Raw genomic sequence first — 56,412 nt, 5'->3', positions numbered from 1 at the left:
AGATCATCCTCGAGGTCGAGATCGGCGTCGTCGGCGGCGAGGAGGACGGCGTCGTCGCCGAGATCAACGAGCAGCTCTACACGACCCCCGAGGACGCGCTCGCCACGCTGCGCGCCCTCGGCAGCGGCGAGAAGGGTCGCTACATGACGGCCCTGACCTTCGGCAACGTGCACGGTGTCTACAAGCCGGGCAACGTCCAGCTGCGCCCCGAGATCCTGCGTGACGCCCAGGCCGCGGTCGCCGCGGAGCTCGGCCTCGGCGCCGACGCCCGCCCGTTCGACCTGGTCTTCCACGGCGGGTCCGGCTCGAGTGCCGAGGAGATCGGTGCGGCCGTCGACTTCGGCGTGGTGAAGATGAACGTCGACACCGACACGCAGTACGCCTTCACCCGGCCGGTCGCCGGTCACATGCTCAGCAACTACGACGGCGTGCTCAAGATCGACGGCGAGGTCGGCAACAAGAAGGCCTACGACCCGCGGGCGTGGGGCAAGGCCGCCGAGGCCGGGATGGCCGCGCGGATCGTCGAGGCCTGCGAGAACCTGCGCTCGGCCGGCACCTCGCTGGGGGCCTGAGTCAGCTCGGCGCCCGATTCACCGCCCCGTTCAGCGCTCGGCGAAGTGCCGCGGCCGCTCGAAGGCGAGCACCGCGAGCAGCCCGAGGGCCAGCACGACGGGGAGCAGGAGCAGAGACTGGGCCATCGCGTCGGTGAACGGCCCGGCCACCTGCTCCGGCAGCGTCCCGCCACCGGCGGTGCCCTCGGAGGGCGAGAACGTCAGGCCGTTGGCGGCGAGCCGCGCGTCGATCAGCACCGCGATCGCCGCCGAGCCCAGCACCGCGCCGACCTGGCGCGTCGCGTTGTAGACGCCCGAGCCGGCACCGGCGCGCTGCGGCGGGAGGTTGCGGTTGGCCGTGGTGGCCAGCGGTCCCCAGAGGAACGAGCTGCCCAGTCCCATGAGGGCGAAGACCAGCACCAGCTCCCACAGCGCGGTGTCGGGTGAGAGCACGAGGGCGAGCACGGTGACCGCGACGCCGAGGCCGACGAAGCCGCCGAGGGTGAGCATCCGTGGGTGGAGCCGGTCGGTCAGCCGCCCGGCGATCGGTGCGGCCAGGATCGACGTGACGGCCATCGGGGCGAGCAGCAGCCCGGCCTGCGTGGGGGAGTAGCCGCGGACGAGCTGCGCCCACAGCATCAGCGGGAAGCCCATGGCGGTGAACGCGAAGGACACGGTCGTGATCGCCACGTTGGACACCGAGAAGTTGCGGTCGCCGAACAGGCTGAGCGGCACGAGCGGCTCGCGGGTGTTGCGGGCCTGCCAGAACACGAAGACCGCGAGCACGACGAGACCGGCGATGATCAGCGACCAGACCGTGATGGGCCCGGTGATGGTCGACCAGTCGTACTGCTCGCCCTCCTGGATGCCGAAGACCAACAGGAACATGCCCACGCCGCTGAGGGCCACGCCGAGCCAGTCGAAGCGGTGGTCATGGGTCTGGAGGCTCGGCACGAGGCGCCAGGCCAGCACGAAGCCCAGGATGCCGACGGGGACGTTGACGAAGAAGATCCACTCCCAGCCGAGGGAGTCGACGAGCACGCCGCCGGCGATCGGGCCGACGAGCGTGGCGACCCCGGCGGTGGCGCCCCACAGGGCCATCGCCGAGCCGCGGCGCTCGATCGGGAAGATCCGGGTGATCACGGACATGGTCTGGGGCGTCATCATCGATGCGCCGAGGCCCTGTGCGACCCGGGCGGCGATGAGGCCCTCGATCGTGTTCGTGAGGCCGCAGGCGAGTGACGCACCGGTGAAGACGACCAGGCCGACCAGGTAGAGGTTCTTCGGTCCGAAGCGGTCGCCGAGGCGGCCGGTGATGAGCACGGGCACGGCATAGGCCAGCAGGTAGGCGCTGGTCACCCAGACGACCTCGTTCACGCCGGCCTGGAGGTCCTCGATGATCGCGGGCGTCGCGACCGTCACGATCGTGGTGTCCACGAGGATCATGAAGAAGCCCAGGCACAGGGCCCACAGGGCCGGCCAGGGATTCGTCTCGTGCGCCGGGGCGGGGCTGGTCTCGCGGCTGGTCTCGGTGCTCACCCGACCTAGTGAACACCCCCAGTCTCGGGCATGCGGCACCCGAGCCCCCGGGTCTACCTTCGCAAAGGATGGCCCGGAGGTCCCGGGTCGACCCAGGGGAGGCATCCATGCGTTCAACCATGTTCAAACGGCACCGCGCACGCGCGGCCGCCGTGGGGGCGGGGGCCATCGCCCTCAGTGTCCTCAGCGCCGCGCCGGTCGGCGCGACGGTCGTGTCCGGCGACGACGCCACGGCACTGGCGACGGCCATCGTGGGCGGGGCACCGCTCACCGGCGCCGCACTGTCGGTCGACTACCCGTGCGTCGCCGACGACCCGACGACCACGACGACCGACGAGGGCGTCTGCCCGACCGGGGTCGGCACGACGCCGATGGCGGGCTTCCCGACCAACGGCTCCACCTTCGGGATCATCACCTCGGGCAACGCCGCCCTGGCCGACGACCCGAACGACGACAGCGGCGCGGGCGAGAACTGGAGCGTCTCCGCGACGTCCATCGGCCCGGGCGTCTACGACAACCAGACGCTGCGCATCGACCTCGGGGCGGCCACCGGCAACTGCCTGGCCTTCGACTTCAAGTTCCTCTCCGAGGAGTACCCCGAGTACGTCAACTCCGGCTACAACGACGCCTTCATCGCCCAGCTCAACACGCTGGCGGTCACCGCCGACCCGACCACGCAGACCGTCTCGGCACCCGGCAACTTCGCCGCCGGCGCGGGCGACGTCATCTCCGTCGACGGCGCCGGTCCGAGCGCCATGACCGCGGAGCAGGCCGCCGGATCGACGTACGACGGCTCGACGCTGCCGCTCGTGGCGCGCACGCCCGTCGTGCCCGGCGCGACCAACACGCTCTACCTCACGATCTTCGACCAGGGTGACGGCATCCTCGACAGCGCGGCCTTCGTCGACAACCTGCGCTACGAGACCCAGCCGGCCGGCCTGTGCAAGTCGCTCGCCGTCGATCCCTTCGAGGGCACCACGGGCGTCGTGCTCACGCCCGGTACCACCGGGACCTTGTCGCCGGACCTGTCGACGTTCACGATCCCGGTGACCAGCAACCTGCCGACCGGGCCGATCCCGACCAACCTCACCGCGGTCGGGTCGTTCGTCAACTGGGGTGACGTCGTGCCGCGCACGAAGGCAGGGACGAGCCCGCGGATGGCCAAGAAGGCCACGACGCCCTTCGGCAGCGGGACCGCGTCCATCCCGGCGGGCGGCAGCGGCAACCTGGTGCTCGCCACGACCCCGACCGGCGTGGCCGCGATCCAGGCGGCGCAGGCCCAGCCGGCGACCCTGCTGGCCCAGGCCAAGCAGGCGACGGCCAAGGCCAAGAAGTACACCAAGAAGGCCAAGAAGCTGAAGAAGAAGGCCAAGAAGGCGTCCGCGCCCAAGGCCAAGAAGCTGCTGAAGAAGGCGAAGAAGCTGAAGAAGAAGGCGAAGTCGGCGAGGAAACTGGCGACGTCCCTCACCGCCCAGAGCAAGGCGGTCGCCGCCACGCCCCTCGGCACCGCCGTCGTAACGGTCACCAACCCGTCCAACGCGAAGTCGGAGGTGCTGCGGATCCAGATCCCGCGCTGACGCGGGTGGTGCCTCGTTGTCCCGGGTAACGCCACCTTCCGCGCACTCCCGCCATCGTCAGTGGTGGCGGGAGTGCAGGTTGCGTGGCGTTACCCGCGGGGAGGTCACGACGTACGGCGCGAGGTCGCTGATGTCCGTGCCGAACCGCGCCACGGTGCCGGCGTACTCGCGGGCGAGCCGTCGCAGCGCTGCCGGTCGACCGGCCAGGCAGTCGTGCATCGTGATCCGGGAGACGCCGAGCTTGAAGCCGGCGATGAAGTCCTGGCGCAGCTTCTCCTCCCACAGGACGTGGTGCGGGGTCATGTCCTGCTGCTCGAGGAAGTACTTCAGCTTGCCGTCGGTCTCGAACAGGTGGCGACCGACGCGGATGTCGCCCCAGATCGTGCGGGTGCCGTCGCTGATCCCGAACTGCGTCTGCGGATGCCCGACTCCGAGGTCGTGCACGAGCCCCCGGCCGAGCGACTCGAGGTAGGTCTCGGCCCCGTCGTCCGCGAGCGCGACGGCGCGATCGACGCGATGCTTGAACGGCCAGCCCACCATGGGGCGCGCCGCTCCCTCGAGATCGGCATGAGTCACGCCGAGCCGGAGGGCAGCGTCGCAGGCGGCCATCCGCGGCCACAGGCCATGCAGCCGGGTCATGTCGAGCGCGGTGCGGGCCGCATCCAGCACACGCAGCCCGCTGACCTCGAGCACCTGGTCGGGACGAAAGAGCGCCCCGTGCTTCACGACCCCGGCGGAGGTGATGGTTGCCCGGCGCTCGGGTCTGGAGACGTGGATCGCGCTGGCCCTGGCGTCAGGGACGCCGAGTCCCAGGATGATCGCGGCGGAGTCGTGACTGAAGACGACCGGCCGCGGCATCGTGAGGCTCGCCGCTCGGATCCGTAGCAGGGGAGCCTCGCGGAACGGGTCGAGTGCTCGATACGAGTCGCCGTCGACGTACGCGCTCCTGCGCAGGCGGACCCAGTCGCCGGCTACGACGAGCCTGGCGATGTCGCGGGCACTCAGCCCCGCGGCGAGCGCTTGTGGATGGGTGATGATTCCGTGCTGGGCGACGGCGGGCAGGTAGCTGGTGAGGTCCATGTCGCCACCGTCGGCCGCCCCACGGACACCGATGCGCGTCGCGCGTCCTGCCTGTGGATGGCCCCTCGCGCCGTCGGCATGTGGATGCCGACCGGTCCGCTCCACCTCACCTGGTGCCCGGGTAACGCCACACAACAAGCGCTCCCGCCACCATCAGTGGTGGCGGGAGCGTACGTGTCGTGGCGTTACCCGGAGGTGGGGGGCGTCAGCGCGGGCCGGCGTTGCCCGGCACCCCGTCGGGATCGGAGTAGGGCGCACCCGGCTCGTGGGCGGCGAGGTCCTTGATCACCCGCGGGTCGTCGGAGTCGGCGAAGTAGTCGAACGGGATCGTCTCGTCCGAGCCGTTGGAGACCTTGAGGGCGTTCAGGATCGCGCTGAGCACGACCGTGATGACGAGGTTGAGGGCGAAGGCCGTCATCGCGATGTAGCCCATGTCCTCGAGGCCGGGGATGGCCGCGAGGGAGCCGCCGAAGTGCTTGCCGGTGACCGGGTTGACGACCTGGTAGGCCTCGACGGTGCCGTACACCATGGCGACGGCCCAGCCGGCGAGCAGCGCCCACCGGTGGAACCAGCGGGTGTAGAGGCTGAACACCACGACCGGGAAGGTCTGGAGGATCCAGATCCCGCCGAGCAGCTGGAAGTTGATGGCGTTCTGCTTGTCGAGCGTCAGCACGAAGACCAGCGCGAACGCCTTCACGATCAGCGACATCAGCTTGGAGACCTTGGCCTCCTGCGCGGGGGTCGCGTCGGGCTTGAGCCACTCCTTGTAGATGTTGCGGCTGAAGGTGTTGGCCGCGGCGATCGACATGATCGCCGCGGGCACGAGCGCACCGATCGCGATGGCCGCGAAGGCGATCCCGGCGAACCACGCCGGGAACATGTCCTCGAACAGCTGCGGGATGACGAGCTGTGCGTTGGGCTCGCCGTCGAGGCCGATCGGCGTCGTCCCGGCGGCGATGGCCACCCAGCCGAGCAGGGCGAGCAGGCCCAGCACGAAGGAGTAGGCGGGCAGGATCGCGGCGTTGCGTCGGATCGTGTTGCGGCTGTCGGAGGACAGCGACGCCGTGATCGAGTGGGGATACATGAACAGCGCGAGCGCGGAGCCGAGCGCGAGCGTGGCGTACGCCCAGCTCTGGCCGACCCCGGGGACGAACGACCCGGTCGGGGCGCCGGTGGCCTCGTTGGTGGTCGCCATCTTGTCCTGTGCCGCGCCGAAGATCGCGTCCCAGCCGCCGACCTGTCCGGGGAGGTAGATCACCGCGACGATGATCACGAGGTAGATCAGGATGTCCTTGACGAACGCGATGACCGCGGGCGCCCGCAGGCCGCTGGAGTAGGTGAAGGCGGCCAGCACGGCGAAGGCGATGAACAGCGGCAGGTCCTTGGCGACGATGTTGTCGCCGCCGCCGAGCCCGGCCACCTCGAGCACGGCCTGGATGCCGACGAGCTGGAGCGCGATGTAGGGCATCGTCGCCACGAAGCCGGTCACCGCCACCGCCAGCGAGAGGCTGCGGCTGTCGTAGCGACCGCGGACGAAGTCGGCCGTCGTGACGTAGCCGTGGCGGTGGCTGACCGACCACAGGCGGGCCATGAAGATGAAGATGATGGGGTAGAGCACGATCGTGTAGGGCACCGCGAAGAAGCCGGCGACCGCGCCGGTGGCGAACATCGCGGCGGGTACGGCGACGAACGTGTACGCCGTGTAGAGGTCACCGCCCAGCAGGAACCAGGTGATCCAGGTGCCGAACTTGCGACCACCCAGGCCCCACTCGTCGAGCGACTCGAGCCCGTCGCCGGCCTTGAACCGCGAGGCCATGAAGCCCGCCACGGCGACCAGCACGAACAGCACGATCAGGACCGCGAGCGCGACCCCGTTGACGCCGGTCCCGGCCGCCATCGGCAGCACCGCGGCGCTCATCGCTTGCCCGCCGAGATCCCGCGCGCCGCCAGCGTCAGGCGGTAGGCGGTGTAGGTCATGGCCGAGCAGAGGAAGACCCAGAGGAACTGGTACCAGAAGAAGAACGGGAAGCCCCACAGCTCGGGCTCGTCCTTGGCGTAGCTCGGCACCCACATCAACGCAATGATCGGGATGGCCAGCAGCACGCCCGCCGCCACCATCATGGGCTTGTTGGTCGCAGGGGGCCCGTCTTCAGGGCGCGGACGATCCGGTTCGTTCCCGAGTGTCATCCCAGCAGGCTACAACCGGTGTGACCCGGGTCACCGACGGGTCGGGGTCAGCCGAGGAGCGTGTCGTACGCCGTCTGGCTGGAGTCCCGCAGGAAGCCGGAGCAGCGCTCCCACTCGGCGGTCTCGCCGATCGCCCGGGCCGCGAGCGCGAGGATCGCCAGGCAGGTCAGGAAGCCGCGGTTGGGCTCGTGCTCCCACGGCACCGGCCCGTGGCCCTTCCAGCCGTTGCGGCGCAGCATGTCGAGCGAGCGGTGGTAGCCGACGCGCGAGTAGGCGTAGACGGTGACGTCGTCGGCGCCCTCGGTCCTCGCCTGCTCCGCGAGACCGGCCCACGCGGCGGGGGAGTCGGGGTGGCGGCGTACGACCGCGGCCGGCGTCTCGCCTGCGGCGAGCTCGGCGGCGGCCGGGTCCTCCGGCAGGTGGGTGGGCGGGGGACCGGCCAGGAGGTCGACGTGGCTCATGGCCTCAGGATTCCATGTCCGTGGTCGGCGTCGTCGCCCAGCCCCACGGGCGCTCGCGATACCACTGCGTGATGACGTACTTCATGCCCGCGCGCACCGGCCTGGCGTGGTGGAGGGTGGACGGGTTGAGGGCGCCGTCGGGGCCGTGGTTGTCCCAGACGAGCAGCATGCCGGCCTCGGGCCGGAACTCGCGCCCGACCGAGGCGAAGTGCGTCTCGCCGCCGGCCTCGACCTCGTTGAGGTAGGCCATGAACGTCCAGGTGCGCTGGCCGGCGACAGAGCAGTGGAGGTCGTAGTCGACGCTGCCCGGCTGGAAGTAGTCGGTGTGGGCCTTGAACTGCTGGCCCACCTCGTAGCGCTGGCCCTGGAGCGGCTCCGCGTGCGCCGGGTCGATGCCGGACGTCTCGGTGAGCCGGGCGGCCAACGCCACCACGACCGGTTCGTGCGGCGGCAGGTCGCAGGTGGAGCTGGTCCGGAACGTCTCGTCGCCGTTGGGGTCGGCCAGGGTCGAGGGCCGGTGCTGCGCCTCGATCAGTGCGACCAGCGCGGCGCACTCGTCGCGGGAGAGGAAGTCGCGCACGACGAAGAGGTCCAGCTGCGGGGTGACGACCTGCTCCGTGCCGGGCCGGGCGAGCAGCCGGGCGGCGGAGGTCTCGCCGGGCCGGTCCATGGCTGCGACCCTAGCGGCGCGGGTCCTCGACGTCGTCGGGGGCCTCGGACTCCGCGAAGGCGGCCTCGGCCTCCTCGCCGAACTCCTCCTGGGCGGTGTCGACGAACCCCTCGAGCAGTGCGGTGCGGCCGTCCTGGCCGCGGATGAAGCTCTCCCAGTCGGCGTCCCCACGGCGCACGTCCTCGGCGAACTCCTGCATGTCACGGCCCATCGCGCCGCTCCGGGCGACCTCCTGGAGCTGCTCCTTCTCCTCCTGCGTGAACATGGGCTGCGCGCGGGCGGCGTCGAGCTCGGCGCGGGCCATCGCGAGCTCGGCGTGGAGCTCGGCGTAGCCGAGCCGGGACTCCTGGGCGGCCCGCCTGACCTCGTCAGACACCGATCGGCTCCCCGGGCAGCATGGTCGGGGTGAGCTTGTCGACCATGACGACGATCAGGGACTTGGTGAAGCGCAGCGCCGAGACGATCATCTTGAGGTAGGCGATGGCCTTCTGGGCCCGCTTGTAGGCGTCCCAGCACTTCTTGACGAACTTCACCTGCCCGTAGACCGGGATGTACTGCAGCGCCCACGCGCTGGCGATCAGGTCGACCGCCAGGCGGATGCAGTCGACGACCAGCTGCGCGACGTTGACGCACTCCTTGGCGAGGTCCTTGAGCGACTGCCCGAGCTCCTTGAACGAGTCGGACTGGTCGGTCAGCGCGGTGTCCCAGACGATCATCCCGGCGGCGTGCTGGTTGGCGGCCAGCCCCTCCCAGGTCTTCAGCACGCGGCTGTCGGCGGTGCGGAGGTTGTCGCGGGTGGTGCCGAGACGATCACCCACGATCTCCCAGCAGCTGGCCTGGGTCGACAGGCCCACGACGTCGCCGGCGATCCAGTCGGTGACCTCGCCGCGCACGTCCCAGCCGCAGAACTTCTCGAGGGCCCAGCACAGGTTGTCGAACACGAAGCCGAACGAGACCTCGGGCAGGTCGCCCTCGGACGCGTACGGCGCGGAGGCGCCCACCGGGGCGAGGGCGAAGAACGCCGAGCCCCGACTGGCGTCGATGCCGTCGCCCTGGAACCGGGAGGCGACGCCGTCGTCGGTCCGCTCGAAGTCGCCGACGGTCCGGTCGGTGGCCACGGCATACTGCCGCATCACCGTCTCGTTCTCGGCGAGCAGCTCCTTCATCTGGGGCAGCAGCGCGGCGTAGTCGCTGGTGAGCTCCTCGACGATCTTGCCGAAGTCCGCGTCGACGCAGTAGCTGTTGGCGAGGCCCTCGCAGCCGCCGAGGTCGCGCGAGACGTCGTCGAGGGCGGTGGCGTAGCCGCGCAGCTCGGGCAGGTCGACGCGCAGCTGCCCGCCTCCGCCGGTGGGTTCCCTGGCCTCCGCCATCGTGGTCTCCTCGGGTCGTGGGTGGGTGCCGCATCCACTACCCGGTGGGACCGTCGGGAAAACCTCAGGTGCGCGACCCCAGGAAGACCGCGACGAGCAGACCGACGCACACGAGCGTCACCAGGAGGATCGCGACCCACTGGCGCGAGCGTCGCCAGCGGAACAGCTGGGCGAGCAGCAGGAGCACGATGCCGGCCCCGCCGGCGGACAGGCAGGTCGTCTTGAGGGTCGCCGACGCCGACTCCGACATCGCCCCGGCCACGAGCGAGAGCACGGCGGCGAGAGCCGCCACGCGCAGCATGATGATCCGCCCGACGTCCTCCCCGACGTAGGCGGCCAGCTCCCCGACCCCGGCGTCATCGGGGATGTCGTGCGGGTCGCGCGGCGAGGTCGACATGGCCAGCAGTGTGTCAGGCCGTGGTGGGCGCGCCGAGCAGGCGGCGCACGGTCTCCGCCCCGAGCGCGACGACGAGCGTGGGCAGGCGCGGACCGCGGTCGGCGTCGACGAGCAGGTTGTAGAGCAGCGTGAAGAACGCCTTCTGGTCGGCCTTGACCTGGTCGGTCGGGGCGTCCTCGAAACCGAGCCCGCGCGCGACCTTGGGCACGCCGTAGACGACCGAGGTCACCTCGTCGAGCTCGAGCTCGTCGGGCAGCCGGTCGAGGAAGATGCGCAACCACAGCTCCTCGTCCTCGCTCAACGACGCCAGCCGGTCGGTGTCGGGGTCGGAGCGCACCGTGGTCCGCTCGCCCGCCGGGAGCGACGCCGTCCAGGCCATCGCCCGCGCCAGCCGCGGCTCGAGCTGCTCGACCGTGTCGTGCGGGAAGCCGAGGTGCTCGATGACGCGGCTGATCAGGTCGGCCGAGCCGGCGGTGACGTCGGCGACCGACGACAGCGTCCGGAAGGGTACGGCGACGTCCGGGACCGGCAGCGGACCGTCGGCTGTCGCCGAGGCGCGCTCGAACGCCAGCACCGCGACGTCGCGCTTGGCGGGGTCGGCGGCCTTGCGGCGCAACGCGTCCCACTCGTCGTACAACCGCACGACCTCGGGGCCGAAGTCGATCGTGAAGGCCTGCTTGGGCGCGCGGCGCGTGTAGAGCCAGCGCACCATCGGCGCCTCGAGGATCGCGAGGGCGTCGGCCGGGGTCGGCACGCCGCCGCTCGACGACGACATCTTCTGCACGCCGGCGATGCCGACGAAGGCGTAGGTGACACGCGCCGGGGCCTGCCAGTCGAAGATCGAGGCGACCAGCTCCTGCCCGACCGTGTAGCTGGAGCCGGGCGTCATGTGGTCGAGGCCGGCGGGCTCGAAGTCGACCTTCTCCCACGCCCAGCGCATGGGCCAGTCGACCTTCCACACCAGCTTGCCGCCGTCCTCCTCGGACACGGTCGTGGAGCCCTGGTGGCCGTCGACGCGGCAGGTGTAGGTGAGGACGGTGGTCTCGTCGTCGTACGACGTCACGTCGGTCGTGTCGCGTCCGCACTCGCCGCACCACGGCCTGTAGGGGAAGCGGGCCAGGTCGCCGGAGCCGGCGGGCTCCTCCTCGTTGGCGACCGAGTCGGCCAGCGACTCGGCCTCCTCCTCGCTCTCGGCGAGGGTCTCCGGCGCGGCCTTCGTGCGGTAGCGCCCGAGCACCTCCTCGATCCGGTCGCGGTGCCTGATCGCGTGCAGCACCTGCTCGCGGTAGGTGCCGGCCTGGTACATCACCGTCTGGCTGACCTCGTCCATCTGGACGCCCATCTCGGCGAGCGAGGCGCGCAGCGGCTCCTTGAAGTGCTCGGCCCACGACGGGTGGCACTCCCACGGGTCGGGTACGGCGCTGAGCGGGCGGCCGATGTGGTCGGCCCACTCCGCGGGGACCCCGGCGGGCACCTTGCGGAAGCGGTCGTAGTCGTCCCACGAGTGCAGGTGGCGCACGGCCACCCCGCGGCGCCGCAGCTCCTCGGCCACGAAGTGCGGCGTCAGGAACTCGCGCAGGTTGCCGAGGTGGATCGGCCCGGACGGGCTGGCACCGGAGGCGACCGTGACGAGGTTGCCCTCACCGGCGTGGCGGACGGCATCGTCGGCCGCGCGCGTCACCCAGTCGATGGGCTCGCCGGACCGACCGCCTCGTGCCCCGCCTCGTGACATGGCTGCTGTGCTCCTGTGTGCTCGACGTCGTGAGCGCCAAGGCTAGTCAAGGCCGCTGAGGACGTGACAAGGGCACCGGAGTCATCCCCTGCGGCGACTCCGATGCCCTGCGCGTCGGGCCTGTCGGCCGGTCCAGTGACACACCCCCGCGATACACCGGACTCCAACGCGTGCGTCCATTCTGGCGGTGGCCGTCCCCTGCCACATGGCTCCTCGGTGCCGGTGGCACTAACCTGCCAGTCATGGCTGTCGACGGTCCGTCCTCCGTGCTCACCTCCCTGGGTCTGAGCAGGGACACCGAACGCCTCTACTACCAGCTCGCACCGGCCGCGGGCGCCTCGATCGACGGCGTCGCCCAGCTGCTGCAGGTCGACCGCGCGACCCTGCTGAGTGACCTCGCCCCGCTGCTCGAGCTGGGGCTGATCAGCCTCGACGGGGAGAAGCTCGTGGTGCCCACGATGGCCGGTGTCATCTCCGACCTCGTGCGCGGGGAGGCCGGGCGCGCCGCCGTGATCGCCGCCCGGCTCGACGCCCTCGCGCGGACGGTGCCGCAGCTCGTGGCGGCCTCGACCCGTCCGTCGGTGGGCGAGCTGTCGGAGGTGCACGCCCTGGACGGCGAGCTCAGCTCGGGCGGTGACGCGCTGGCACTGATCCGGAAGATGCTGCGCACGAGCAGCGGCGACATGCTCTGGCTGCGCCCCGACGCGTGGGCGATGCCGCGCGAGTCGGTGGTCGGCGAGATGGTCGCCGAGCAGATGGCCGCCGGCCGGCGGTCCCGGGCGATCTATCCCGTCCGGGCGCTCAACGAGGCGCCGGAGGCACTGCGGAGCCGCGCCCGGGTCGGCGAGCAGATCCGGGTCATCTCCGAGCTGCCGACGCGGATGTTCATCCTCGGCGACGCGCACGCGGTCCTGCCGGAGCCGATCGGCTACGCCGACGAGCCCCGCGTGCACATCCGCCAGCGGTCCGTCGTCGCCGCGCTGACCCTGTGGTTCGAGGCCCTGTGGGCGGTCGCGACCCCGGTCCCCGAGCTGGACAGCGGCCAGGCCCGGCCGGACCTGCGGCGCTTCCTGTTGGAGCAGCTCGTGGCCGGCTCGCCGGACGAGGCGATCGCGCGCAAGCTCGGGATCAGCCTGCGGACCGTGCGGCGCCGCATCGCCGCGCTGATGGTCGAGCTGGGCGTCGACACCCGCTTCCAGGCCGGGGCCGAGGCGGTGCGGCGCGGCTGGCTCTGAGGTTCAGCCCCCGGTGGGCGGCAGCACCATCTCGTACGCCGCCCGCTCGAGCCGCCACGTCCGCGACCGCTCGGGTCCGTAGATCTCCCCGTCGGCCGAGACCCAGAACTCCTCGCCGGTGACGGAGACCTCGCGCCCGCGCAGGTAGAGCACGTCGTCGCGCTCGTGGTGCTCGCCCTTGCGCAGCTGCAGGATGTAGCCGACCTTGGCCGTCGGGGAGACCGCGCGCGAGATCATCACGTCGAGGACGCCGTCCTCCGTGTCGGCCTCGGGCGTCAGCTCGGTGCCGCCGCCGACGCTGGTGCCGTTGCCGACGGAGACCATCAGCAGGGGCCGGTCGAGGTCGTTGACCACCGTCCCGTCGATCTCGACCCGGAGCCGATGGCTGGGCGGCATGGTCGCGGAGAGCAGGGTGCCGATGGGGTAGCCGAGCTTGCCGAGGTTGACCTTGCCGATCCCCACCGAGCCGAGCCGGGTCTTCCAGCGGTGGCCGCGACGGCTCGCCTGCGCGCTCGCGCCCACGTGCACGTTGTTGACCACGATCTCGCCGGTCTCGTCGACGATCAGGTCGACCGGGCGGGACTCCCCGGTCAGCACGAGGCGGGCGGCGTCCTCGACGTCGAGGGGGATGTCGGTCCCACGGGCGAAGTCGTTGCCGGTCCCGAGCGGCAGCAGCGCCAGCGTCTTCCCGGCCAGCTCGTGGCGCTTGTGCAGGGCGGCGACCACGGCGTGCAGGCTCCCGTCCCCGCCGGCCACCACGATCCGTCGCGACCCCGCCCGGTGCAGCACGCCGTCGAGCTCGCCCGGGTTGCGGGTGCCGGCGACCTCGACGGACGCCGACTCGCGCAGCACCGCGAGCGCCAGTTCGAGGTTCTCCTGGTCGGCGGTGCCCGCGTCGGAGTTGGTGATCACGAGCAGCGGGTCCACGCGGCGGACAGTATCCGACGGTGCGCTAACGTGTGGCCGCAAGAGCTCCGGTGCACTTGTGCCGGGGTTCGTCGCTTTCCAGTGCCGTCTCACCCCAGGAGGGCTGCGATGCCCGCGATCGTCGTGCTCGGTGCCCAGTGGGGCGATGAAGGCAAGGGCAAGGCCACCGACCTGCTCGCCACGACCGACACCATCGACTTCGTCGTCCGCACGAGCGGCGGCCACAACGCCGGCCACACGATCGTCGTCAACGGCGAGAAGTTCGCCACCCACCTGCTGCCCAGCGGCATCCTGACGCCGGGCGCGACCAGCGTGATCGCCAACGGCGTCGTGGTGTCGCCGGAGGCGCTCTTCCGCGAGCTCGACAGCCTCATCGAGCGCGGGGTCCAGGTCGCCGAGCTGAAGGTCAGCGCCAACGCCCACGTCATCGCGAGCTACCACGCGACCATGGACAAGGTCACCGAACGCTTCCTCGGCAAGAACCAGATCGGCACGACCGGTCGCGGGATCGGGCCGGCGTACGCCGACAAGATCAACCGCGTCGGCGTCCGCATCGCCGACCTGTTCGACGAGAAGATCCTGCGGGAGAAGATCGAGGCCGCGCTCGACGTCCGCAACCACCTGCTGACCAAGGTCTACAACCGGCGCGCGATCGAGGTCGACGCGGTCGTCGAGGAGCTCCTCTCCTACACCGAGCGGCTCCGCCCGATGGTCTGCGACACCTCGCTGCTGCTCAACCGGGCGCTCGACGACGGCCGCACGGTGCTGTTCGAGGGCGCGCAGGCCACGATGCTCGACGTCGACCACGGCACCTATCCGTTCGTGACGTCCTCCAACCCGGTCGCGGGCGGCGTGTGCGTCGGTGCCGGCGTCGGCCCGACCCGGATCGACCGGGTCATCGGCGTGATCAAGGCCTACACGACCCGCGTCGGCTCCGGCCCGTTCCCCACCGAGCTCTTCGACCAGGACGGCATCGAGCTCCAGCGCATCGGCGGCGAGATCGGCGTCTCCACCGGTCGCACCCGTCGCTGCGGGTGGTACGACGCCGTCATCGCCCGCTACGCCTCGCGGGTCAACGGCCTCACCGAGTTCTTCCTGACCAAGCTCGACGTCCTCGACAGCTGGGAGCGCATCCCGGTGTGCGTCGCCTACGAGATCGACGGGGAGCGCGTCGACGAGATGCCGATGACGCAGACCGAGTTCCACCACGCCAAGCCGGTCTACGAGTTCTTCGACGGCTGGCAGACCGACATCTCCGGCTGCCGCAGCTTCGACGACCTGCCCGCCAACGCCCAGGCCTACGTCAAGGCGCTCGAGGACATCTCCGGCGCGCCGATCTGGGGCGTCGGCGTGGGGCCGGGGCGCGAGCAGACGCTCACCGTCCACGACTGAGGGGGAGCCATGTTGACCGTGCGGGGGCTGTCACGGGCGTACGGCGAGGCGCTGGTGGTCGACGAGGTGACGTTCGACGTCCGACCCGGTCGGTTGACCGGCTTCGTGGGCGCGAACGGTGCGGGCAAGACCACGACCATGCGGATGCTGATGGGCGTGCTGGCGCCGACGGCCGGCGAGGTGCTCTGGGACGGTGCGCCGATCACCACCGAGCAGCGGCGCACCTTCGGCTACATGCCGGAGGAGCGAGGGCTCTATCCGCGGATGTCACTGGTCGACCAGCTGGTGTTCCTCGCCCGGCTGCACGGCCTCGACAAGGCCGCAGCGACCGAGCGGGCACGACACCTCCTCGACCACTTCGGGCTCGACGAGCGCCGCGACGACCTGCTCGACTCGCTCAGCCTCGGCAACCAGCAGCGCGTGCAGGTGGCGGCCGCGCTCATCCACCGGCCCACCGCCCTGATCCTCGACGAGCCCTTCAGCGGCCTCGACCCGCTCGCCGTCGACTCCATGGTCGAGCTGCTGAACGACGAGGTCGGGCCCGACGTCCCGGTGCTGTTCTCCAGCCACCAGCTCGAGCTCGTGGAGCGGCTGTGCGACGACCTGGTCATCCTGAGCGGCGGGCGCGTGGTCGTGGCCGGTGCCACCGACGAGCTGCGTGAGGGCGGACCGCTGCGCTACCGCGTCGTGGTCGACGACCCGACCGTCCTCGAGTCGCTGCCCGGCGCCACCCTCGACCGCCGCGACGGCGACGCTGCGTTCGTCACGATCAGCGAGGGCGACCCGGCCGACCTGCTGGCCCACCTGACGGGCCGCACCCGGGTCAGCGAGTTCCACCGCCACGTCGAGCCCCTCGCCCACGTCTTCCGGGAGGCCACGCGATGAGCGAGCCGAACGCCACGTCGACCTGGCGGATCGTCGCCGAGCGCGAGGTCCGCGCGAAGTTCAAGGAGAAGAGCTTCGTCTGGGGCTTCCTGGCGATGCTCCTGATCTCGTGGGCAGGACTGGTGGCCCTCGACTACTTCGGCGACCGCGACACGACGTACGACCTGGGTCTCGTGGGCGCCCCCGCCGAGGCCGGGCAGCGGATCGAGGCAGCGCTGGGCGAGGGCTACGTCGTGGCCGTCGACGCCTATCCCGACCGCGAGGCCGCCGAGGCCGCGATCACCGACGGCGACATCGACGCGGCGGCGATCGTCGGCGACGACGGCTGGACGCTCGTCGCCGACAACGACGTCGACGCCCCGCTCGAGGCGGCCGTGCGCTCGAGCGTCGCGGCCGACGCCGTCGCCCGCAACGCCGCCGCCCAGGACGTCGACCTCGCGGCCCTCAACGCCGGTGCCGAGGTGCAGGTCGACCTGCTCGACCCCGACGCCGACGACGTCGGCCAGCGCAAGCTCGTCGCCTTCGGGCTGTCCCTGATCTTCTACCTCGTCGCGATGCTCTTCGGGATGCAGATCGCCCAGAGCGTGGTCTCGGAGAAGGAGAGCCGGGTCGTGGAGATCCTCGCTGCGGCCATCCCGACCCGGGCGCTGCTGTGGGGCAAGATCGCCGGCAACACGCTGCTCGCCCTCGGCCAGGTGGTCGTGCTCGTCGGCGGCGGGCTCGCGATCTTCGCCGTGCTCGGCAACCGCACCCTGCTGACCGGCGTGGGACCGGCGATGGTGTGGTTCGTCGCGTTCTTCGCGCTCGGCTTCATCGCGCTCGCCGCGCTCTGGTCGGCCGCCGGCGCGCTCTCGTCTCGGGTGCAGGACATCGCCTCGACCACGATGCCGTTGCAGATGGTGCTGCTCGCGGGCTACATGATCGGCGCCTTCGCCAGCGGGGTCGCCCTCGACATCGCCTCGCAGGTGCCGGTGGTGTCCGCCATCGTGATGCCGGGCCGTCTGGCGTACGACGACGTCGCGCTGTGGGAGGTCCTGCTCTCGCTCGGGCTCAACGTGGTCGCGGCGGTGCTGCTCGTCCGCCTCGGCGCCCGGATCTACGACCACAACCTGATGCAGACCAACCGCAAGGTCGGCTTCGGGGAGGCCCTGCGCCGCCGATAGGATCGACGCCCGTGAAGACACTCGTGATCGGCACCGGTGGCCGCGAACACGCACTCGCGCTCGCGCTGGCCCTCGATCCGGGCGTCACCGAGGTCCACGCCGCCCCGGGCAACCCGGGCATCGCCGCGGTCGCGACCCTGCACGCGGTCGACCCGATGGACGGTGCGGCCGTGACCGCCCTCGCGACGCGGCTCGGCATCGACCTGGTCGTCGTCGGTCCCGAGGCGCCGCTCGTCGCTGGGGTCGCCGATCCCGTCCGCGCGGCCGGCATCTCCGTCTACGGCCCGTCGAAGGAGGCGGCCCGGCTCGAGGGGTCCAAGGCGTTCAGCAAGGACGTGATGGCCGCCGCGGGCGTCCCGACCGCCGGGTCGCGCGTGTGCGTCACCCCGGAGGAGGCCGCCGCCGCCCTCGACGAGCTCGGTGCGCCGTACGTCGTGAAGGACGACGCGCTCGCCGCCGGCAAGGGCGTCGTCGTCACCACCTCCCGCGACGAGGCGCTCGCGCACGCCGCCGCCTGCGGGCGCGTGGTGGTCGAGGAGTTCCTCGACGGGCCGGAGGTCTCCGTCTTCGCGGTCTGCGACGGCCGCACGGCCCGGGCCCTGCAGCCGGCCCAGGACTTCAAGCGGATCTTCGACGGCGGGCTCGGCGCCAACACCGGCGGCATGGGGTCCTACTCGCCGTTGCCGTGGGCGCCGGCGGGCCTCGCCGACGACGTGCTCGCCGCCGTGGTCCAGCCGACCCTCGACGAGATGTCGCGACGCGGGACGCCGTTCGTCGGCACGCTCTACGTCGGCCTCGCGCTCACGCAGGACGGGCCGCGGGTCATCGAGTTCAACTGCCGCTTCGGCGACCCCGACACCCAGCCGGTCCTCGCGCTCATGACCTCGCCGCTCGGCAGCCTGCTCAAGGCGGCCGCCGACGGTGACCTGGACTCGGTGCCCGCACCGACCTTCGCGCCGGGCGCGTCGGTGACCGTCGTGATGGCGAGCGCGGGCTATCCCGAGTCGTCCTCGACGGGCGACGTCGTCGTCGGGACGGAGACCCTCGCCGAGGAGCCCGACGTCGACGTGATCCACGCGGGCACGGCCGACGCCGACGGCCGGCTCGTGACGGCCGGTGGCCGGGTGCTCGCCGTACGCGCCGTCGGGACCGACGTCGCCGACGCCCGGGCCAAGGCCTACGAGGGCGTCGCCTCCATCTCGTTCCCCGGCGCCCAGTGGCGCCGCGACATCGCGGCCGAGCCGCTCGGTGTCGTCGAAGGGGCAGCCGTCCTCGACCAGGAGCTCTCGTGACCGTCCCCAACGTCCTCGCCACCCGCTACGCCGCCGCCGACCTCGCGGCCATCTGGTCGCCCGAGCACAAGATCGTGCTCGAGCGGCAGCTGTGGATCGCCGTGCTCCGGGCGCAGCGCGACCTCGGCGTCGAGGTGCCCGACGGCGTGGTCGAGGCCTACGAGGCGGTCGTGGACCAGGTGGACCTGGCGAGCATCGCGGCCCGCGAGCGGATCACCCGCCACGACGTGAAGGCCAGGATCGAGGAGTTCGCGGCCCTGGCCGGCCACGAGCACATCCACAAGGGCATGACGAGCCGCGACCTGACGGAGAACGTCGAGCAGCTCCAGGTGAAGCAGTCGCTGGCGCTGCTCCGCGACCGTGCCGTCGCGACCATCGCCCGGCTCGCGCGGCTCGCGACCGAGCACGAGACCACCGTGATGGCCGGCCGCTCGCACAACGTCGCCGCCCAGGCGACCACCCTCGGCAAGCGGTTCGCGACGATCGCCGACGAGATGCTGATCGGGCTCCAGCGCGTCGAGGAGCTGCTCGCGCGCTACCCGCTGCGCGGCATCAAGGGCCCGATGGGCACCTCGCAGGACATGCTCGACCTGCTCGGCGGCGACGCGGCCAGGCTCGACGACCTCGAGTCGCGGATCGCCGCCCACCTCGGCTTCGACCACGTGCTGACCAGCGTCGGCCAGGTCTATCCCCGCTCCCTCGACTTCGACGTCCTCAGCGCCGTCGTGCAGCTCGTCGCGGGTCCCTCCAACCTCGCCACCACCATCCGGCTGATGGCCGGCATCGAGCTCGTGACCGAGGGCTTCAAGGAGGGCCAGGTCGGCTCCTCGGCGATGCCGCACAAGATGAACACCCGCTCCTGCGAGCGCGTCAACGGCCTCGCCGTCATCACCCGCGGCTACCTCTCGATGGTCGGCGAGCTCGCCGGCGACCAGTGGAACGAGGGCGACGTGTCCTGCTCGGTCGTACGCCGCGTGGCGCTGCCCGACGCGTTCTTCGCCGCCGACGGGCTGTTCCAGACGTTCCTCACCGTCCTCGACGAGTTCGGCGCGTTCCCGGCCGTGATCCAGCGCGAGCTCGACCGCTACCTGCCGTTCCTGGCCACCACCAAGGTGTTGATGGCGGCCGTGCGCAACGGCGTGGGCCGCGAGGTCGGCCACGAAGCGATCAAGGAGGCGGCCGTCGGGGTCGCCCTCGACATGCGCCAGGGCCAGGCCGAGAACGACGTGTTCGACCGGCTCGCCGCCGACCCGCGCCTGGGCCTGACCCGTGCCCAGATCGACGCGCTGGTGGCCGATCCGATCGAGTTCACCGGCGCGGCCGTGATGCAGGTGCAGGCCGTGGTCACCCAGGTGGAGGCCGTCGTCGCCCGCCACCCCGACGCAGCGGCGTACGCGCCGGGCGCCATCCTCTGACGCCGTGACCGCCTCCCACGCCCGCGTGACCGGTCGGGTGCAGGGCGTGTCGTTCCGCTGGGCCACGGCGGAGAAGGCCCGCGACCTCGGCGTCACCGGGTGGGTCCGCAACGAGCCCGACGGCTCGGTCGAGCTGCACGCCGAGGGCAGCCAGGACGCGGTCGACGCCCTGGTGGAGTGGTGCCGCACCGGCCCCGCCCTCGCCCGGGTGCGCGACGTCGCGGTGCGCGAGGCGACCGAGACCGGTGCGACCTCGTTCGAGGTGCGTCACTGACCGTGCGGGTCAGTCGCCGAGCTGCCAGGACCTGACGGCTGCCGCCAGCGCGATCGCGAGCACCACCAGCGCCGCGACCAGGGCGGCCCGGGCGGCGACCTCGGACGAGGCGACGGACAGCGACGCCTGGTAGACCGTCATCAGCAGTGCCGCCCCCAGTGCCGAGCCGATCCGCTGGCCGGTCTGCAACGCCCCACCGGCCGCACCGCCCATCTCCGGTGGGACCTGCGCGAGGCTCAGGGTGAAGTTGGGGGAGATGACACCGCCACCGCCCACTCCGGCGAGGAACATCGCGGGCGCGAGGGTCCACCAGAGGTGGTCGGGCTCGGAGGTGACCAGCCAGGCGGACAGCGCCGTGCCGGTCATCATCACCGACAGCGAGATCAGGGTGACGCGACGCCCGAGCCGGCCCACGAGGCGACCCGCCAGCAACGACGTCGTCGCCGCGCCCACGGCGAAGGGGGTGGTGAGCAGTGCGGTGCGCAGTGCCGAGAACCCGACGCCCTCCTGGAGGTGGACCGACAGCACGAGGAAGATGCCGGTGAACCCGGTGAAGTAGAGGGTGCCGACGAGCAGGCCGTTGGCGTACCCCGGCAGGCTCCGCAGCAGCGACACGTCCAGCAGCGGCGGATGCCCGCGGCGGACGGTCGCACGTTCCCAACGGACGAACGCCCACGCCAGCGGCGGGAAGGCGAGGGCGATGGCCAGGGTCCAGCCGACGCCGCCCTCGAGGTCGATCAGGGGATAGAGCACCGCCACGACGGCGAGCCCGAGCAGCAGGGCGCCGGGCACGTCGATGCGTTGGTCCTGCTCCTCGTCGGGGTCGGTGACGTTGGCCGGCACGAGGCGGCGTACGAGCACCAGCGCGACCACGCCGATGGGCACGTTGACGAGGAACAGCGAGCGCCAGCCGTTGTCCTCGCCGAGCAGGCCGATCAGTGTGCCGCCGATGAGGGGGCCGGTGGCCGAGGCGACGGCCACGGTGAAGCCGAACATCCCGAACGCCCGGCCGCGCTCCTCGCCGCGAAACAGCTGCTGGATCAGACCCGAGTTCTGGGGGGTGAGCAGCCCCGCGCTCGCGCCCTGGGCCAGGCGCGCGACCACGATCAGCCCCGCACTGGGCGCCAGGCCGGCCGCTGCGCTGGAGACCACGAACCCGACCAGCCCGATGGTCATCATCCGCCGCCGGCCGTGCGCGTCGCCGAGGCGCCCGCCCGCGACCAGGGTCATGCCGAAGGCCAGCGCATAGCCGGAGACGACCCACTGGACGGACGCCGCCGAGGTGTCCAGCGACGCCCGGATCGAGGGGATGGCGACGTTGACGATGGTCACGTCGAGCAGGGACATGAAGCCGACCAGCAGCGAGACCATGAGGATGCGCCAGCGCCGGGGGTCGGCGGACTGCTCGTGCGGGGTCATCGCCGCCACCCTGTCACCCGGCCAAGGGCGGGAGCGTCGAGGTCCAAACTCGAGTGACCCGGTCGACTATGGTGGGGCCATGACGACCGTGACGGCGCTGCCACCGACCTACGACGACGTCGAGGTCGTGGTGCCCGCGCCGGGCGAGGGCCCGGGCAACTGGGCCGGCGCCGCGAGCGCGGTGCTCGCCGACGGGGTCATCTGGCTGACGTGGCGGGTGCGCCGGCCGCTCACGGACGGTCGGGGCGTCTCGGTGGTCGTCGCCCGCTCGGACGACGGCGTGAGGTTCGTGCCGGTCACCGCGGTGTCCCGCGAGGCCTTCGGGGCGGAGTCCTTCGAGCGACCGGTGCTCGTGCCGCTGCGCGAGGGTGGGTGGCGGCTCTACCTCTCGTGCGCCACGCCCGGCTCGAAGCACTGGTGGGTCGACAGCCTGACCGCCGACACGGTCGAGGAGCTCCCGACCGGCACCCGGAGGCTCGTCCACGAGGGCGACCGCGACACCGCCGTCAAGGACCCGGTGATCACCGTCGGCGACGACGGCTACGAGATGTGGCTGTGCTGCCACCCGCTCGACGAGGCCGGCCACGAGGACCGGATGACCACGCGGAGGCTGACGAGCGGCGACGGGCTGGAGTGGGAGGACCACGGCCAGGTGCTCGCCGGGCGCGAGGGGCAGTGGGACGCACGGGGGGCTCGCGTCACCGCGGTCCTGCCGGGCGGGACCGTCCTGTACGACGGCCGTCCCGACGCGGAGTCGAACTGGTTCGAGACGACGGGGGTGGCGCACTGGGACGGCGAGGCGCTCACGCGCGCCGCCCAGCCCCCGATCTCCTCACCCCACTCCGACGGCGCCTTCCGCTACGCCACCGCCGTCCCGCTCCCCGACGGGCGCGTCCGCTACTACGTCGAGGCCGCGCGCCCGGACGGGGCGCACGACCTCGTCACCTGTGTGCGCTGAGCTGGGTGACGGTCGCAGCCCGCTCGGAGAAGGAACCCCGGCTCTCGCGCGAGAGCCAGTCGCCGAAGTCCTGGCCGGTGAGCCGACCGAGCAGGGCGATGTCGTCGGCGAACGCGTGCTGCATGCGTTCGCGCTGGTCGGCGCGCAGCCGCGGCCGGTGCGCCTCCCCGCGCTCGCCGAGCAGCGAGATGAACGACGGGTGCAGGACCCGCCACACCTGCGGCGGTGCGAACTGACCGAGCCGCGCGCCCCCGCGCACGACCGGGCCGGCCAGCCGGGGCCGCCACCCGGGGTGGACGAAGCCGCGTGAGTTGTCGCGCGGGATGTGGTCGACCAGCCCCTCCCGGATGCCGAGGAAGCGGCTGACGCGGTCGACCGCCGAGCGCGGGTCGTCGACGAGGTCGCGGTAGCGCAGGACCAGGACCCGCTCGGGATCCACGTGCCGGTTCAGGTGCTCCAGCTGCTCGCCGTACCTCCCGAGGTCGCGGTAGCGCCAGAACGGCGCCCATCCCGCCCGCACCCGCTGGTCCTGGCGGGCGAAGGCGGTCTCGAAGTCGGACTCGGGCTCGAGCCCGTCGGACCACAGGTGCATCCAGTTGCTGTAGGCGCGGTCGATCGGGTCGCGGACCACCGCGATCAGCCTGACGTCGGGGAGGGCCTCGCCGATCCGCCGGTGGGCGCCCCGGCTCCAGAGGTAGAACGGCGTGCTCTCGCCGCGCACCTGGTCCTCGCGTGCCTGCGAGAACAGCTCGGCGTAGTCGTCCTCGCGCCAGATCCACTCCTGCTGCGAGTGCTTGTCGCCCGGACCGCACCACGCGGGCGGCGGCTCCCCGTCGCAGAGCCAGAACTTGGGCTCCTTGGGGGAGGAGACGAACACGTCCGGGTGCTGGGCGAGGGCCGCGTGCAGGGCGGTGGTGCCGGCCTTCGGGGCGCCGATCACCAAGAAGTCGGGTCGTGGTGCACGCGTCATTGAGCCTCCCGCCGGACGAATAGTGCTGTAAGTACACTAAATCAGGCGAGTACGATCCGACTAGTCCGAACGTGCACCGGGTGTGGCCGCCCGGACGATGTGGACGGCCCGCGGTCCCGGCAGGATTCGTGGTGGGCCTCCCGGACCCGCACCACCCCTCCCTATCGACTTCCCGGCCACGTCACGGGGGAACGTGGCCGGGATCTCGTGGACGTCGACTGGGACCTGGTCCCCTCCGGCTCCGACAATGGGCAGATGTCCGCCCCTGTCACCACCTCCGTCACGCGCCACGTCGACCCGACCCGCACCAGCGAGATGCTCGCGTGGGTCCAGGCAGGTACGTCGCTGGCCGAGCGCTTCGACGGGTTCCTGGGCAGCGGCTGGGTGCGTCCGTCGGAGGAGTCGCCCGAGTGGCACATGCTCTACCGCTTCGCCGACGCCGACGCGCTCGCCGTGTGGGAGGCCAGCCCGCAGCGCGCCTGGTGGCTCGAGGCGGCGCAGGGTCGGATCGAGGCCACGCGGGTCGAGCGGCGTACGGGGATCGAGGGCTGGTTCGACGAGCCGACCACCGTCGAGGCGACCGCGACCAGCGCGGCTCCCGTGGCTCCGCCGCGCTGGAAGCAGATGGTGACGATCTTCCTGGTGTTCTTCCCGCTCAGCCTGGTCGCCAACGCGCTGATCGCCCACAGTCCGGTCGTCGACTGGCCGCTGCCGCTGCGCGTGCTGCTGACCGTGGCCGTGATGACGCCGCTGATGACCTACGTCCTGCTGCCGTGGATCACGCGCAAGATGGCGTGGTGGCTGCACCGTTAGGCTCGGCGCGTGGCCGACTTCAACATCCCCGATGCCCCCGCCATCGCCGGCACCACTCACCTGCACTCCGGCAAGGTGCGCGACCTCTACCGCGTCGAGGAGGGGGAGCACGCCGGCCGGCTGCTGATGGTCGCCAGTGACCGCATCTCGGCCTACGACTTCGTGCTCGACACCACCATCCCCGACAAGGGCGAGATCCTGACGCGGATGTCGCTGTGGTGGTTCGACCAGCTCCGGGGCCTGATCGCCAACCACGTCGTGTCGACCGACGTGCCGGACTCCGTCGCCGGGCGCGCGGTCGTGTGCGAGTCGCTCGAGATGTATCCCGTCGAGTGCGTGGCGCGTGGCTACCTCACCGGGTCCGGCCTGCTCGACTACCGCCGCAGCGGCGAGGTCTGCGGCATCGCCCTGCCGGCCGGCCTGATGGACGGCTCGCGACTGCCGGAGCCGATCTTCACGCCGGCCGCCAAGGCCGCCGTCGGCGACCACGACGAGAACGTCGACTACGAGGCGGTCGTCGAGGCGGTGGGCGACGACGAGGCGGCCGAGCTGCGGATGCTGACCATGGAGGTCTACGAGCACGCGCACGCGCTCGCCCGCAAGCAGGGGATCCTGCTCGCCGACACCAAGCTGGAGTTCGGCGCCCGGCCCGACGGCACCACCGTGCTCGCCGACGAGGTGCTGACCCCCGACTCCAGCCGCTTCTGGCCGGCCGCGCAGTGGCAGCCCGGCCGGGCGCAGGAGTCCTACGACAAGCAGATCGTGCGCGACTGGCTGACGTCGCCGGCGTCCGGCTGGGACCGCGCGAGCGGCGACGCGCCGCCCGCGCTGCCGAGCGAGGTCGTCGACCGGACCCGCGCGCGCTACGTCGAGGCCTTCGAGCTGCTCACCGGGGAGACGTTCTGAGCCCCCGGCGGTTCCGCGCCAGCGTCGACTTCGCCGTCGCTCCCGCGGTGGCCTTCGACTACCTCGGCGACCCTCGCAACCGGCCGGAGTGGCAGTCGTCCCTGCTCTCGGTGACGCTGCCCGAGCGCGCCGCCGAGCCGCACCTGGGTCTCGCCTGGCGCGAGACCACGATGGTCGGGGTGCGCCCGCGGATGGAGATCACCCGCTTCGAGCGACCCACGGCCTGGGCCGAGGTGGGTCGCTGGCGCGGCGTCGAGGCGACTCTGGTGCTCGCCTTCGAGGAACGTCGATCCGGCTGCCGGGTGATCGCCGAGGGCGAGATCTCCGGGCGAGGTGCGTACGCCGTGCCCGCCGCGGTCGCCGGACGGCTGGCGGGCCTCGCGATCGGCGCCGACCTGCGCAAGGCGGCCCGGATCCTCGGCTCCCGCTGATCCTCGACCGGTTCCCCGGTGCTGGGTAGGTTGACGCCCATGACCTCCCTCGCGTCGCTCCTCGAGAAGTCCGCCGCCGCCTATCCCGAGCGGGAGGCCGTCGTCCTGGGGGACACGCGGCTGACCTACGCGCAGGTCGACGGCGCCGCCAACCAGGTCGCCAACCTGCTGGTCTCGCGCGGCATCGAGCCGGGCGACAAGGTCGCGCTGAGCTGCCCCAACCTGCCCTTCTTCCCGATCGTCTACAACGGCATCCTCAAGGCCGGGGCGACCGTCGTGCCCCTCAACGTCCTGCTCAAGGGCCGGGAGGTGGCCTACCACCTCGCCGACTCCGAGGCGAAGGCCTACTTCTGCTTCCAGGGCACCGACGAGCTGCCCATCGGCGCCGAGGGCCACGCCGGCTTCGAGCAGACCGACTCGTGCGAGACGTTCTTCATGATCACCGTCGACCCGGCCGCCGCGTCGCCGATCGAGGGCACCGAGACCCTCGGCCAGGGCATGGCCGGCCAGGCGCCGACCTTCGAGACCGCCGAGGTCGACGACGACGACACCGCCGTCATCCTCTACACCTCCGGCACCACCGGCCAGCCCAAGGGCGCGGAGCTGCGCCACCGCAACATGCTGTCCAACGCGCTGGCCAGCGACGCGCTCTTCGGCGCGAACGCCGACGACCCCGACACCTACCTGTGCGTGCTGCCGCTGTTCCACTCCTTCGGCCAGACCGTGATCATGAACGGCGCGTTCGCCTTCGGCGGCACCGTCGTCATGCTGCCGCGCTTCGAGGCCGACCCCGCCCTCAAGACGATGGCCAAGGAGGAGGTCACCTTCTTCGCCGGCGTCCCCACGATGTACTGGGGCCTGCTCGGTGCGCTCGACGACTCCGGCGTCGACGCCAAGGCGCTCGCCGCCAACCTGCGCGTCGCCGCCGCCGGCGGCTCGGCGCTGCCGGTCGAGGTGCACAAGGAGTTCGAGAAGCGCTTCGGCGTCACCATCCTCGAGGGCTACGGCCTGTCCGAGACCTCCCCGGTGGCCAGCTTCTCGCCGTACGGCGAAGAGGTGCGCGTCGGCTCGATCGGCGTCCCGATCCCGGGGGTCGAGATGCGGCTGATCAGCCCCGAGCCGGGCGACTGGGCCGATGCGGACGGCGAGATCGGCGAGATCGCCATCAAGGGCCCGAACATCATGAAGGGCTACTACAACCGGCCGGACGCGACCGCCGACGCGATCCACGACGGGTGGTTCCGCTCGGGCGACCTGGGTCGCAAGGACGACGACGGCCACTACTACATCGTCGACCGCTCGAAGGACATGATCATCCGCGGCGGCTACAACGTGTATCCCCGCGAGATCGAGGAGGTGCTCCTGACCCACCCGGGCGTCAGCCTCGCCGCCGTGATCGGCGTGCCGCACGAGAGCCACGGCGAGGAGATCAAGGCCGTCGTCATCCGCAACAAGGAGACGGAGCTGACTGAGGACGAGCTCGTCGAGTGGGGCAAGGAGCAGATGGCGGGCTACAAGTACCCCCGCATCGTGCAGTTCGTCGACGAGCTGCCGATGACGGCCACGGGCAAGATCCTCAAGCGCGAGCTGAGCTGAGGTGCGCCCGCTCTTCGTCGTCCTCGGCGCGCTGCTCGTCGTCGTCGGCGGCGTGTGGACCTTCCAGGGGCTCGGCTACATCGAGGGCAGCCCCATGACGGGGGTGACCACATGGGCCACCATCGGTCCGATCGTGGCCGGCCTCGGCGTCGCCCTGGTGATCGTGGCCCTCAGGCGCCGCGACAGTTGAAGGACGAACTGGTCTAGTCCCCGGCGGATTCGGGGGACGGACGGCGCGCGGGCCGCCACCATGCCTCCATGAATCTCGCCTCCTCCCGGCGCCTGCGAAGCGCCGCTCTCGCCACGTCCGCCACCGCGCTCCTGGTCGTCGGCACGGCCGTCCCGGCCAGTGCGACGGTCAACATCTTCACCGGCGGCTACATCACCAGCGACGGTGCCGCCGACAACATCTCGGTCACCTGCACGGCCGGCAAGCTCACGGCCAACGCCCTGACGGCCAACGAGCTGTGCGCCGACCTCACCAGCATCTACGTCTCGCCGGGGGCGGGGGTCGACACCGTGACCCTCGCCGCCCTGACGCCGGCCCAGCTCCCCCAGCTGACGGGCGTCAACGTCGACACCGAGGACAGCTACCCCTACGAGGCCGACGTCGTCACCGGCTCCGACCTCGCAGAGAGCTTCAACGGCGACGACGCCGACACCATCAACGCCGGGAACGGCAACGACATGATCAAGGGCGCCAACAGCGCCTCGGGCGGGGCCGGCGACGACTCGTTCATGGAGATCAGCGGGCTCGCCTCCGGTGGCACCGGCGACGACCGGTTCATCCAGTTCACCTCCGCCGGCGGTATCGACGGCGGCCCGGGTCTCGACTCGTGGGAGCTCGACTTCGACCAGTCGACCCTCGGCTACGCCGCCGCCTCCATCAGCTTCGCGATGTCCGACAGCGGCCTGGTCGTCGACATCGCCGGCGACACCTACCCGCCGCAGACGGTGAGCGCCAGCGGGCTCGAGCAGACGTACGTCACGCTCCTGCGCGAGGGCAGCCAGAGCTACGACGGCTCGGCGTTCTCCGGGTCGCAGCACGTGCGCGGCATGGCCGGCCCGGACGTCGTCAGCGGCGGCGCGGGGGACGACAACCTCTCCGGCGGCTCGGGCGACGACACCGTCACCGGTGGCGCCGGGACCGACTCGCTGTTCGGCGGTGAGGGCAACGACACGATCCAGGCCCGCGACGGCGTGGCCGACCGCATCGACTGCGGCGCCGGCTCGGACGCGGTCGTGGCCGACGCGGTCGACGTGGTCGTCAACTGCGAGAGCGTGGACCAGCCGGCCCCGCCGGCGCCCGTCACCCCGCCGGCGCCTCCCGCCCAGGTCGTCCTCGTGCCCGTCGTGCCGGTGACCGACGCAGTCGCGGGACCGGCCAAGGTCGCGAAGGGCAAGACCGCGTCGTTCACCTTCGCCTCCTCGACCGCGGGCGCGACCTTCCAGTGCCAGCTCGACAACGGCGCGTGGAAGACCTGCGCCTCGGCGTACAAGCTGAAGACCAAGAAGCTCTCCGTCGGCAAGCACACGCTGCTCGTGCGCGCACTCCTCGGCGGTGCCGCCGACGCGACGCCCACGAAGAAGACCTTCAAGGTGGTCAAGGGCTGAGGCTGGCTCCGGGTCGTCGGGGGACTGCGAATAGGATCGATGCAGCAGTTCCCCGACGCCTGACCCCTTGCACAGGAGCGCCCGTGGCCCGATACGTGGTCGATGTCATGCCCAAGCCCGAGATCCTCGACCCGCAGGGCAAGGCCGTCCTCGGCGCCCTGCCGCGCCTCGGCTTCGCCGGCGTCGTCGAGGTGCGCCAGGGCAAGCGCTTCGAGGTCGAGATCGAGGGCGACGCGACGCCCGAGTCCCTCGCCGAGGTCGAGCAGATGGCGCAGACGCTGCTCTCCAACCCGGTGATCGAGGACTTCGAGGTCCGCACCGCATGAAGGTCGGCGTCGTCACCTTCCCCGGCTCGCTCGACGACGTCGACGCGCGTCGGGCCGTCACCTTCGGCGGTCACGAGGCCGTCGCGCTCTGGCATGGCGACCACGACCTCCAGGGTGTCGACGCGGTCGTGCTCCCCGGCGGCTTCTCGTACGGCGACTACCTCCGCTGCGGCGCCATCTCGCGCTTCTCCCCGGTGATGACCGAGGTGATCGAGGCGGCGGGTCGCGGGATGCCCGTGCTCGGCATCTGCAACGGCTTCCAGATCCTCTGCGAGTCGCACCTGCTCCCCGGCGCGCTGATCCGCAACGACCACCGCAAGTTCAACTGCGTCGACCAGCGCCTGCGCATCGAGAACACCTCGACCCCGTGGACCTCGGCCTACGAGCAGGGCGCCGAGGTGACGATCGTGCTCAAGAACGGCGAGGGCGGCTTCGTCGCGTCCGAGGACGTGCTCGACCAGCTCGAGGGCGAGGGCCGCGTCGTCGCGCGCTACCTCGGTGACAACCCCAACGGGTCGCTGCGTGACATCGCCGGCATCAGCAACGAGCGCGGCAACGTCGTCGGCCTGATGCCGCACCCCGAGCACGCGGTGGAGGACCTCTGCGGACCCGGCACCGACGGCCTGGGCTTCTTCACCTCGCTCGCCGCGGTCGCGTTCGCGTGAACGGACTGACGCCCCGCCGCCTCTTCCGCGCGCTGGCGGTCGCCGAGGCGATCACCTGGGCACTGCTGCTGGCCGGGATGTTCCTCAAGTACGTCACCGAGACCACCGAGCTCGGGGTCCGCGTCTTCGGCATGGTCCACGGCGTCGTGTTCATCGCCTACTGCTTGGTGACCGTGGTCGTCGCGGTCGACCAGCGCTGGTCGACCGGCCGGACGCTGCTCGGCCTGGCTGCCGCGATCCCGCCGTTCGCGACCCTTCCCTTCGAGGTGTACGCCGATCGCCGTGGCCTGCTCGGCAGTGACTGGCTCTCCCGGCCGGACAGCCCGGGCTCCCTCCAGCGCCTGGTGGCGTGGCTGCTGGCGCACCTGCGCCTCGCGATCACCCTGCTGGTGGTCGCGGTGGCCGTGCTCACCGCCGGAGCGCTGGCCGTGGGTCCGCCCGCCGGCTGAGGCAGGCCGGCCTCAGAACCGGCCCTTGGCCAGCGCTTCCCACGTGGCGGCGTCGGTCGTACCGGTGGCGGCCGCGCCGACGCGCGCCTGGTAGGCGAGCAGCGCGGCTCGCGTGGCCTCGTCGAACGCGCCGGTGACGGCCACCCGCTGGCGGGCCGCCGTGAGGGAGCGCTGCAGCCGCGACACCGCCGGGCCGGTGGCGCCGACCGCGAGCGCGGGCCGGTCCTGGCCGGCGAGGAGCGCCACCCAGTTCTTGCGGCGCCAGGTGCTGGTTGGCTTGAAGCCGCGCGACTTCATCCACGCGATCGCACCCTTGCGGGTCGCCCGGTCGTAGACGCCGTCGAGCTTGCCGACGTAGCGCTTCTTCTCCTTGAGCAGGCACTGCAGGGCGAGCGTGCGGGTCTTGCTGGCCGCCCGCGGCTTCAGCGTGTAGTAGGTCGGGAAGTCGACCCGGGTCCCGCCGCAGTGGGTCTCCGGGGCGGGCGCGGCCACGGGCGTCGGCGTCGGGGTGGGCTCCGGCGGGGGCGCGGCGGTCGTGGGCGAGCCGCTCAGCTCGAGGTAGTTGGTGTCGATGTTGATGGTGACGCCGCCCCAGGTCTCCTTGTGGCCGCCCTTGAACTGCTTCATCCGGCCACCGGGACGCCAGCCGTCCTCGCCGATGTAGCTCGTCGAGGTGTTGGCGATGCCGTCCCAGCGCGCGATCCAGATCCGGTCGGGCAGCGCGAACTGGCCGGGGCGGCTGATGCGCGCGTCGTCGAGCATCTTGATGCCCGAGCTGGCGCTGGAGTAGAAGCCAGCGACGTAGCCCAGCTCCTTGGTGCGGGTGACCCATGCGCTGACGAACGCCAGGGCCGACTCGCGGCAGCTGGTGTTGCCGAGGTCGAAGGCCTCGAGGTCGTACCACAGCGTGCTGCCCGGGCCGATCCCCAGCGCCGTGGCGTCGGTGACGTTCTTGCTCGCCTCGACGACGCCCTGCGCGCGGGCGTTGGCGTAGCTGCCGGTCGGCGTCGGGTCGATCGTGAAGTCGTCCTTGTAGCGCGGGAAGCGGTCGAGGCAGGAGGCCTGCGGACCGAGCGCGATGGGGAGGAGGCGCCAGCCGCGCGAGACCTGCGTCGCGACCCAGGTCGGCGAGAGGTTGGGCTGCGTGCGGCAGGCGCGCGAGTCGCCGGAGATGTAGATGCCGACGGCGCGGTACGGCGAGGAGGTGATCCACGCGTCCATCGCACTCTGCGTCGGCGCCACGCACTGGTCGAACCCGAGTCCGGTGAAGTCGCCCGGGGTCGAGGCGGCGACCATGGCGGCCTGCGCGCTGGAGAGCTCGGCGACGTCGCCGCTCGGGTCGCCCGACCCGGACGTCAGGGTGGAGACGCCGACGGCGAGGGCGAGCAGTGCGGTGCCTGAGGCGATGGCCAGTCGGCGCATGGTCGTGACTCCAGGTGTCGGGGAAGACGGGTCGCGAAGGGTCACCCTACGTCCCACCAGTCCCATTCGTCACACGAACGGCGGACGCGGGGCCAGCCGCCCGTCCCGGGGCCAGTAGATTGACGCCCGTGTCCGAGACCGATCACTCGCCCCGCACCTCCACCCTCGACACCGTCGCCGTCGCCTCCGGCGACCCGGAGCGTGACCAGCCCTGGGCCGACCTCGGGCTGAAGGTCGACGAGTACGCCCGCATCCGCGAGATCCTCGGGCGTCGCCCGACGAGCAGCGAGCTCGCGATGTACAGCGTGATGTGGTCGGAGCACTGCTCCTACAAGAGCTCCAAGGTCCACCTGAAGCAGTTCTCGGAGATCCCGCAGGAGACCCCGGTCGGCAAGATGCTGGCCGGCATCGGCGAGAACGCCGGCGTCATCGACATCGGGCAGGGCTACGCGGTCACCTTCAAGGTCGAGTCCCACAACCACCCGTCCTACGTCGAGCCCTACCAGGGTGCGGCCACCGGCGTCGGCGGCATCGTCCGCGACATCCTCGCCATGGGTGCGCGTCCCGTCGCGGTGATGGACCCGCTCCGCTTCGGCCCGCTCGACGCCCCCGACACGCACCGCGTGCTGCCGGGGATCGTCGCGGGCGTCGGCGGCTACGGCAACATGCTCGGCCTGCCCAACATCGGCGGCGAGGCCGTCTTCGACGAGACGTACCTCGGCAACCCGCTCGTCAACGCGCTCTGCGTCGGCGTGCTGCGCCACGAGGACCTCCACCTCGCCAAGGCCTCCGGCGTCGGCAACCAGGTCATCCTGTACGGCGCCCGCACCGGTGGCGACGGCATCGGTGGCGTCTCCGTGCTGGCCAGCGAGACCTTCGACGCGGACGGCCCGGCCAAGCGGCCCAGCGTCCAGGTCGGCGATCCCTTCATGGAGAAGCTGCTCATCGAGTGCACCCTCGAGATCTTCGCGGCGGGCCTGGTCGCCGGCATCCAGGACCTCGGCGGAGCGGGTCTCTCGTGCGCGACCTCCGAGCTCGCCAGCGCCGGCGACGGCGGCATGCACGTCGAGCTCGACCGGGTGCCGCTGCGCGACTCGACGCTGGCGCCCGAGGAGATCTTGATGTCGGAGTCGCAGGAGCGGATGATGGCGGTCGTCGAGCCCGGCGACGTCGACGCCTTCATGGCGATCTGCGCGAAGTGGGACGTCGAGGCCGTCGTCGTCGGCGAGGTCACCGACACCGGCCGGCTGCACATCGACTGGCACGGTCAGCGCGTGGTCGACGTCCCCCCACGCAGCGTCGCCCACGACGGACCCACCTACCAGCGGCCCTTCGCCCGCCCGTCGTGGCAGGACGCGCTCCAGGCGGACGGCGCCGACTCGCTCGCCCGGCCGACGACCGGGGACGAGCTGCGCGACACGCTGCTGCGCCTCGTCGCCAGCCCCAACCTGTGCGACAAGGCGTGGATCACCGACCAGTACGACCGCTACGTCCGCGGCAACACCGTGCTGTCCCAGCCCCACGACAGCGGCATGGTGCGCGTCGACGACGAGACCAACCTCGGCGTCTCGGTGGCCACCGACTGCAACGGCCGCTTCGCCAAGCTCGACCCCTATGCCGGCGCCCAGCTCGCGCTCGCGGAGTCCTACCGCAACGTCGCCACGGGTGGCGCCCGGCCGCTCGCGATCTCCGACTGCCTCAACTTCGGATCGCCGGAGGACCCCGACGTCATGTGGCAGTTCGCCGAGGCCTGCCGCGGGCTCAAGGACGCCTGCGTCGAGCTCGGCATCCCCGTCACCGGCGGCAACGTCAGCCTCTACAACCAGACCGGCGAGACCGCGATCCTGCCCACCCCCGTCGTGGCCGTGCTCGGGGTCATCGACGACGTCACCCGTCGCACCCCGACCGGCTTCGTGGCCGAGGCCGAGCGGGTGTTCCTGCTGGGCGAGACCCGCGACGAGCTGTCTGGCTCGGAGTGGGCCCACGTCGTGCACTCGCACCTCGGCGGACTGCCGCCGACCGTCGACCTCGCGGCCGAGCGCGCGCTCGCCGAGCTGCTCGCCGACGCGTCACGCGACTCGGTGGTCACCAGCGCCCACGACCTGTCCGACGGCGGCCTGGCCCAGGCGCTCGCTGAGTCCACCTTCCGCCACGGCATCGGCGTCTCGGTCTCGGTGGCCGACGTGGCCGGCGGCGACGCCTTCGTGGCCCTCTTCTCGGAATCCGTGGCGCGCGCCCTCGTGACCGTGGCCGACGACGATGCCGACCGGCTCGTCGAGCTGGCCCACCGGCACGGCGTTCCGCTGACCCCGATCGGCCGGACCGGTGGCGAGGTCATCTCCGTCGAGGGCTCGTTCGAGGTCGGAGTCGCCGAGGCGAAGACCGCCTGGAGCGCCACCCTCCCCGCAGCGCTCGGCTGAGCGGGGCCACGGATGGCCGGCCTGACGCGACGTACGGCCCTCGCCGCCGCCGGACTCCTCCCGCTCGCGGCGGCCTGCACCAGCAGTGACGACACGAACGGAGACGCACCCGTGACACGCGACGACCAGCAGGATGGGCCGACCCGCATCACCTACGGCGACGACGAGTCCCAGTGGGTCGACCGCTACGACCCGGTCGGGACGAGCCGCGGCACGGTCGTGGTCGTCCACGGCGGGTTCTGGCGCTCGGCGTACGCCGCCGACCTCGGCGCACCCCTTGCCGCGGACCTCGCGTCGCGCGGCTGGACGGCGCTCAACGTGGAGTACCGCCGCGTCGGCAACGGCGGCGGCTTCCCGAGCACGTTCGACGACGTGCACGCGGCCATCAACCTGGTCGAGGGCGACGGCCCTGTCGTCACCCTCGGGCACTCCGCCGGCGGCCACCTCGCGACCTGGGCCGCCGCCCGGCTTCGCTTCGATGAGTGGTCCGAGGGCGTCGCGATCACCCACGTGCTGTCGCAGGCCGGCGTCGTCGACCTGACGACGGCGTACGAGGAGAACCTCGGCGACGGCGCGGTCGCCGCCCTCATGGGTGCCGGACCCGACGACCCGTCCTACGACCTCGCCGACCCGATCCGCCACGTGCCGCTCGACGTCCCGGCCTGGTGCCTGCACGCACCCGACGACACGAGCGTCCCGATCAGCCAGTCCGAGGCGTACGTCGCCGCGGCCACCGACGCCGGCGCGGACGCGCGGCTCGTCGAGGTCACCGGCGGCCACTTCGAGCTGATCGACACCAGCACCGACGCCTGGCGGACGATCCTCGGCATCCTCGACGGGGTCAGTCCGGCAGCAGGCTGATCTTCTGCCAGATCTTGCGCGACATCCCGGTGGTCAGCGTCTCGATCGTGCTCACCGTGTCGAGCACCAGCGGGTCGCGTGACTCCTCGGCGCACAGTGCGGCGACCTTGCCGATCAGGCTGAGGAGCTCGGAGCAGTAGTCGAGGTAGTGCTCCATGCCGGAGCGGTCGAGGTCGAGGTCCGGGGACGCCGACGTCGTCACGAAGTCGTCGCGGAGCCGCTCGGGGTCCTTGGTCAGCTGGTGCATGTCGACGATGTGGGCGAGCGAGCGCAGCCGGTGCAGGAGGCCGAGCAGCTGCCCGCGCTCGATCCGGTTGGGCAGGGCGTGCAGGAAGAAGACCGCGATCGCGACGAAGACCAGGTCGTTGATCGCGCTCTCGATCAGCGGCAGCCAGTCGACCGACGAGTCCACGCGGCCGGCGTCCTGCATCGCCAGCACCAGCGCCGCCACGGTCGCGAGCACGACCAGCCCGACCCCGATCCGCGAGGCGAGCCGCACCCACCGCAGCCGGGCGCGGCTCGACGCCGCCCCGGACGACACGTCCTCGGCCAGCCGCGTGAGCTCGACCGCCACCCGGGTCAGACCGCGGGTGGGGAAGCGGGTCGCGATCCGGGTGCTGAGGGTCTCGACCGTCGCCCGCACGGCGCTCGCCGACAGGCGCTCCAGCGACGGGTCGTCCCTCATGCCGGTCAGACTAGGGTGCAGCCGTGCCCGTCCGACTCCGCCCTGCCGACCCGATCGCGGTCGCCGACGCGCTGGAGCGGCGCACGCCCGCCGACGACAAGCTGCTGACCAAGCACTTCCTGGCCGTCCTCGCCGACCGGGCGCCCGGCAACTCCGTCGAGGTCCGCGTCCCGCCGTACGCCGCGGCGCAGGTCATCCCCGGTGTGCGCCACACCCGCGGGACCCCGCCGGCGGTCGTGGAGACCGACGCCGCGACGTGGATCGCGCTGGCCACCGGCGAGATCGACTGGACCACGGCCATCGGGACCGGGCGGGTCGTCGCCAGCGGCGAGCGCACCGACCTGACGACCTACCTGCCCCTCACCGACCCTGGCATCGACCCTGGCATCGACACGGAGGACCACCCGTGATGGACATCCGCTCCCTCGGCTTCCGCACCGACCTGCGCCTGCTCGAGATGACGGGCAGCGAGATCGAGGACCGCGGCACCCACCTCGTGATCCGCACCCCGGCCAACCCCACCTACTTCTGGGGCAACTTCCTGCTCCTCCGGCAGCGCCCGGTCCCCGGTGGCGAGCGCGAGGTGATCGGCGCGTTCCGCACCGAGTTCCCGCAAGCCGAGCACGTCAGCATCGGGATCGACGGCACCGACGACCAGACCGACCTGCTCCAGGGCTTCGTCGACGCCGGCATGGAGGTCGACTGCGGCACCGTGCTCACGACCGGCGAGCTCGTCGAGCCGCGACCCGTCGCCGAGGGCGTCGTCATCCGGGCGCTCGAGAGCGACGACGACTGGGAGGGGCGTGCCGTGCTCAGCCGCCACCTCTGGTCCCAGACGGACGAGGACACGTTCATGACGTACGCCCGTCGCAAGAACGAGCAGGAGCGCGCACTCGTCGCCCAGGGCGTCGGCCAGCGCTTCGGGGCCTTTGTCGACGACACCCTCGTCAGCACCGCAGGGATCTTCGTCACCCACGCCGGGCTCGCGCGCTACCAGAGCGTCGAGACCCACCCCGACCACCGCCGCCAGGGGCTGGCTGCGGCGGTCGTGCACGCCGCCGGGGCGCACGCGCTGGCGACGTACGGGCTCGAGACCCTGGTGATCGCCGCCGACACCGACGGCGACGCGATCCGGATCTACCGCAGCCTCGGCTTCACCGACGCCGAGCGTCACTGCACGCTGGAGCTCCGCCCCGACGCCTGGGCCTGACCGCCCACGGCCGCGACCACGTCGGCCACGACCTGCTCGCTCGTCACCGTGCGGGACCCGGCGTCGTAGGCCGCCGACCCGACTGTGCTCGCCGACGCTGCCTCCGCCGGCGCCCGCAGGTGGACCTCGCGGCAGCCGGTGGACGACAGGACCGCCGCGACGTTGGCGGGCCGCACACCACCGGCCACGACGACGCGCAGGCGTTGGCCCGCGCCCCGCACCAGCCGCGACAAGGCGTCGAGGTGGTCCACCGCCGGGCCGTCGCCCCCGGCGGTGAGGACGCCGTCGATCCCGAGGTCCACGAGTCGATCGAGCAGGCGCTGCGGGTCGTGGCCGGCCGCGAGCGCGGTGTCGAAGGCCTTGTGGAACACCACCGGCCGTGGACCGCACGCCGCGACCAGCCGTGCCAGCACCGCCTCGTCGAGGTCGCCCGACGGCGTCAGGGCGCCCAGCGTGAAGCCGAGCCGGGCGTCGTCGCGCAGCGCCGAGCGGGTCGCGGCGATGTCGTCGAGCATCACGTCCACCTCGGCCCCGGTGGGCACGAAGTAACCGCCGCGAGGTCGCACCAGCACCTGCAGCCCCATCGGCCCGGCCTCGGCGGCGGCGTGGCGCACGAAGCCGACGGTGGGCGTGGTGCCGCCCTCGGAGAGCGACGCGCACAGCTCCACCCGGTCGGCACCACCACGACGGGCCGCCGCGGCACCGCCGACGTCGTCGACACAGATCTCCACGAGGATGGGGGGCATGCCGGACAGCCTGCCTCGGATCGCGGTGTGTGGCATCAGCCTCGAGGCCTCGACCTTCTCGCCCGCGCTGACCACCGCGGAGATGCTCGCCCCACGCTGGGGTGAGGACGTGCTCGCCGCGTGGGAGTTCTGGCGACCGGGCGGCTCGCTGGCCCACCGGGCCGAGTGGATCGGCATCCTCCAGGCACGGTCGATCGCCGGCGGACCGATCCCCGCGCACGACTACGACGCCCTGAAGGCGGAGATCCTCGGCGGCCTCGCCCGCGCCCACGCCGAGCGACCGCTCGACGGCGTCCTGCTCGACCTGCACGGCGCGGCCGCCGTGGTCGGCATGGACGACATGGAGGGCGACCTGGCCCTCGCCGTACGCCGCGTGGTGGGTCCGGACACGCTCCTGAGCACCGGCATGGACCTGCACGGCAACGTCTCGCGCACCCTGGCCGAGACCCTCGACCTCCTCACGACCTACCGGACCGCCCCCCACGTCGACTGGCAGGAGACCAAGGAGCGCGCCGCGGCCAACCTGGTCGACCGGCTGGCGCTGCCGGTCGGGCGTCGTCGTCCGGCCAAGGCGTGGGTGCCGGTCCCGATCCTGCTGCCCGGCGAGATGACCAGCACGCGGCAGGAGCCTGCGGCACGCCTCTACGCGCGCGTCCCCGGGATCGAGGCGCTCGACGGGGTGCTCGACGCCGGCATCTGGATCGGCTACCCGTGGGCCGACGAGCCCCGCAACATGGCCGTGGTGATGGTGACCGGCGACGACGCCGACCTGGTGCTCGAGCAGGCCGTGGCCCTGGCCTCCGAGCTCTGGGAGGCCCGGGAGGAGTTCGGGTTCGCGGCCCCCGTCGGCCAGCTCGACGACGTCCTCGCCGAGGCCCTGGCCAGCACCGCCCGGCCGTTCTTCGTCTCCGACTCCGGCGACAACCCGACCGCCGGCGGGGCGGGGGACGTCACGTGGACGCTGGCCCGACTGCTGGAGAGCCGGGCGCTGCGCGACAGCGGCCTGCGGGCGATCTACGCCTCGATCCCGGACGCCTCGGCGGCGCAGGAGGGCGCGCGGACCGGGGTCGGTGGCACCGTCGACCTCGTCGTCGGCGCCCGGGTCGACGACCGGCCGGCGCCGCCGGTCCGGGTGACGGGGACCGTGACCGCGGTCGAGCGGAGCGAGGACAACCTCGAGGTCGTGGTCGCGACGGAGTCGGTGGACGTGGTCGTCAGCGCCGTACGCCGTCCCTACCACCTGGAGTCCGACTTCACCCGCCTCGGGCTCGACGCGCGCAGGGCGGACCTGGTGGTGGTGAAGATCGGCTACCTCGAGCCCGAGCTGTTCGAGATGGCCGCCGGCTGGCGGATGGCGCTGACGCCCGGCGGCGTCGACCAGGACCTCGCCCGGCTGGGCCACCGGCGCATCCAGCGCCCGATGTTCCCGCTGGATGCCGACGTCGACGCCGTCGACATCCCCGGACGAGCGGTCCTGCTCGCCGGGGACACCGGCGGCGCGAGGGCGCCGGACGCCCTTGGCTAGGGTGCTCGGCATGACGATCGACATCCGCGCCCGCCTCGCCGAAGTCCTGCCCGGGGTCCGCCGGGACCTCGAGGACCTGGTCCGCATCGAGTCGGTCAGCGCCGACCCCGCCCGCGCAGGCGAGGTCGAGAAGAGCGCCGAGAAGACCCGCGACCTCTTCGCCGCCGAGGGCTTCGACGCCGAGATCGTCCGCGCCTTCGACGGCGCCCCGCCCGCGGTCATCGCGAAGAAGGCCGGGCCCGACGGTGCACCCACCGTCCTCCTCTACGCCCACCACGACGTGCAGCCCGAGAACGACCACGCCGACTGGGACTCCGCGCCCTTCGAGCCCACCGAGCGCGGCGACCGGCTCTACGGCCGCGGGGCCGCCGACGACAAGGCCGGCATCGCCGCCCACCTCGGCGCCGTCCGCATCTTCGGCGACGAGCTGCCCGTCAACCTCGTCATGTTCATCGAGGGGGAGGAGGAGGTCGGCTCCGACACCCTCGTCGACCTGCTCAACGCCCACAAGGAACGCCTCGCGGCCGACGTCATCGTGATCGCCGACTCCGGCAACTGGGACATCGGCGAGCCCGCCCTCACGACCAGCTTGCGCGGCCTCGTGCGCATGGACGTCGAGGTCCGCACCCTCACCCACGCCGTCCACTCCGGCATGTGGGGCGGCCTCGCGCCCGACGCCATCATGACGCTGAGCCGCCTCATCGCCTCCTGCTGGGACGACGCCGGCAACCTGGTCATCGAGGGCCTGCACGCCGGTCCGGCCGCCGACGTGGTCTATCCCGAGGAGCGGCTGCGGGCCGAGTCCGGCGCGGCCGAGGGCATCGAGTGGATCGGCTCCGGCTCGGCGGTCGAGCGCCTGTGGACCAAGCCCGCGCTCAGCATCACCGGCTTCGACGCCCCCAAGGTCGACGGCGCCTCCAACACCCTCACGCCCGCGGCCCGGGCCCGCTTCAGCCTCCGCGTCGCGCCCGGCGACACCACCGCCAACGCCGTCGAGCGACTCCAGGCCCACCTCGAGAAGCACGTTGCCTGGGGCGCGACCCTCTCCACCGTGGTGGTCGACACCGGCGAGGCCACCCAGATCGACGCGACCGGCCCGGCGTACGACGCCGCGCGGGCCGCCTTCGCCGAGGCCTGGGACGGCACCGCGCCCGTCGACATGGGCGTCGGCGGCTCCATCCCCTTCATCGCCGAGTTCCTCGAGGCGTTCCCGCAGGCCAGCGTGCTGGTCACCGGGGTCGAGGACCCCGACACCCGCGCCCACGGCGCCAACGAGGGACTGCACCTCGCGGAGTTCGAGAAGGTCGTGCTCGCCGAGGCCCTGCTGCTGCGCAACCTGGGGAGCTGACCGGCCCGACCCACGGCGGGGACCGGCGGCCGCGCTTGTACTGTGGCGCACCTCACAGCTCGCCAACTCTCGGGGGAACACCCATGCCGGTCTCACAGCGCGCGGCTGTCGTCGCGCTCTCACTCGTGCTGGGCGCCGGCGCGACCACGTCGGTCGCCCTCGCCCCCGACGGCCTCGCCTCCGACGGCCTCGCGCCGGTCCCGACCGCCGCCGCGCCCGACGTCTCGGTCGCCGACACCGTGGCGCACATGCAGGACCTCCAGGACATCGCCACCGCCAACGGCGGCAACCGTGCCGCGGGCTCGCCCGGGTACGCCGCCTCGGTGGCCTACGTCAAGCAGACCCTCGAGGCCGCCGGCTACGTCGTGACGCTGCAGGACGTGACCATCTCGGGCGTGGTCTCCCAGAACGTCGTCGCCGACCTGCCCGGCGGCGACGCCGAGCACGTGGTCATGGCCGGCGGCCACCTCGACAGCGTGACCAACGGGCCCGGCATCAACGACAACGGCAGCGGCAGCGCGGCGCTGATGGAGCTGGCCGTGGCGCTGGCCGAGTCGCCGCAACGACCCGCCAACCACGTCCGGTTCGCCTGGTGGACCGGCGAGGAGCTGGGGTTGCGGGGCTCGACGGCCTACGTCAACAGCCTCAGCCCGTCCGAGGTGGGGCGCATCGACTCCTACCTCAACTTCGACATGGTGGCCTCGCCCAACTACGGCGTCTTCGTCTACGACGACAACCCGATCGGCGACCCGATCCGCGACTCCGTGACCGACTACTTCGAGTCCCAGGACACGCACTGGGAGTACATCGACGTGCAGGGGCGCTCCGACCATCAGAGCTTCATCCGCAAGGGCATCGCGACCAGCGGCCTCTTCGCCGGCGCCAACGGATCCGTGGCGGCCCCGAACGACCAGATCAAGACCGCGGCCCAGGCGCAGCAGTGGGGTGGCACCGCCGGGCAGCCGTTCGACGCCTGCTACCACCAGTCCTGCGACACCATCGGCAACATCGACACGGAGGGCCTCGGGATCCACCTCGACGCCATGGCGCACATGGTCTGGGAGCAGGCCGAGGCCGGCGAGACCCCGACCCCCACGCCGACGAGCACGCCGACCAGCACCCCGACCACCACGCCGACGGGGACGCCCACCTCGTCACCGACCACCCCCTCGCCGACCACACCGGTCCCGACCCCGACGGGCACGCCCACCCCGACGGCCGTCGGCAACCTGCTCCGCAACCCCGGCTTCGAGCGCGGGAGCCGTGCCTGGCGCTCGGGCAAGCCCGTCGTCGTCCGTGGCGGCGCCCACCGCGGCCGTCGCCACGCGATGCTCGACACGCGGGCGGGCCACCGGCGGATGAGCCAGCGGATCACCGTCCCCAGGAGCAGGCAGGTCGAGGTCTCGTTCTGGGCCCGGGTCGACGGACGCCGTGGCGCCCGGCTGCGGGTCTTCGTCGTCGGAGCCGACGGCCCGCACGTCGTGAAGACCCTGAGGAGCGGCCCGTCGGGGGTGCGCTGGAGGCAGCACTCGGTGGACCTCGGCGACGACCTGACCGTCGGCAACGCACGACTGTGGTTCGCGGTGGTGGGACGTGTCGCCGACGCCTCCTTCCACGTCGACGACGTCGAGGTCGAGGCGCGCTGAGGCCTTGCACCATGACAGCAGTGCTGTCATGGTGGGGCGGTGGTCCTGGGAGGGACCTTTCTCCTCGGGAGGCTGCCGGGGTCGCACATGGATCGGGTGATCGACCCCTATGTCCACCTCCCTGCCCCCGCTCGGCCGCCGCCACTTCCTCGGCTACGTCCTCGGCGGCTCGACGCTGATCGCCGCTGCCGATCTCGGCCTCGCCGACGCGCCGTCCGCCTTCGCTGAGACGTCCGCACGGGTGCCGACCCCACCGCAGATCCCCGAGCTCTACGACCTCAACGACCTGCTCGCCGACGCCGCCCGGCCGACGGCCAACCTGATCACGATCGTCATCCGCGAGGACGGTACGGCGACGTTCGCCCTCCCGCGGATGGAGGTCGGGCAGGGGATCACCACCTCGACCGCGATGCTGATCGCCGAGGAGCTCGACCTGCCGCTCGACAAGGTCGAGGTGACCCTCGCGCCGGCGCGTCCGGAGCTGCTGTTCAACCAGCTCACCGGTGGTTCGAACACCACCATCTCGACGTACACCCCGATCCGGGTGGCCGCCGCCGTCGCCCGCCTCGCGCTGCTCGAGGCCGCCGCCGCGTTCCTCGGGGACACGGTCGACGCCCTGGTGGCCAAGGGCGGCGTGATCACCGCCCCCAGCGGCTCGTCGGTGACCTACGGCGAGCTCGCCGGCAAGGCCGCGAGCCCCGCCACACGCCAGGTGGAGGTGCAGCTCAAGGGCGAGGAGTCCTTCACCGTCATCGGGCAGCCGACCAACCGGGTCGACGCGATCGACGCGGTGACGGGCCGCAAGGAGTTCACCACCGACCTGCAGGTGAAGGGTGCGCTGCCGACGATGGTGTGCCGGGCGCCCACGCTCAACGGCACGCCCAGGCGGGTCCGCAACCTCGCCGAGGTGAAGCGGATGCCCGGCGTCACGCACGTCGTGCAGGTGAGCACCGGGGTGGCCGTGCGGGCCGCGACCTTCGGCCAGTGCATCGACGCCGTCCGGGCACTCGACGTGGAGTGGAAGGACGGTCCGGTCGCGAAGGAGAACGACGCGTCCATCCTGCGCCGGCTCCGTGCCGCCCAGCTACCGATGCCCGCCCTGCCCGACACCCCGCTCGCCCGGACGATCACGGGTGACTTCACGTTCTACTTCCGCAGCAACTCCGCGATGGACACCAACAGTGCCGTCGCCGACGTGCGCAAGGACCGCGCGACCATCTGGGCGGGCCTCAAGTCGCCGGTCGTCGCGCAGCAGCGGATCGCCGAGAAGCTGGGGATGCGGCCCGACCAGGTCACCGTCAACGTCGTCACCGCGGGCGGGTCCTTCGGGCGACGGCTGTTCTTCGACGGCGCGCTCGAGGCGGCCGAGATCTCGAAGAAGATGGGCAAGCCGGTCAAGCTGATGTGGCACCGGGCCGACGACGCCCGGGTCGGTCGTGGCCACCCGATGGGCACCTGCCGGGTGCAGGCGACCGTGGTCGGCCAGGAGGTGCTCGCGTTCAACCAGTCGCTGACCTGCGTGGAGACCGACTTCCGGCACGGCCTCGGCGAGATCATCACCGCGCAGGCCGCCGACCTCCCGGCCGGTCTCGGCAACCTCGGCTTCGCCGAGACGATCTTCGCGCTCACGCAGGAGGTGCCCTACGACTTCGGGGCGGTCGTGCAGACGCTGGTCGAGACCGATGACCGGTTCAACACCGGCTCGATGCGCAACATCTACTCACCCGACGTGCGGGTGGCCAGCGAGCTCGTCGTCGACCAGATCGCGGCGACCATGGGGCTCGACCCGCTCGCGTTCAGGCGCAGGTTCCAGCGCAACCCGCGCCTGCTCGCCGTGCTCGACAAGGTCGCCGAGGTCGGGCAGTGGGGCAAGGCGATGCCGGCCGGCACCGCCCAGGGCATCGCGATCCACAAGGAGTACAAGGGCGTCTCGGCCTGCCTGGTCGAGATCGACTGCCGGCCCGCCACCGTGGGCCGCACGATCCGCGAGGCGGTCACCGGGCCACGGGTCACGCGCGTGACGTACGCCGTCGACGTCGGCCTCGCCATCAACCCGCGCGGCCTCGAGGCCCAGATGCAGGGCGGCATCAACGACGGGATCGCGCTGGCGCTGACCTCGAGCCTGCACCTGCGCGACGGCCACTTCCTCGAGGCCAGCTGGGACAACTACTTCTACACGCGGCAGTGGAACACCCCACCGCAGGTGGACGTGATCGTGATGCCGTCGACGGAGAAGCTCCCCGGCGGCGCCGGCGAGGCCGGAGTGGCCGCGACCTTCGCCGCCGTGGCGTGCGCCTACGCCCGGGCGACCGGCACCGTCCCGACGTACTTCCCGATCAACCACAAGGAGCTCTCCTTCAAGCCCAAGCCCGTCGTCCCCCCGATCCCGCAGTCGCCGACCAACGGCCTCGCGCAGACCTCCTGAGGAGAGCCCCGTGCCGAAGCAGAAGTTCATCCTGAACGGCAAGTCCGTCACCGTCGACGTCGCCGACGACGTCCGTCTCCTGTGGGTCCTGCGCGACCGCCTCGGCGTCACCGGCCCGAAGTACGGCTGCGGCATCAACGTGTGCAAGGCGTGCACGTCCCACATCAACGGCAAGGCGTTCAACCCGTGCGCCGTCCCGGTGGGGCGGCTCGCGCCCGACGACGAGGTCACCACGATCGAGGGCCTGCCCGAGGAGGTGGCGCCGGCACAGCGTGGCGCCAACGGGCTGCACCCCATGCAGGAGGCCTGGCTCGACCGGGACGTCGCGCAGTGCGGCTACTGCCAGCCGGGGCAGATCATGGCCGCGGTCGCCCTCGTGAAGAGGGTCCGCCGGGAGGGCCGCGAGATCACCGACGCCGACCTCGACACGATCCGCAACATCTGTCGCTGCGGCACCTACGCGCGCATCCGAGAGGCCGTCGTGGACGGGGCCGGGCGGATGTGATCCGCTGGCCCGTAGACTGCTGCCCGTGCCCTGCCCCTCCCCGCAACGCAAGGGTGGCGACGGTCGTCTCACCACGGCCATCGACCCCCACGACCAGGGCCCCCAGGACGCCTGCGGCGTCTTCGGTGTGTGGGCCCCCGGCGAGGACGTCGCCAAGCTGACGTACTTCGGCCTCTACGCCCTCCAGCACCGCGGTCAGGAGTCGGCCGGCATCGCGGTCAGCAACGGCCGCCAGATCCTCGTCTACAAGGACATGGGCCTCGTCTCCCAGGTCTTCGACGAGTCGACGCTCGAGTCGCTGAAGGGCCACCTCGCGGTCGGCCACGCGCGCTACTCCACGACCGGCGCCAGCACCTGGCACAACGCGCAGCCGACCTTCCACCCCACGGCCACCGGCTCGATCGCGCTGGCCCACAACGGCAACCTGATCAACACCGCCGACCTCGCCCAGATGGTGATCGACGACGAGGCCGACGGGCACCTCGACCTCCAGATGCGGATGCCGCCGACGAGCACCAACGACACGTCGGTCGTCACCCAGCTGCTCGCGCACCACCCCGGCCAGACCGTCGAGGAGCGCGCCCGCGACCTGCTGCCGCAGATCAGGGGCGCGTTCTCGTTCATCTGGATGGACGAGCACACGTTGTACGCCGCTCGCGACCCCCAGGGCATCCGACCGCTCGTCCTGGGCCGCCTGGAGCGCGGCTGGGTGGTCGCGTCGGAGACGGCCGCCCTCGACATCGTCGGCGCGTCCTTCATCCGCGAGGTCGAGCCCGGCGAGCTGATCGCGGTCGACGAGGAGGGCCTGCGCACGCAGCGCTTCGCGGAGGCTGCCCCCAAGCACTGCCTGTTCGAGTTCGTCTACCTCGCCCGCCCCGACACGGTGATCACCGACCAGCGGGTCCACAGCGTCCGCGTCGAGATCGGGCGGCGGCTGGCCAAGGCCTTCCCGGCCGACGCCGACCTGGTCATCCCGGTCCCCGAGTCCGGCACCCCGAGCGCGATCGGCTACGCCGAGGCGTCCGGCATCCCCTACGGCATGGGGCTGGTGAAGAACTCCTACGTCGGGCGCACCTTCATCCAGCCGAGCCAGACGATCCGCCAGCTCGGGATCCGGCTCAAGCTCAACCCGCTGCGCGACGTGATCGAGGGCAAGCGCCTCGTGGTCGTCGACGACTCCATCGTGCGCGGCAACACCCAGCGCTCGCTGGTGCGGATGCTGCGCGAGGCCGGCGCGGCCGAGGTGCACGTGCGCATCTCCTCGCCGCCGGTGAAGTGGCCCTGCTTCTACGGCATCGACTTCGCCACCCGCGCCGAGCTGATCGCCAACGGCCTGACCAACGACGAGATCTGCCGCTCGATCGACGCCGACTCGCTGGGCTACATCGACCTCGACGACCTGATCGAGGCGACGTCGGTGCCCAAGCCCGACCTGTGTCGTGCCTGCTTCGACGGCATCTACCCGATCGAGCTGCCCGAGGCCGACCGCCTGGGCAAGCACCTGCTCGAGACGCCGGTGCACGCGACGGCCCTGCCGGTCCTCAACAACCCCTGAGTGGAGATCCACGTGAACGAGTCCGTCAACGCGTACGCCGCCGCGGGTGTCGACATCGAGGCGGCCGACCGGGCGATCGACCTGATGAAGGCTTCGATCGAGAAGGCGCGCCGTCCGGAGATGATCGGCGGGCTCGGCGGGTTCGCCGGCCTCTTCGACGCCAGCGCGCTGACGTCCTACACCCGCCCGCTGCTGGCCACTTCCACCGACGGCGTCGGCACCAAGGTCGCCATCGCGCAGCAGATGGACGTCCACGACACGATCGGCTTCGACCTCGTCGGGATGGTCGTCGACGACCTGGTGGTGTGCGGCGCCGAACCGCTGTTCATGACCGACTACATCGCCACCGGCCGCGTCGTCCCGGAGCGCATCGCCGCCATCGTCCAGGGCATCGCGGAGGCGTGCGTCGCCGCCGGCTGCGCCCTCGTCGGCGGGGAGACGGCCGAGCACCCCGGCCTGCTGGCGCCCGACGAGTACGACGTCGCAGGAGCGGCCACCGGCGTCGTCGAGGCCGACCACCTGCTCGGCCCCGGCCGCGTTCGCCCCGGTGACGTGGTCCTCGCCATGGGCTCGAGCGGGCTGCACTCCAACGGCTACTCGCTGGTGCGCCACGTGCTGCTGAACACCGCGGGCTGGGCGCTGGACCGCGACGTCGACGTCCTCGGCCGCACCCTGGGCGAGGAGCTCCTCGAGCCGACCCGCATCTACACCAAGGCCTGCCTCGAGCTCGCCGGTGCCGGTGGGGTGCACGCGATGTCGCACGTGACCGGGGGCGGCCTGGCCGCCAACCTGGAGCGCGTCATGCCCGTCGAGCTGGGCGCGCGCATCGACCGGGGAAGCTGGACGCTGCCGCCGGTCTTCTCGCTGGTCGCCGAGGTCGGCGGGGTGTCCCGCTCCGATCTCGAGGCGACCCTCAACTGCGGTGTCGGGATGGTCGCGCTGATGCAGCCCGACGCGGTCGACTCCGCGATCTCCTCGCTGGCCGAGCACGGCATCCCCGCGTGGGTCGCCGGCGACGTCGTCGCGGGCGGCGAGGGTCAGGTCACGCTCACCGGCGAGCACGCCTGAGGCGATTCACCCGCCTCGTCGGCGTTTCACCGGGCCCCGGCGTGCGGGAACACCCAGGTAGCAGGTAGCGTTGTCCTCACGAGAAATCTTATGGATAGTCCGGGAGCCTTGGTGCCCCGGCCGATTTGCGAGGGGGCTGACCCTATGGGGCGCGGCCGAGCTAAAGCCAAGCAGACGAAGGTCGCTCGCGACCTGAAGTACCGCACTCACGAGACGGACTTCGGGGCGCTGGCCAATGAGCTGCACGGTGACAGTGGCACCAAGGACGAGCAGGTAGACCCTGAGGTCCTCGAGAAGTGGTCCGACGTCATCGAACCCTCGCGGGACTGACCTCGCACCTCGACGCCTGAGCGTCGACCGGACGGAGCGACTGCGCGCCCCCTCCGGCCGACGCCTCTGCCGTCAGGACAGCCACACCCCGCGGAGTCGACCCACGTCGCGGATCCGCCGCTCGGCCAGCCGGTCGGCAGCGATCGCGGGGGCCACGCCGTCGGCCTTGGCGAGCTCGAAGACGGAGCGGGTGGTCTCGAAGATGCCGCTCGCCCGCTGCTCGGCGCGCTCGAAGGAGAAGCCCTCGAGCTCGTCGGCGACCTGGATCAGGCCGCCGGAGTTGACGCAGTAGTCGGGGGCGTACAGGATCCCGCGGTCCTCGAGCTGCTTCTCGACGCCCGGGTGCGCGAGCTGGTTGTTGGCCGCGCCGCAGACGATCCGGGCGCTGAGCACCTCGACGACCTCGTCGGTCAGGGCGCCGCCGAGGGCGCACGGCGCGTAGACGTCGAGCGGCGAGGCGACGAGCGCCTCGGTGTCGGCCACGGCCTGCACCGGGGGGAACTCCTCGCGCACGGAGTCGATCGAGGGCTGGTGCACGTCGGTGACGACGACGCTGGCGCCGTCCTCGATGAGGTGGCGCACGAGGTGGCGTCCGACCTTGCCGATGCCGGCCACGCCGACGGTGCGACCGGCGAGGGTGGGTTCGCCCCAGACCTGCTCCGCCGCGGCGCGCATGCCCTGGAACACGCCGAAGGCGGTGAGCACCGAGCTGTCGCCGGCGCCGCCGTGGGCGACGGTGCGCCCGGTGACGAAGGAGCACTCCCGGGCGATGTGGTCCATGTCGACGGAGAACGTGCCGACGTCGCACGCGGTGTAGTAGCGACCGTTGAGCGACTGCACGAACCGGCCGTAGGCCCGCAGCAGCGCCTCGGTCTTGAGGGTGCCCGGGTCGCCGATGATGACGGCCTTGCCGCCTCCGAGGTCGAGGCCGGCGAGGGCGGCCTTGTAGGACATCCCGCGCGAGAGGTTCAGGACGTCCTCGATCGCGGCGTCCGTGGACGCGTAGGGATAGAACCGGGTGCCGCCGAGGGCGGGGCCGAGCGCGGTCGAGTGGATCGCGATGATCGCCTGGAGGCCGGTGGCCGGGTCGTTGGCGAAGACCACCTGCTCGTGCTCGTGCGCGAGCTCGAATACGTCTACAGACATGGGTGCTTGTCCTTGTGTGGGGATGGATCGGCCGCGGGGTGTGCGACCTCAAAGACGCTCACAGGGGTGGAGTGGGCATCCTCACAACCAGACTAGACGCGCCCCGCCTCGCGTTGCACGACGACGTCGCCGTGCGTGCCGTAGCCGACCAGCGGTCCCGTGGCCGGCGCCCCGTTGAAGGTGACCATCAGCCACCCGCGCTCGGTGTCCACCAGTGTGGGCCAGGGCAGGTTCGTGGGGTACGCCGCCTCGAGCTCGCCGACCTCGGTCATCGCCAGGTCGAAGACCGGGTAGCGCATCCGCTGTCCTCGCCGCCCGTCGCGGCCGTCGCTGGCGAGCACGCGCCACTCGTCGCCGATCCGCAGGACCGTGGTGCCCTCGGTCGCCTTCCGGTCGGTTGCCGCCCCGCGCAGCACCAGCTCGTCCAGGGTCGGGCCGCTGGCCAGGGCGGGATGGAACCGGAAGAACTTCCGTGCGCTGGCGAAGCCGACGAGCCACTCGTCACCCGTGTGCACGAGGTGCGGGTCCCAGGTGCCGACCGAGGTGAAGCCGTCGGTCGGCAGACGGAGCTCGACCGTGTCGAGGACGTGGGTGCCGCTGAGGACGTCGGTGGCCGTGCGGGCCAGGGTCGCGCGCACCGTCCGGTCCGGGTCGTCCTGCCGGAAGTCTCCCCACGTGCTGGTCGCGACCAGCCACGCGTCGCCGTCGCGGACGACGTGGGTCGCGTGGTCGCCGTACACCCCCGGTCGGTCGGGACGCCGGAAGAACAGGTCGCTGCGGTGCTCGAGCGCCAGCGTCTCGGGGTCGAGCGACCAGACCGAGGTGTGGGCGGTGTCGAAGAAGCCGGGTCCGGCCGACGTCGCACTGAGCAGGAGCGCCGAGCCGTCGCGCAGGGGGGTCCCGTCGCGTTCGGTGACCAGCCGGATGTCGCGCAGCCCCAGCTGGCCGAACGGCCCCGCGTGGGCCCGGGCGCCGTGCGTTTCGACGCGCAGGGCCGCGAGGGCGTCCGGGTCGCGGCTGTCGAGGTCGTCGCGCAGGTCGTGGCGACCCCGCGCGACCCAGCGCCCCTCCTCCTCGGTCAGCGCGGTCAGGTGCGTGCCGGTCAGCGTCAGCGCGACGCGGGAGGGCGCGGTCGCCACCCGGCCGTGGCGTCGGCTCCTCGGCTCCCGGCTCCTCTCGCCGCCGGTGATCGACAGGGTGACCACGTCGTCCACCAGTCGCATGCCGAGGCGCAGGCCGCCGAGGTGGAAGGCCGCGGCGGCCTCGTCGCCCGGCTCGACCACGATCGCGGCGTACGGCGCAGCGACCTCCACCGGCACCGGCCGGCCGACCTCGACCTCGACCTCCGCGCCCGGCCTGATGAGGTCGATCGGGCGCAGTCGACGGACGACCTCGAAGCGGGGGAGCACCCGCAGAGTGTCGCAGCAGGGCAGGATGGGGTCGTGCTGAAGGCCTGTGTCAACGGTGCCCGTCGGATGGGCGAGCATCCGGCGCTGCCGGTCGGAGCGGTCGACGTCGCCCGTGACGTCCTGGCCGTCGTCGCGGCCGGGGCGGACGCCGTGCACCTCCACGTCAAGGACGAGCGCGGCGACGACACCCTCGACGGGCCGACGCTCGACACGGTGCTCACCGCCGTACGACGCTCGGCTCCCGGCGTGCCGATCGGCGTCACCACGGGCGCATGGGCCCTGCCGGATCCCGATCTGCGGGTCGCGGCCGTCCGCTCCTGGGGCGGACTGACGGCGCGCCCGGACTTCGCGTCGGTCAACTGGCACGAGGAGGGCGCCGACCGGGTGGCGGCCGCGCTGCTGGAGATCGGGGTCGGCGTCGAGGCCGGCCTGTGGCACGCCGACGGGGTGCGGGCCTGGCTGGCCTCGCCGTACCGCGACCGGTGCCTGCGCGTGCTGGTGGAGCTGCCCGGAGGCCTGGGCGCGGTCGCCGCCGAGGACGAGGCCGCGCGCCTCCTCGAGATGATCGGCACCCACGGTGACGTGCTGCTGCACGGCGAGGACGAGAGCGCGTGGCCGGCCCTGCGGATGGCCGGTCGTCTCGGCCTGTCGACGAGGATCGGGCTCGAGGACGTGCTCGTCCTCCCCGACGGGCGTCCGGCCGCCGACAACGCCGAGCTGGTGCGCACCGCCCGGCGATTGTTGGAGAAAGCCTGAAAGTACGCGCGATCGCGGTCACCATGGTCACTGTGATCGAGGCGATGTCAGGGTGAGGCTGCCGCACGTCCTGGGGGTCGTCGGGGGAGCGGCGCTGATGTGCGCGACGGCCGTGGCCGCGCAGCAGGCCGCGCAGCGCGACCAGGTGCTGAGCTCCTACGAGATCGTGCCCGAGCCGACGGCGCAGGTCGCCCAGCCCCCGACGGTCGAGGAGGTCCGGCAGCGACCCTCGCGCGACGCGCACGCCGCCGCCGTCGACCCGCGCTGGGCTCGACGCACCGCGACGGCCGCCGGCATCCCGCTGCCGGCCCTCACGGCGTACGCCCGGGCCAGCATGCTGGCGCCCGAGGGCTGTCGCATCGGCTGGACGACGCTGGCCGGCATCGGCTGGGTGGAGTCGCAGCACGGCACCATCGGCGACCGGACGCTGGGGCGGGACGGGCACTCGTCGCGGCCCATCCTCGGGCCCGCCCTCGACGGCCGGGACTTCGCCGCCGTGCCCTCCACGCCCGAGTCGGCCACCTGGCACGGCGACGCCAAATGGGACCACGCAGTGGGGCCGATGCAGTTCATCCCGTCCACCTGGCACACGTGGCGGGCCGACGGCGACGGTGACGGGGTCGCCGACCCCAACGACATCGACGACGCCGCCAGGGCGGCCGCGGGCTACCTGTGCCGCTCGGGCGACCTGATGAGCGGCGACACGTGGTCACGCGCGATCTTCAGCTACAACCACTCGGCCGACTACGTGCTGAACGTCTACTCGGCGGCCGACACCTACGCCGGCCGCACGAGCTGACGTCCGTCCTCAGTTCAGGGCCATCCGCGGCTCGCCGTTGACCAGCCCGGTCCCGGCGATGCCACAGGTGCCCGACCGCGGGGTGCCGCCGTTCCACGCCTGCCGGACGCAGGAGCGGGTCGCGAGCTGCGCCCAGTAGTTCGGGTGCAGGCTCTCCTGGATGTAGTACGGGCTGCCGCTGCCGCAGCACGTCGAGACCGTGCGGATCTGGTTGACCCACTCGGTCTGGTCGACCGCGCCGGGCGAGGTCCAGTTCGCGATGCCGCGCTCCTCGTAGAGGCCCACGGAGTTCTCGCAGAGCCGACGGCCGTTGAACGCCGAGGCTAGGTTGAGGGTGCGGACGCCGGCGACGCCGGAGTCGGCGGCGGCCCCACCGACCGCACTGTTGATCAGCGGCAGCGCGGTCCCGTTGGCCCAGTCGGCGTCGCGGTTCCAGAAGCCGCACCCACCCGTGCTCTGGCGCCCGAAGCCGGACTCGCCGTAGCGGAAGCCGGAGCCGTTCGGGATCGGCGAGGGGTAGTTCTGCACGAGCAGGGTCCACGAGCCGTCGGCGTGGCCGGCGTTGCGCATGGCGGTCCTGATGTTCTGGTACGCCGCCGCGATGGCCGCCCGCTTGGCCGCGACGTTCGCCGCGGTGAAGTTGCTGGCGACCGACGAGTCGTCGTTGCAGTAGTTCTTGGCCCAGGTCGGCGAGGTCAGCCAGTTGGTGACGCAGGTCTGGACGATCGAGGCGAAGTTGAAGTCGTTGCCGCCGATGGAGACCGTCACCATCTTCACGTTGTGGGTGGCGGCGAAGTTCTGGAGCATCAGCGCCTGGCCCTGCTGGGCGCCGTTGCTGTAGAAGTCGAGGCCGGGCTTGAAGTTGCCGGAGGAGTCGGTGAAGGTCGCGACGCGGGCGCCGGAGCAGGCGAGGTTCAGGCCGTTGACGCCGCTGCCGATGTAGGCCTCGGCCGACTTGCTGCGGTGGCACCGGTTGATCGTCTCGCCGGTGCCGGCGGCGTTGTCGAAGTAGGCCGAGCCGCCGAGGGCGTCGGCCCGGCTGGACGAGGCGTTGGAGCTGCCGGCCCAGCGGCCGGCCTCCCCGCTGATGTAGGAGTCGCCGACGGTGACGACCCACGGGGTGCCGACGCCGGGCCCGTCGGCGCGGGCCGGGGCGGAGGTGGCGGTGACGGCCAGCGTCGAGGCGAGCAGCGTGAGCGCGCTCAGGACGAGGGCGCGGGGGCGTGCGAGGTTCATCGGTCTCCGATCGACAGGGCGGCAAGGAACGTGCCGGCCCATCACCGACGGATGCGAACGTAGTGGCGCTCGTCACACCCTGTCCAGACCCTCGGGGTGTCGAAATGGACGAAGCGCCCGATCGGGACGCGATCGGGCGCTTGTCGCTTGCGTGTGGCCAGGGGCGGGGTCGAACCGCCGACCTACCGATTTTCAGTCGGTCGCTCGTACCAACTGAGCTACCTGGCCAAGCGCGTGGAATGTTACATGAGCGCCACCCGCGTCGCGGAATCAGGAGGCGTCGACGGGCAGCTCGATCCAGAACGCCGATCCGGTGCCGGCGGTGGACTCGGCGCCGATGGTCCCTCCGTCGCGTTCGGCGATGGAGCGCGAGAGCGACAGGCCGAGGCCGGTGCCCTTGACCGTGTCGCGTGCGAACCGGACGAAGGGGTCGAAGACGCGGGCCAGCTGCTCCGGCGTCATCCCCGGGCCGTCGTCGCGGACGATCACGCGGAGCCTGGCGTCGCCGGACTCGCCGCGCAGCGACTCCGCCGTGACGATGACCTTCCCGCCCTCCACGTTGTGGACGATGGCGTTGCCGATCAGGTTGGCCAGCACCTGGCGCAGGCCCGCTGGGTGCGCCATCACGCTCGACCCGGGATCGACCAGGTTCTCGAGCGTGACGTCCGCGGTGCGAGCAGCAGTGCGGTGCCAGTGCAGCACGTCGGCCACGGCCGCCTGCACGTCGAGCTGCTCACGGGGACCGGTGTCGCCCACCGCCCGACCGGCACTGAGCAGGTCCTCGAGGACCGCCATCAGCTGCTCGCAGGCGCGCAGGATGACCCGCCCGTCCCGGCCGACGGCCTCGGCGAAGGGATCGGAGGCGAGCTCGTCGGCCTCGTCGACCATCATCTCGGTGTAGCCGATGATCGCGGTCAGCGGCGTGCGCAGCTCGTGGCCGATGGAGGCGAGGAAGTGCTGCTGCGCCTCCCGTGCGTGCGCCCCGACCGCCACCGACTCGGCGAGCGAACGACGCGCCTGCTCGAGGGCGATGCGCGAGGTGAGCGACGCGCTGAGCAGCCGGAAGTCGGCCACGTCGGAATCGGGCCACGGGCCCACGGCGGGGCCGCCGATCGCCATGCTGCCGTACATCACGCCGTCCGAGAGCTGGGCGCCGACCACCATGCTGCGGATCCCGCAGGCGGACATCTCGCGGTGGTCCTGCGCCGCCTCGGGGGGCAGCAGGTCGATGTCGGAGATGACCAGCGGTCCGTTGCGGGCGCGCGGGGAGACCCACGGCATCGTGAGCGCGGCCTCCGGTCCGGCGCCCGGGGGTGGGAGCACGTTGCAGACGGTGCCGGGTTGGAGCCACTCGGTCACCCAGGCCCGCTGGCCGAGGTGGACCCACCCGGTCTCGTCCTCGGGCGCGAAGGTCGTCAGGGCAGCCGTGACGGCCTCGACGCGCGGCAGGGTGAGCAGGTGGGCGGCCGTCAGCTCGTAGGCCCGGTCGAGGGAGGTGGTCGTGTCGAGGACCGTCGTCGCCAACCGGGTCGCCTCCGGGGAAGCGGGCGCGCCCAGCGGCACGTCTTGGAGTCCGGCGAAGTCGGTCATCGATCGATGTCATCCAGGGGAGAGACAATGATGCGGGCGGGCGCGGGGAGGATTCCTCGGCTCTCGTCAATTGTGACGGATGCGGCGAGCGTGAGCTCGTGCCGCCCCGCCCATGTCGCCAGGTCGCGCATCAGCCCGAGCCCGAGGGTGCGTCCCGGACAGGCATGGGCGCCGGCCCCGAAGGGGAGCCACGCCCCTGGCCGCACGTCGTCCCGCGCCCACCGGTCGGGGCAGAAGGACGTCAGGTCGTCGGGTTCGTCGGGCGCGAGCGACGCGAGGCGCCCCAGCAGCAGCGGGCTGACGAGCACCACCTCGCCGGCGCCCACCTGCTCGCCGGCGAGCTCGACCGCGGTCGTCGTGATGCGCGCGGTCGCCCACGTCGGCGGTGCGACCCGCAATGCCTCCCACGCCGCGTGGTCGGGGTCGACGTCGCTGTCGGGGTGAGCGGCCAGGAAGATGAGGAGCCAGGCGCCGGCGGCGATCGGCACCTGCACGCCCGCGGCGAGGAGGGTGGCCACGATCTGGGGGGTGTCCTCGATGCCGAGCGCCGGGAGCACGTCGCCCAGTCGTGCGTCGAGGGCGAGGCGCGCGCGGCGCTCGCCCCGGCGTGCTCGACTCCATCGTCCGGGACTGCGGCGGCTCGCGATCACGGGCGCGAGCGCGTCGATCCAGGCGAGGACGAGGTCGGCGACCTCGTTGCGGGAGTCGGCGTCCAGCGATCCGAGCACCGCGGAACAGGTGGCCCGGGCGACCGGCCGCCGCAGCAGCACCATCGCGTCGATCTCGGCCGCGCCCGCGGAGAAGCCGGAGCCGGACAGCGCGTCACCCAGCTCCGCGAGGAAGAGCCAGCGCCCGCGCTCCACCTGCTCGGGGGAGAGCGGTGGGTAGATGTAGTGGCCGGTGCGGGTGTCGGCCGTGCTCCCCGACATGTCGGAGCCGCGGCTGACGTTGTTGGGGAAGTCGAAGCTGGCGGCGTCCATCAGGACCCGCTTGGCCGTCTCGAGGCTGGTGGCCATCCACGGCCCGTCGGGACCGAGGCGGCTCAGTCCACCCGCTCGCGGCAGGTGAAGGACAGTGCCGAGGCGACCGGTGGTCACCTCGGCACTCTCGACTCGCGCGACAGGACAGGGGAGCGCGTCGCGTCCAGGGTCCGTCAGTGCTCAGCCCGCCGCTCGCCAGGAGTAGAAGGCGGAGGTCTGCTCGGTCAGGCGCTTGGCAGCTCGGCGCTGCGCGATGCGGGCCATCATCGGACGACCCCGGCACGCCAGGAGTAGAAGGCGGAGGTCTGCTCGGTGAGGCGCTTGGCAGCACGTCGCTGCGCGATGCGGGCCATCATCGGACGACCCCGGCACGCCAGGAGTAGAAGGCGGAGGTCTGCTCGGCGGTGCGCTTGGCGGCTCGGCGCTGCGCGATGCGGGCCATCATCGGACGACCCC

The 56,412-nt window shown here is 72.0% G+C and carries 54 protein-coding genes and 1 tRNA gene (1 of these 55 only partly in view); 33 read left to right on the top strand and 22 right to left on the bottom strand.

Going from position 1 to position 56,412, the window contains the following annotated elements; all coding sequences use genetic code 11:
• A protein-coding gene (gene fbaA / locus C7S10_RS16985; RefSeq protein ID WP_108345638.1) for a class II fructose-bisphosphate aldolase crosses the window boundary here: on the top strand, positions 1-572 show its 3' portion. 463 nt of this gene lie to the left of the window's left edge; 572 of the gene's 1,035 nt are visible here — the last part of the coding sequence; its start codon lies beyond the left edge, outside the window; the stop codon is at positions 570-572.
• A 30-nt stretch (positions 573-602) separates the two neighbouring features.
• Here the strand turns inward: fbaA and C7S10_RS16980 are convergent, their stop codons facing one another.
• Positions 603-2,090: a DHA2 family efflux MFS transporter permease subunit gene (locus C7S10_RS16980; protein WP_279303177.1), complete on the bottom strand. Its 1,488-nt coding sequence runs from the start codon at positions 2,088-2,090 to the stop codon at positions 603-605.
• A gap of 107 nt (positions 2,091-2,197) precedes the next feature.
• On the opposite strand from C7S10_RS16980, the gene C7S10_RS22330 reads away from it, so the two are divergent.
• On the top strand, positions 2,198-3,667 hold the full coding sequence (locus tag C7S10_RS22330) for a choice-of-anchor L domain-containing protein (RefSeq protein ID WP_165807203.1): 1,470 nt from the start codon (positions 2,198-2,200) through the stop codon (positions 3,665-3,667).
• 57 nt (positions 3,668-3,724) lie between these two features.
• Here C7S10_RS22330 and C7S10_RS16970 read toward each other — a convergent pair whose 3' ends face one another.
• The 9 genes from C7S10_RS16970 to lysS all read right to left on the bottom strand — a co-directional run bounded on the left by C7S10_RS16970 (position 3,725) and on the right by lysS (position 11,564).
• The gene (locus tag C7S10_RS16970) at positions 3,725-4,747 is read right to left on the bottom strand and encodes a type IV toxin-antitoxin system AbiEi family antitoxin domain-containing protein (protein WP_108345636.1); all 1,023 of its coding nucleotides are present in this window, start codon (positions 4,745-4,747) and stop codon (positions 3,725-3,727) included.
• Positions 4,748-4,952: 205 nt separating this feature from the next.
• Positions 4,953-6,665 carry a monocarboxylate uptake permease MctP gene (mctP, locus tag C7S10_RS16965; protein WP_243395443.1) on the bottom strand — a complete coding sequence of 571 codons (1,713 nt, stop codon included), beginning with the start codon at positions 6,663-6,665 and terminating at the stop codon, positions 4,953-4,955.
• Positions 6,662-6,934 (bottom strand): DUF3311 domain-containing protein, encoded by a 273-nt coding sequence (locus C7S10_RS16960; RefSeq protein WP_108345635.1) that lies wholly within the window; start codon positions 6,932-6,934, stop codon positions 6,662-6,664. Before C7S10_RS16960 ends, mctP begins: the two co-directional genes overlap by 4 nt.
• A gap of 47 nt (positions 6,935-6,981) precedes the next feature.
• Complete coding sequence (locus C7S10_RS16955; RefSeq protein WP_108345634.1) at positions 6,982-7,395, bottom strand: DUF3151 domain-containing protein; 414 nt, start codon at positions 7,393-7,395, stop codon at positions 6,982-6,984.
• Between the two features lie 4 nt (positions 7,396-7,399).
• Positions 7,400-8,065, bottom strand: a complete 666-nt coding sequence (locus C7S10_RS16950; RefSeq protein ID WP_108345633.1) for a prolyl hydroxylase family protein — start codon at positions 8,063-8,065, stop codon at positions 7,400-7,402.
• Positions 8,066-8,075: 10 nt separating this feature from the next.
• Positions 8,076-8,441 carry a hypothetical protein gene (locus tag C7S10_RS16945; protein ID WP_108345632.1) on the bottom strand — a complete coding sequence of 122 codons (366 nt, stop codon included), beginning with the start codon at positions 8,439-8,441 and terminating at the stop codon, positions 8,076-8,078.
• The gene (locus C7S10_RS16940) at positions 8,434-9,435 is read right to left on the bottom strand and encodes a hypothetical protein (RefSeq protein ID WP_108345631.1); all 1,002 of its coding nucleotides are present in this window, start codon (positions 9,433-9,435) and stop codon (positions 8,434-8,436) included. Before C7S10_RS16940 ends, C7S10_RS16945 begins: the two co-directional genes overlap by 8 nt.
• A gap of 64 nt (positions 9,436-9,499) precedes the next feature.
• Positions 9,500-9,832, bottom strand: coding sequence for a hypothetical protein (locus C7S10_RS16935; RefSeq protein WP_108345630.1), 333 nt, complete (start codon positions 9,830-9,832; stop codon positions 9,500-9,502).
• A 13-nt stretch (positions 9,833-9,845) separates the two neighbouring features.
• Positions 9,846-11,564 carry a lysine--tRNA ligase gene (lysS, locus tag C7S10_RS16930; RefSeq protein ID WP_108345629.1) on the bottom strand — a complete coding sequence of 573 codons (1,719 nt, stop codon included), beginning with the start codon at positions 11,562-11,564 and terminating at the stop codon, positions 9,846-9,848.
• Between the two features lie 242 nt (positions 11,565-11,806).
• On the opposite strand from lysS, the gene C7S10_RS16925 reads away from it, so the two are divergent.
• Positions 11,807-12,799 carry a helix-turn-helix domain-containing protein gene (locus tag C7S10_RS16925; protein ID WP_108345628.1) on the top strand — a complete coding sequence of 331 codons (993 nt, stop codon included), beginning with the start codon at positions 11,807-11,809 and terminating at the stop codon, positions 12,797-12,799.
• Between the two features lie 3 nt (positions 12,800-12,802).
• Here the strand turns inward: C7S10_RS16925 and C7S10_RS16920 are convergent, their stop codons facing one another.
• A complete protein-coding gene (locus tag C7S10_RS16920) occupies positions 12,803-13,726 on the bottom strand; it encodes a diacylglycerol/lipid kinase family protein (protein WP_243395442.1) in 924 nt (307 codons plus the stop codon).
• A gap of 108 nt (positions 13,727-13,834) precedes the next feature.
• Here C7S10_RS16920 and C7S10_RS16915 point away from each other — a divergent pair, with 108 nt between their 5' ends.
• From C7S10_RS16915 to C7S10_RS16890, 6 genes are read left to right on the top strand one after another with little or no spacing between them, the layout of a single operon-like run.
• Positions 13,835-15,118, top strand: coding sequence for an adenylosuccinate synthase (locus tag C7S10_RS16915; protein ID WP_108345627.1), 1,284 nt, complete (start codon positions 13,835-13,837; stop codon positions 15,116-15,118).
• A gap of 9 nt (positions 15,119-15,127) precedes the next feature.
• The gene (locus tag C7S10_RS16910) at positions 15,128-16,003 is read left to right on the top strand and encodes an ABC transporter ATP-binding protein (protein WP_108345626.1); all 876 of its coding nucleotides are present in this window, start codon (positions 15,128-15,130) and stop codon (positions 16,001-16,003) included.
• The gene (locus C7S10_RS16905; protein WP_108345625.1) at positions 16,000-17,166 is read left to right on the top strand and encodes an ABC transporter permease; all 1,167 of its coding nucleotides are present in this window, start codon (positions 16,000-16,002) and stop codon (positions 17,164-17,166) included. The genes C7S10_RS16910 and C7S10_RS16905 overlap by 4 nt, the downstream gene beginning before the upstream one ends.
• A gap of 11 nt (positions 17,167-17,177) precedes the next feature.
• Positions 17,178-18,458, top strand: coding sequence for a phosphoribosylamine--glycine ligase (gene purD / locus C7S10_RS16900; RefSeq protein WP_108345624.1), 1,281 nt, complete (start codon positions 17,178-17,180; stop codon positions 18,456-18,458).
• On the top strand, positions 18,455-19,873 hold the full coding sequence (purB, locus tag C7S10_RS16895) for an adenylosuccinate lyase (RefSeq protein WP_108345623.1): 1,419 nt from the start codon (positions 18,455-18,457) through the stop codon (positions 19,871-19,873). Before purD ends, purB begins: the two co-directional genes overlap by 4 nt.
• Positions 19,874-19,877: 4 nt before the next feature.
• On the top strand, positions 19,878-20,147 hold the full coding sequence (locus C7S10_RS16890) for an acylphosphatase (protein ID WP_108345622.1): 270 nt from the start codon (positions 19,878-19,880) through the stop codon (positions 20,145-20,147).
• Between the two features lie 9 nt (positions 20,148-20,156).
• Here the strand turns inward: C7S10_RS16890 and C7S10_RS16885 are convergent, their stop codons facing one another.
• Positions 20,157-21,566, bottom strand: a complete 1,410-nt coding sequence (locus C7S10_RS16885) for an MFS transporter (protein WP_108345758.1) — start codon at positions 21,564-21,566, stop codon at positions 20,157-20,159.
• Between the two features lie 79 nt (positions 21,567-21,645).
• Here C7S10_RS16885 and C7S10_RS16880 point away from each other — a divergent pair, with 79 nt between their 5' ends.
• The gene (locus tag C7S10_RS16880) at positions 21,646-22,524 is read left to right on the top strand and encodes a hypothetical protein (protein ID WP_108345621.1); all 879 of its coding nucleotides are present in this window, start codon (positions 21,646-21,648) and stop codon (positions 22,522-22,524) included.
• Here the strand turns inward: C7S10_RS16880 and C7S10_RS16875 are convergent.
• A complete protein-coding gene (locus tag C7S10_RS16875) occupies positions 22,508-23,494 on the bottom strand; it encodes a sulfotransferase family protein (protein WP_108345620.1) in 987 nt (328 codons plus the stop codon). The genes C7S10_RS16880 and C7S10_RS16875 overlap by 17 nt on opposite strands.
• Positions 23,495-23,749: 255 nt before the next feature.
• Here C7S10_RS16875 and C7S10_RS16870 point away from each other — a divergent pair, with 255 nt between their 5' ends.
• The 9 genes from C7S10_RS16870 (at position 23,750) to C7S10_RS16830 (ending at position 30,294) form a co-directional block, all read left to right on the top strand.
• A complete protein-coding gene (locus tag C7S10_RS16870) occupies positions 23,750-24,307 on the top strand; it encodes an antibiotic biosynthesis monooxygenase (RefSeq protein WP_108345757.1) in 558 nt (185 codons plus the stop codon).
• 9 nt (positions 24,308-24,316) lie between these two features.
• Positions 24,317-25,213, top strand: a complete 897-nt coding sequence (locus tag C7S10_RS16865) for a phosphoribosylaminoimidazolesuccinocarboxamide synthase (RefSeq protein WP_108345619.1) — start codon at positions 24,317-24,319, stop codon at positions 25,211-25,213.
• Positions 25,102-25,644: an SRPBCC family protein gene (locus C7S10_RS16860; protein WP_279303178.1), complete on the top strand. Its 543-nt coding sequence runs from the start codon at positions 25,102-25,104 to the stop codon at positions 25,642-25,644. The genes C7S10_RS16865 and C7S10_RS16860 overlap by 112 nt, the downstream gene beginning before the upstream one ends.
• A gap of 39 nt (positions 25,645-25,683) precedes the next feature.
• Positions 25,684-27,240, top strand: coding sequence for a long-chain-fatty-acid--CoA ligase (locus tag C7S10_RS16855; protein WP_108345618.1), 1,557 nt, complete (start codon positions 25,684-25,686; stop codon positions 27,238-27,240).
• A 1-nt stretch (position 27,241) separates the two neighbouring features.
• Positions 27,242-27,430 carry a hypothetical protein gene (locus C7S10_RS16850; protein ID WP_108345617.1) on the top strand — a complete coding sequence of 63 codons (189 nt, stop codon included), beginning with the start codon at positions 27,242-27,244 and terminating at the stop codon, positions 27,428-27,430.
• A gap of 68 nt (positions 27,431-27,498) precedes the next feature.
• Positions 27,499-28,854, top strand: coding sequence for a calcium-binding protein (locus C7S10_RS16845; protein WP_108345616.1), 1,356 nt, complete (start codon positions 27,499-27,501; stop codon positions 28,852-28,854).
• 83 nt (positions 28,855-28,937) lie between these two features.
• On the top strand, positions 28,938-29,180 hold the full coding sequence (purS, locus tag C7S10_RS16840; protein ID WP_108345615.1) for a phosphoribosylformylglycinamidine synthase subunit PurS: 243 nt from the start codon (positions 28,938-28,940) through the stop codon (positions 29,178-29,180).
• Complete coding sequence (gene purQ, locus C7S10_RS16835) at positions 29,177-29,845, top strand: phosphoribosylformylglycinamidine synthase subunit PurQ (RefSeq protein ID WP_108345614.1); 669 nt, start codon at positions 29,177-29,179, stop codon at positions 29,843-29,845. Before purS ends, purQ begins: the two co-directional genes overlap by 4 nt.
• Entirely contained in the window at positions 29,842-30,294 is a 453-nt protein-coding gene (locus tag C7S10_RS16830) for a DUF3817 domain-containing protein (protein WP_243395441.1), read from the top strand. The genes purQ and C7S10_RS16830 overlap by 4 nt, the downstream gene beginning before the upstream one ends.
• Before the next feature lie 12 nt (positions 30,295-30,306).
• Here the strand turns inward: C7S10_RS16830 and C7S10_RS16825 are convergent, their stop codons facing one another.
• Positions 30,307-31,716 carry a glycoside hydrolase domain-containing protein gene (locus tag C7S10_RS16825; RefSeq protein ID WP_108345613.1) on the bottom strand — a complete coding sequence of 470 codons (1,410 nt, stop codon included), beginning with the start codon at positions 31,714-31,716 and terminating at the stop codon, positions 30,307-30,309.
• A gap of 128 nt (positions 31,717-31,844) precedes the next feature.
• On the opposite strand from C7S10_RS16825, the gene purL reads away from it, so the two are divergent.
• Together purL and C7S10_RS16815 are read left to right on the top strand one after the other, a co-directional pair.
• Positions 31,845-34,136 (top strand): phosphoribosylformylglycinamidine synthase subunit PurL, encoded by a 2,292-nt coding sequence (gene purL, locus C7S10_RS16820; RefSeq protein WP_108345612.1) that lies wholly within the window; start codon positions 31,845-31,847, stop codon positions 34,134-34,136.
• A gap of 12 nt (positions 34,137-34,148) precedes the next feature.
• Entirely contained in the window at positions 34,149-34,997 is an 849-nt protein-coding gene (locus tag C7S10_RS16815; RefSeq protein ID WP_108345611.1) for an alpha/beta hydrolase, read from the top strand.
• On the opposite strand, the gene C7S10_RS16810 is transcribed toward C7S10_RS16815, so the two are convergent.
• Complete coding sequence (locus C7S10_RS16810; protein WP_108345610.1) at positions 34,978-35,682, bottom strand: hypothetical protein; 705 nt, start codon at positions 35,680-35,682, stop codon at positions 34,978-34,980. The two genes, C7S10_RS16815 and C7S10_RS16810, sit on opposite strands and share 20 nt — an antisense overlap.
• A gap of 23 nt (positions 35,683-35,705) precedes the next feature.
• Here C7S10_RS16810 and C7S10_RS16805 point away from each other — a divergent pair, with 23 nt between their 5' ends.
• Entirely contained in the window at positions 35,706-36,092 is a 387-nt protein-coding gene (locus C7S10_RS16805) for a sterol carrier family protein (RefSeq protein ID WP_108345609.1), read from the top strand.
• Positions 36,092-36,892, top strand: coding sequence for a GNAT family N-acetyltransferase (locus C7S10_RS16800; protein WP_108345608.1), 801 nt, complete (start codon positions 36,092-36,094; stop codon positions 36,890-36,892). Before C7S10_RS16805 ends, C7S10_RS16800 begins: the two co-directional genes overlap by 1 nt.
• On the opposite strand, the gene C7S10_RS16795 is transcribed toward C7S10_RS16800, so the two are convergent.
• Positions 36,853-37,638: a copper homeostasis protein CutC gene (locus C7S10_RS16795; RefSeq protein WP_108345607.1), complete on the bottom strand. Its 786-nt coding sequence runs from the start codon at positions 37,636-37,638 to the stop codon at positions 36,853-36,855. The two genes, C7S10_RS16800 and C7S10_RS16795, sit on opposite strands and share 40 nt — an antisense overlap.
• On the opposite strand from C7S10_RS16795, the gene C7S10_RS16790 reads away from it, so the two are divergent.
• The 8 genes from C7S10_RS16790 to C7S10_RS16755 all read left to right on the top strand — a co-directional run bounded on the left by C7S10_RS16790 (position 37,637) and on the right by C7S10_RS16755 (position 48,040).
• Entirely contained in the window at positions 37,637-39,163 is a 1,527-nt protein-coding gene (locus tag C7S10_RS16790) for a M81 family metallopeptidase (protein ID WP_165807200.1), read from the top strand. The two genes, C7S10_RS16795 and C7S10_RS16790, sit on opposite strands and share 2 nt — an antisense overlap.
• Before the next feature lie 10 nt (positions 39,164-39,173).
• Positions 39,174-40,511 carry a dipeptidase gene (locus C7S10_RS16785; RefSeq protein ID WP_108345754.1) on the top strand — a complete coding sequence of 446 codons (1,338 nt, stop codon included), beginning with the start codon at positions 39,174-39,176 and terminating at the stop codon, positions 40,509-40,511.
• Between the two features lie 83 nt (positions 40,512-40,594).
• Positions 40,595-42,157 (top strand): M28 family peptidase, encoded by a 1,563-nt coding sequence (locus C7S10_RS22600; protein WP_108345605.1) that lies wholly within the window; start codon positions 40,595-40,597, stop codon positions 42,155-42,157.
• A 109-nt stretch (positions 42,158-42,266) separates the two neighbouring features.
• Positions 42,267-44,582 (top strand): molybdopterin cofactor-binding domain-containing protein, encoded by a 2,316-nt coding sequence (locus C7S10_RS16775; protein ID WP_108345604.1) that lies wholly within the window; start codon positions 42,267-42,269, stop codon positions 44,580-44,582.
• Between the two features lie 10 nt (positions 44,583-44,592).
• Entirely contained in the window at positions 44,593-45,087 is a 495-nt protein-coding gene (locus C7S10_RS16770; RefSeq protein WP_108345603.1) for a (2Fe-2S)-binding protein, read from the top strand.
• 25 nt (positions 45,088-45,112) lie between these two features.
• Positions 45,113-46,642 (top strand): amidophosphoribosyltransferase, encoded by a 1,530-nt coding sequence (purF, locus tag C7S10_RS16765; protein WP_108345602.1) that lies wholly within the window; start codon positions 45,113-45,115, stop codon positions 46,640-46,642.
• 12 nt (positions 46,643-46,654) lie between these two features.
• A complete protein-coding gene (gene purM / locus C7S10_RS16760; RefSeq protein WP_108345753.1) occupies positions 46,655-47,710 on the top strand; it encodes a phosphoribosylformylglycinamidine cyclo-ligase in 1,056 nt (351 codons plus the stop codon).
• Positions 47,711-47,854: 144 nt separating this feature from the next.
• Positions 47,855-48,040, top strand: a complete 186-nt coding sequence (locus tag C7S10_RS16755) for a DUF3073 domain-containing protein (protein ID WP_108345752.1) — start codon at positions 47,855-47,857, stop codon at positions 48,038-48,040.
• A 72-nt stretch (positions 48,041-48,112) separates the two neighbouring features.
• Here C7S10_RS16755 and C7S10_RS16750 read toward each other — a convergent pair whose 3' ends face one another.
• Positions 48,113-49,186, bottom strand: a complete 1,074-nt coding sequence (locus C7S10_RS16750) for a Glu/Leu/Phe/Val family dehydrogenase (protein WP_108345601.1) — start codon at positions 49,184-49,186, stop codon at positions 48,113-48,115.
• Positions 49,187-49,278: 92 nt separating this feature from the next.
• Positions 49,279-50,595, bottom strand: coding sequence for a hypothetical protein (locus C7S10_RS16745; RefSeq protein ID WP_108345600.1), 1,317 nt, complete (start codon positions 50,593-50,595; stop codon positions 49,279-49,281).
• Positions 50,596-50,628: 33 nt separating this feature from the next.
• Between C7S10_RS16745 and C7S10_RS16740 the strand changes: the two genes are divergently transcribed.
• Positions 50,629-51,351, top strand: a complete 723-nt coding sequence (locus C7S10_RS16740) for a 3-keto-5-aminohexanoate cleavage protein (protein ID WP_243395440.1) — start codon at positions 50,629-50,631, stop codon at positions 51,349-51,351.
• Positions 51,352-51,403: 52 nt separating this feature from the next.
• Positions 51,404-52,150 carry a lytic transglycosylase domain-containing protein gene (locus C7S10_RS16735; protein ID WP_243395439.1) on the top strand — a complete coding sequence of 249 codons (747 nt, stop codon included), beginning with the start codon at positions 51,404-51,406 and terminating at the stop codon, positions 52,148-52,150.
• Between the two features lie 9 nt (positions 52,151-52,159).
• On the opposite strand, the gene C7S10_RS23030 is transcribed toward C7S10_RS16735, so the two are convergent.
• The 4 genes from C7S10_RS23030 to C7S10_RS16715 form a co-directional block, all read right to left on the bottom strand.
• Positions 52,160-53,386 carry an SGNH/GDSL hydrolase family protein gene (locus C7S10_RS23030; protein WP_108345599.1) on the bottom strand — a complete coding sequence of 409 codons (1,227 nt, stop codon included), beginning with the start codon at positions 53,384-53,386 and terminating at the stop codon, positions 52,160-52,162.
• 154 nt (positions 53,387-53,540) lie between these two features.
• Positions 53,541-53,614 (bottom strand) — tRNA-Phe (locus C7S10_RS16725).
• Between the two features lie 42 nt (positions 53,615-53,656).
• Positions 53,657-54,976 carry a sensor histidine kinase gene (locus C7S10_RS16720; protein ID WP_108345598.1) on the bottom strand — a complete coding sequence of 440 codons (1,320 nt, stop codon included), beginning with the start codon at positions 54,974-54,976 and terminating at the stop codon, positions 53,657-53,659.
• Positions 54,973-55,992, bottom strand: coding sequence for a cytochrome P450 (locus tag C7S10_RS16715; protein ID WP_108345597.1), 1,020 nt, complete (start codon positions 55,990-55,992; stop codon positions 54,973-54,975). The genes C7S10_RS16720 and C7S10_RS16715 overlap by 4 nt, the downstream gene beginning before the upstream one ends.
• Positions 55,993-56,412 lie beyond the last annotated feature (420 nt).

Origin of the sequence: Nocardioides currus (genome assembly GCF_003057875.1) — a bacterium.
GTDB classification, from domain to species: Bacteria; Actinomycetota; Actinomycetes; order Propionibacteriales; family Nocardioidaceae; genus Nocardioides; species Nocardioides currus.
This window is presented reverse-complemented; position numbering and strand designations above follow the sequence as displayed.

Excerpts from the sequence above, each read along its gene's own strand:
- C7S10_RS16875 (WP_108345620.1), bottom strand. The coding sequence starts at position 23,494 with ATGACGCGTGCACCACGACCCGACTTCTTGGTGATCGGCGCCCCGAAG.
- C7S10_RS16715 (WP_108345597.1), bottom strand. The coding sequence starts at position 55,992 with ATGGCCACCAGCCTCGAGACGGCCAAGCGGGTCCTGATGGACGCCGCC.
- C7S10_RS16960 (WP_108345635.1), bottom strand. The coding sequence starts at position 6,934 with ATGACACTCGGGAACGAACCGGATCGTCCGCGCCCTGAAGACGGGCCC.
- C7S10_RS16915 (WP_108345627.1), top strand. The coding sequence starts at position 13,835 with ATGCCCGCGATCGTCGTGCTCGGTGCCCAGTGGGGCGATGAAGGCAAG.
- C7S10_RS16935 (WP_108345630.1), bottom strand. The coding sequence starts at position 9,832 with ATGTCGACCTCGCCGCGCGACCCGCACGACATCCCCGATGACGCCGGG.
- C7S10_RS16810 (WP_108345610.1), bottom strand. The coding sequence starts at position 35,682 with ATGAGGGACGACCCGTCGCTGGAGCGCCTGTCGGCGAGCGCCGTGCGG.
- C7S10_RS16925 (WP_108345628.1), top strand. The coding sequence starts at position 11,807 with ATGGCTGTCGACGGTCCGTCCTCCGTGCTCACCTCCCTGGGTCTGAGC.
- C7S10_RS16950 (WP_108345633.1), bottom strand. The coding sequence starts at position 8,065 with ATGGACCGGCCCGGCGAGACCTCCGCCGCCCGGCTGCTCGCCCGGCCC.
- C7S10_RS16750 (WP_108345601.1), bottom strand. The coding sequence starts at position 49,186 with ATGTCTGTAGACGTATTCGAGCTCGCGCACGAGCACGAGCAGGTGGTC.
- C7S10_RS16775 (WP_108345604.1), top strand. The coding sequence starts at position 42,267 with ATGTCCACCTCCCTGCCCCCGCTCGGCCGCCGCCACTTCCTCGGCTAC.
- C7S10_RS16855 (WP_108345618.1), top strand. The coding sequence starts at position 25,684 with ATGACCTCCCTCGCGTCGCTCCTCGAGAAGTCCGCCGCCGCCTATCCC.
- C7S10_RS16825 (WP_108345613.1), bottom strand. The coding sequence starts at position 31,716 with ATGCGCCGACTGGCCATCGCCTCAGGCACCGCACTGCTCGCCCTCGCC.
- C7S10_RS22330 (WP_165807203.1), top strand. The coding sequence starts at position 2,198 with ATGCGTTCAACCATGTTCAAACGGCACCGCGCACGCGCGGCCGCCGTG.
- C7S10_RS16755 (WP_108345752.1), top strand. The coding sequence starts at position 47,855 with ATGGGGCGCGGCCGAGCTAAAGCCAAGCAGACGAAGGTCGCTCGCGAC.
- C7S10_RS16790 (WP_165807200.1), top strand. The coding sequence starts at position 37,637 with ATGCCGGACAGCCTGCCTCGGATCGCGGTGTGTGGCATCAGCCTCGAG.
- C7S10_RS16970 (WP_108345636.1), bottom strand. The coding sequence starts at position 4,747 with ATGGACCTCACCAGCTACCTGCCCGCCGTCGCCCAGCACGGAATCATC.
- lysS (WP_108345629.1), bottom strand. The coding sequence starts at position 11,564 with ATGTCACGAGGCGGGGCACGAGGCGGTCGGTCCGGCGAGCCCATCGAC.
- C7S10_RS16720 (WP_108345598.1), bottom strand. The coding sequence starts at position 54,976 with ATGACCGACTTCGCCGGACTCCAAGACGTGCCGCTGGGCGCGCCCGCT.
- C7S10_RS16940 (WP_108345631.1), bottom strand. The coding sequence starts at position 9,435 with ATGGCGGAGGCCAGGGAACCCACCGGCGGAGGCGGGCAGCTGCGCGTC.
- mctP (WP_243395443.1), bottom strand. The coding sequence starts at position 6,665 with ATGAGCGCCGCGGTGCTGCCGATGGCGGCCGGGACCGGCGTCAACGGG.
- C7S10_RS16910 (WP_108345626.1), top strand. The coding sequence starts at position 15,128 with ATGTTGACCGTGCGGGGGCTGTCACGGGCGTACGGCGAGGCGCTGGTG.
- C7S10_RS16800 (WP_108345608.1), top strand. The coding sequence starts at position 36,092 with ATGGACATCCGCTCCCTCGGCTTCCGCACCGACCTGCGCCTGCTCGAG.
- C7S10_RS16880 (WP_108345621.1), top strand. The coding sequence starts at position 21,646 with ATGACGACCGTGACGGCGCTGCCACCGACCTACGACGACGTCGAGGTC.
- C7S10_RS16885 (WP_108345758.1), bottom strand. The coding sequence starts at position 21,566 with ATGACCCCGCACGAGCAGTCCGCCGACCCCCGGCGCTGGCGCATCCTC.
- C7S10_RS16785 (WP_108345754.1), top strand. The coding sequence starts at position 39,174 with ATGACGATCGACATCCGCGCCCGCCTCGCCGAAGTCCTGCCCGGGGTC.
- C7S10_RS16795 (WP_108345607.1), bottom strand. The coding sequence starts at position 37,638 with ATGCCCCCCATCCTCGTGGAGATCTGTGTCGACGACGTCGGCGGTGCC.
- C7S10_RS23030 (WP_108345599.1), bottom strand. The coding sequence starts at position 53,386 with ATGAACCTCGCACGCCCCCGCGCCCTCGTCCTGAGCGCGCTCACGCTG.
- C7S10_RS16905 (WP_108345625.1), top strand. The coding sequence starts at position 16,000 with ATGAGCGAGCCGAACGCCACGTCGACCTGGCGGATCGTCGCCGAGCGC.
- C7S10_RS16955 (WP_108345634.1), bottom strand. The coding sequence starts at position 7,395 with ATGAGCCACGTCGACCTCCTGGCCGGTCCCCCGCCCACCCACCTGCCG.
- C7S10_RS16870 (WP_108345757.1), top strand. The coding sequence starts at position 23,750 with ATGTCCGCCCCTGTCACCACCTCCGTCACGCGCCACGTCGACCCGACC.
- purQ (WP_108345614.1), top strand. The coding sequence starts at position 29,177 with ATGAAGGTCGGCGTCGTCACCTTCCCCGGCTCGCTCGACGACGTCGAC.
- C7S10_RS16845 (WP_108345616.1), top strand. The coding sequence starts at position 27,499 with ATGAATCTCGCCTCCTCCCGGCGCCTGCGAAGCGCCGCTCTCGCCACG.
- C7S10_RS16815 (WP_108345611.1), top strand. The coding sequence starts at position 34,149 with ATGGCCGGCCTGACGCGACGTACGGCCCTCGCCGCCGCCGGACTCCTC.
- C7S10_RS22600 (WP_108345605.1), top strand. The coding sequence starts at position 40,595 with ATGCCGGTCTCACAGCGCGCGGCTGTCGTCGCGCTCTCACTCGTGCTG.